The organism is Streptococcus mitis subsp. hohhotensis (assembly GCF_020089495.2).
Taxonomy (GTDB): Bacteria; Bacillota; Bacilli; order Lactobacillales; family Streptococcaceae; genus Streptococcus; species Streptococcus hohhotensis.
Genome location: NZ_JAIRCA020000004.1, coordinates 55,510 through 113,180, shown reverse-complemented (window position 1 = coordinate 113,180; position 57,671 = coordinate 55,510). Strand labels below are relative to the sequence as shown.

General features: G+C 39.9%; 51 protein-coding genes and 3 pseudogenes (1 of these 54 running past the window's edge). 51 read left to right on the top strand and 3 right to left on the bottom strand.

Going from position 1 to position 57,671, the window contains the following annotated elements:
• From K4Z77_RS03010 to K4Z77_RS02970, 9 genes are all read left to right on the top strand, one after another.
• Positions 1 to 379, top strand: partial view of a tRNA1(Val) (adenine(37)-N6)-methyltransferase gene (locus K4Z77_RS03010; RefSeq protein ID WP_224218398.1) — the 3' portion only. 371 nt of this gene lie to the left of the window's left edge; the window shows 379 of its 750 coding nt (coding positions 372–750); its start codon lies beyond the left edge, outside the window; the stop codon is at positions 377 to 379.
• Positions 369 to 641, top strand: coding sequence for a GIY-YIG nuclease family protein (locus tag K4Z77_RS03005; RefSeq protein WP_224218397.1), 273 nt, complete (start codon positions 369 to 371; stop codon positions 639 to 641). Before K4Z77_RS03010 ends, K4Z77_RS03005 begins: the two co-directional genes overlap by 11 nt.
• Positions 642 to 840: 199 nt before the next feature.
• Positions 841 to 1,716 carry an Rgg/GadR/MutR family transcriptional regulator gene (locus tag K4Z77_RS03000; RefSeq protein ID WP_224218396.1) on the top strand — a complete coding sequence of 292 codons (876 nt, stop codon included), beginning with the start codon at positions 841 to 843 and terminating at the stop codon, positions 1,714 to 1,716.
• A gap of 374 nt (positions 1,717 to 2,090) precedes the next feature.
• On the top strand, positions 2,091 to 4,424 hold the full coding sequence (locus K4Z77_RS02995; protein WP_224218395.1) for a ThiF family adenylyltransferase: 2,334 nt from the start codon (positions 2,091 to 2,093) through the stop codon (positions 4,422 to 4,424).
• The gene (locus K4Z77_RS02990; RefSeq protein WP_224218394.1) at positions 4,402 to 5,631 is read left to right on the top strand and encodes an MFS transporter; all 1,230 of its coding nucleotides are present in this window, start codon (positions 4,402 to 4,404) and stop codon (positions 5,629 to 5,631) included. Before K4Z77_RS02995 ends, K4Z77_RS02990 begins: the two co-directional genes overlap by 23 nt.
• Before the next feature lie 239 nt (positions 5,632 to 5,870).
• A complete protein-coding gene (locus K4Z77_RS02985) occupies positions 5,871 to 6,806 on the top strand; it encodes a manganese-dependent inorganic pyrophosphatase (protein WP_084929702.1) in 936 nt (311 codons plus the stop codon).
• An 86-nt stretch (positions 6,807 to 6,892) separates the two neighbouring features.
• Positions 6,893 to 7,405: a YiiX/YebB-like N1pC/P60 family cysteine hydrolase gene (locus K4Z77_RS02980; protein ID WP_224218393.1), complete on the top strand. Its 513-nt coding sequence runs from the start codon at positions 6,893 to 6,895 to the stop codon at positions 7,403 to 7,405.
• Entirely contained in the window at positions 7,389 to 8,039 is a 651-nt protein-coding gene (locus K4Z77_RS02975) for a DUF1803 domain-containing protein (RefSeq protein WP_224218392.1), read from the top strand. Before K4Z77_RS02980 ends, K4Z77_RS02975 begins: the two co-directional genes overlap by 17 nt.
• Positions 8,040 to 8,140: 101 nt before the next feature.
• On the top strand, positions 8,141 to 8,332 hold the full coding sequence (locus K4Z77_RS02970) for a CsbD family protein (RefSeq protein WP_000051184.1): 192 nt from the start codon (positions 8,141 to 8,143) through the stop codon (positions 8,330 to 8,332).
• Positions 8,333 to 8,378: 46 nt separating this feature from the next.
• Here the strand turns inward: K4Z77_RS02970 and K4Z77_RS02965 are convergent, their stop codons facing one another.
• Positions 8,379 to 9,824, bottom strand: coding sequence for a UDP-N-acetylmuramoyl-L-alanyl-D-glutamate--L-lysine ligase (locus K4Z77_RS02965; RefSeq protein WP_224218391.1), 1,446 nt, complete (start codon positions 9,822 to 9,824; stop codon positions 8,379 to 8,381).
• A 105-nt stretch (positions 9,825 to 9,929) separates the two neighbouring features.
• Here K4Z77_RS02965 and K4Z77_RS02960 point away from each other — a divergent pair, with 105 nt between their 5' ends.
• The 35 genes and pseudogenes from K4Z77_RS02960 (at position 9,930) to K4Z77_RS02795 (ending at position 51,039) form a co-directional block, all read left to right on the top strand.
• Positions 9,930 to 11,552, top strand: coding sequence for a putative polysaccharide biosynthesis protein (locus tag K4Z77_RS02960; RefSeq protein ID WP_224218390.1), 1,623 nt, complete (start codon positions 9,930 to 9,932; stop codon positions 11,550 to 11,552).
• A 204-nt stretch (positions 11,553 to 11,756) separates the two neighbouring features.
• Positions 11,757 to 13,715, top strand: coding sequence for a peptide ABC transporter substrate-binding protein (locus K4Z77_RS02955; RefSeq protein ID WP_224218389.1), 1,959 nt, complete (start codon positions 11,757 to 11,759; stop codon positions 13,713 to 13,715).
• A gap of 420 nt (positions 13,716 to 14,135) precedes the next feature.
• Positions 14,136 to 14,591 (top strand): annotated as a pseudogene (locus K4Z77_RS02950) (hypothetical protein).
• A gap of 164 nt (positions 14,592 to 14,755) precedes the next feature.
• Positions 14,756 to 15,850: a cystathionine gamma-synthase gene (locus tag K4Z77_RS02945; RefSeq protein WP_224218387.1), complete on the top strand. Its 1,095-nt coding sequence runs from the start codon at positions 14,756 to 14,758 to the stop codon at positions 15,848 to 15,850.
• Positions 15,851 to 15,857: 7 nt separating this feature from the next.
• Positions 15,858 to 17,024 (top strand): MalY/PatB family protein, encoded by a 1,167-nt coding sequence (locus K4Z77_RS02940; RefSeq protein ID WP_224218386.1) that lies wholly within the window; start codon positions 15,858 to 15,860, stop codon positions 17,022 to 17,024.
• 92 nt (positions 17,025 to 17,116) lie between these two features.
• The gene (locus K4Z77_RS02935) at positions 17,117 to 20,215 is read left to right on the top strand and encodes a pilus expression-regulating Snf2 family helicase (RefSeq protein WP_224218385.1); all 3,099 of its coding nucleotides are present in this window, start codon (positions 17,117 to 17,119) and stop codon (positions 20,213 to 20,215) included.
• Between the two features lie 47 nt (positions 20,216 to 20,262).
• A complete protein-coding gene (gene zapJ / locus K4Z77_RS02930) occupies positions 20,263 to 20,880 on the top strand; it encodes a divisome accessory protein ZapJ (RefSeq protein WP_224218384.1) in 618 nt (205 codons plus the stop codon).
• A gap of 10 nt (positions 20,881 to 20,890) precedes the next feature.
• Positions 20,891 to 22,225 carry a UDP-N-acetylmuramate--L-alanine ligase gene (murC, locus tag K4Z77_RS02925; RefSeq protein ID WP_153192127.1) on the top strand — a complete coding sequence of 445 codons (1,335 nt, stop codon included), beginning with the start codon at positions 20,891 to 20,893 and terminating at the stop codon, positions 22,223 to 22,225.
• Positions 22,226 to 22,234: 9 nt separating this feature from the next.
• The gene (locus K4Z77_RS02920; RefSeq protein WP_153192126.1) at positions 22,235 to 22,696 is read left to right on the top strand and encodes a GNAT family N-acetyltransferase; all 462 of its coding nucleotides are present in this window, start codon (positions 22,235 to 22,237) and stop codon (positions 22,694 to 22,696) included.
• Positions 22,693 to 23,187, top strand: a complete 495-nt coding sequence (locus K4Z77_RS02915) for a GNAT family N-acetyltransferase (protein ID WP_224218383.1) — start codon at positions 22,693 to 22,695, stop codon at positions 23,185 to 23,187. Before K4Z77_RS02920 ends, K4Z77_RS02915 begins: the two co-directional genes overlap by 4 nt.
• A gap of 80 nt (positions 23,188 to 23,267) precedes the next feature.
• Positions 23,268 to 25,010 (top strand): endolytic transglycosylase MltG, encoded by a 1,743-nt coding sequence (mltG, locus tag K4Z77_RS02910; protein ID WP_224218382.1) that lies wholly within the window; start codon positions 23,268 to 23,270, stop codon positions 25,008 to 25,010.
• Positions 25,011 to 25,071: 61 nt separating this feature from the next.
• Positions 25,072 to 25,554, top strand: a complete 483-nt coding sequence (greA, locus tag K4Z77_RS02905) for a transcription elongation factor GreA (protein ID WP_000818750.1) — start codon at positions 25,072 to 25,074, stop codon at positions 25,552 to 25,554.
• Positions 25,555 to 25,629: 75 nt separating this feature from the next.
• Entirely contained in the window at positions 25,630 to 26,994 is a 1,365-nt protein-coding gene (locus tag K4Z77_RS02900) for an amino acid permease (RefSeq protein ID WP_224218381.1), read from the top strand.
• Positions 26,995 to 27,092: 98 nt separating this feature from the next.
• Complete coding sequence (locus K4Z77_RS02895; protein ID WP_224218380.1) at positions 27,093 to 27,503, top strand: GNAT family N-acetyltransferase; 411 nt, start codon at positions 27,093 to 27,095, stop codon at positions 27,501 to 27,503.
• 35 nt (positions 27,504 to 27,538) lie between these two features.
• Positions 27,539 to 27,682, top strand: coding sequence for a hypothetical protein (locus K4Z77_RS02890; protein WP_224218379.1), 144 nt, complete (start codon positions 27,539 to 27,541; stop codon positions 27,680 to 27,682).
• Between the two features lie 159 nt (positions 27,683 to 27,841).
• Positions 27,842 to 28,051 carry a helix-turn-helix transcriptional regulator gene (locus K4Z77_RS02885; protein WP_000164725.1) on the top strand — a complete coding sequence of 70 codons (210 nt, stop codon included), beginning with the start codon at positions 27,842 to 27,844 and terminating at the stop codon, positions 28,049 to 28,051.
• Entirely contained in the window at positions 28,041 to 28,514 is a 474-nt protein-coding gene (locus K4Z77_RS02880) for a DUF6773 family protein (protein ID WP_224218378.1), read from the top strand. The genes K4Z77_RS02885 and K4Z77_RS02880 overlap by 11 nt, the downstream gene beginning before the upstream one ends.
• The gene (locus K4Z77_RS02875; RefSeq protein WP_224218377.1) at positions 28,504 to 28,992 is read left to right on the top strand and encodes a DUF6773 family protein; all 489 of its coding nucleotides are present in this window, start codon (positions 28,504 to 28,506) and stop codon (positions 28,990 to 28,992) included. Before K4Z77_RS02880 ends, K4Z77_RS02875 begins: the two co-directional genes overlap by 11 nt.
• Before the next feature lie 115 nt (positions 28,993 to 29,107).
• The gene (locus K4Z77_RS02870) at positions 29,108 to 30,568 is read left to right on the top strand and encodes a nicotinate phosphoribosyltransferase (RefSeq protein WP_061654019.1); all 1,461 of its coding nucleotides are present in this window, start codon (positions 29,108 to 29,110) and stop codon (positions 30,566 to 30,568) included.
• Positions 30,565 to 31,389 carry an NAD(+) synthase gene (gene nadE / locus K4Z77_RS02865; RefSeq protein WP_219966843.1) on the top strand — a complete coding sequence of 275 codons (825 nt, stop codon included), beginning with the start codon at positions 30,565 to 30,567 and terminating at the stop codon, positions 31,387 to 31,389. The genes K4Z77_RS02870 and nadE overlap by 4 nt, the downstream gene beginning before the upstream one ends.
• A gap of 246 nt (positions 31,390 to 31,635) precedes the next feature.
• The gene (locus K4Z77_RS02860) at positions 31,636 to 32,187 is read left to right on the top strand and encodes a GNAT family N-acetyltransferase (RefSeq protein ID WP_224218376.1); all 552 of its coding nucleotides are present in this window, start codon (positions 31,636 to 31,638) and stop codon (positions 32,185 to 32,187) included.
• A gap of 141 nt (positions 32,188 to 32,328) precedes the next feature.
• Positions 32,329 to 33,246, top strand: a complete 918-nt coding sequence (locus tag K4Z77_RS02855) for an Rpn family recombination-promoting nuclease/putative transposase (RefSeq protein ID WP_224218375.1) — start codon at positions 32,329 to 32,331, stop codon at positions 33,244 to 33,246.
• A pseudogene (locus K4Z77_RS09775) lies at positions 33,243 to 33,371 on the top strand (Rpn family recombination-promoting nuclease/putative transposase); the annotation flags it as partial. The gene K4Z77_RS02855 and the pseudogene K4Z77_RS09775, both read left to right, overlap by 4 nt.
• 277 nt (positions 33,372 to 33,648) lie before the next feature.
• Entirely contained in the window at positions 33,649 to 34,359 is a 711-nt protein-coding gene (gene ccdA2, locus K4Z77_RS02850; protein WP_224218374.1) for a thiol-disulfide oxidoreductase-associated membrane protein CcdA2, read from the top strand.
• 13 nt (positions 34,360 to 34,372) lie between these two features.
• Entirely contained in the window at positions 34,373 to 34,936 is a 564-nt protein-coding gene (locus K4Z77_RS02845) for a redoxin family protein (RefSeq protein ID WP_224218373.1), read from the top strand.
• A gap of 9 nt (positions 34,937 to 34,945) precedes the next feature.
• Positions 34,946 to 36,058, top strand: coding sequence for a peptide-methionine (R)-S-oxide reductase MsrB (gene msrB / locus K4Z77_RS02840; RefSeq protein WP_224218372.1), 1,113 nt, complete (start codon positions 34,946 to 34,948; stop codon positions 36,056 to 36,058).
• Positions 36,059 to 36,128: 70 nt separating this feature from the next.
• Entirely contained in the window at positions 36,129 to 36,863 is a 735-nt protein-coding gene (locus tag K4Z77_RS02835; RefSeq protein WP_224218371.1) for a response regulator transcription factor, read from the top strand.
• Positions 36,863 to 38,554 carry a cache domain-containing sensor histidine kinase gene (locus K4Z77_RS02830; RefSeq protein ID WP_224218370.1) on the top strand — a complete coding sequence of 564 codons (1,692 nt, stop codon included), beginning with the start codon at positions 36,863 to 36,865 and terminating at the stop codon, positions 38,552 to 38,554. The genes K4Z77_RS02835 and K4Z77_RS02830 overlap by 1 nt, the downstream gene beginning before the upstream one ends.
• 114 nt (positions 38,555 to 38,668) lie before the next feature.
• Entirely contained in the window at positions 38,669 to 39,232 is a 564-nt protein-coding gene (locus K4Z77_RS02825; RefSeq protein WP_224218369.1) for a TIGR01440 family protein, read from the top strand.
• Between the two features lie 2 nt (positions 39,233 to 39,234).
• On the top strand, positions 39,235 to 45,888 hold the full coding sequence (locus K4Z77_RS02820; RefSeq protein WP_224218368.1) for a ZmpA/ZmpB/ZmpC family metallo-endopeptidase: 6,654 nt from the start codon (positions 39,235 to 39,237) through the stop codon (positions 45,886 to 45,888).
• 60 nt (positions 45,889 to 45,948) lie between these two features.
• A complete protein-coding gene (gene pabB / locus K4Z77_RS02815) occupies positions 45,949 to 47,670 on the top strand; it encodes an aminodeoxychorismate synthase component I (RefSeq protein WP_224218367.1) in 1,722 nt (573 codons plus the stop codon).
• Positions 47,671 to 48,288: an alpha/beta fold hydrolase gene (locus tag K4Z77_RS02810; RefSeq protein ID WP_023947285.1), complete on the top strand. Its 618-nt coding sequence runs from the start codon at positions 47,671 to 47,673 to the stop codon at positions 48,286 to 48,288.
• A 49-nt stretch (positions 48,289 to 48,337) separates the two neighbouring features.
• A pseudogene (locus K4Z77_RS02805) lies at positions 48,338 to 49,024 on the top strand (excalibur calcium-binding domain-containing protein); the annotation flags it as partial.
• Positions 49,025 to 49,141: 117 nt separating this feature from the next.
• Positions 49,142 to 50,101, top strand: coding sequence for an ROK family glucokinase (locus K4Z77_RS02800; RefSeq protein ID WP_020902451.1), 960 nt, complete (start codon positions 49,142 to 49,144; stop codon positions 50,099 to 50,101).
• A 98-nt stretch (positions 50,102 to 50,199) separates the two neighbouring features.
• Entirely contained in the window at positions 50,200 to 51,039 is an 840-nt protein-coding gene (locus K4Z77_RS02795) for a thymidylate synthase (RefSeq protein WP_033686601.1), read from the top strand.
• Positions 51,040 to 51,089: 50 nt separating this feature from the next.
• Here K4Z77_RS02795 and K4Z77_RS02790 read toward each other — a convergent pair whose 3' ends face one another.
• Positions 51,090 to 51,260, bottom strand: coding sequence for a DUF3042 family protein (locus K4Z77_RS02790; RefSeq protein WP_001051780.1), 171 nt, complete (start codon positions 51,258 to 51,260; stop codon positions 51,090 to 51,092).
• A 120-nt stretch (positions 51,261 to 51,380) separates the two neighbouring features.
• Here K4Z77_RS02790 and miaA point away from each other — a divergent pair, with 120 nt between their 5' ends.
• From miaA to K4Z77_RS02765, 5 genes are read left to right on the top strand one after another with little or no spacing between them, the layout of a single operon-like run.
• Positions 51,381 to 52,265 carry a tRNA (adenosine(37)-N6)-dimethylallyltransferase MiaA gene (miaA, locus tag K4Z77_RS02785; protein WP_224218366.1) on the top strand — a complete coding sequence of 295 codons (885 nt, stop codon included), beginning with the start codon at positions 51,381 to 51,383 and terminating at the stop codon, positions 52,263 to 52,265.
• Positions 52,258 to 53,496 (top strand): GTPase HflX, encoded by a 1,239-nt coding sequence (gene hflX, locus K4Z77_RS02780; protein ID WP_000567350.1) that lies wholly within the window; start codon positions 52,258 to 52,260, stop codon positions 53,494 to 53,496. Before miaA ends, hflX begins: the two co-directional genes overlap by 8 nt.
• Positions 53,489 to 54,112 carry a cystathionine beta-lyase gene (locus K4Z77_RS02775; RefSeq protein ID WP_224218365.1) on the top strand — a complete coding sequence of 208 codons (624 nt, stop codon included), beginning with the start codon at positions 53,489 to 53,491 and terminating at the stop codon, positions 54,110 to 54,112. Before hflX ends, K4Z77_RS02775 begins: the two co-directional genes overlap by 8 nt.
• Positions 54,113 to 54,126: 14 nt before the next feature.
• Positions 54,127 to 55,056 carry a ribonuclease Z gene (rnz, locus tag K4Z77_RS02770; RefSeq protein ID WP_224218364.1) on the top strand — a complete coding sequence of 310 codons (930 nt, stop codon included), beginning with the start codon at positions 54,127 to 54,129 and terminating at the stop codon, positions 55,054 to 55,056.
• Between the two features lie 20 nt (positions 55,057 to 55,076).
• A complete protein-coding gene (locus K4Z77_RS02765; RefSeq protein ID WP_224218363.1) occupies positions 55,077 to 55,832 on the top strand; it encodes an SDR family NAD(P)-dependent oxidoreductase in 756 nt (251 codons plus the stop codon).
• A 53-nt stretch (positions 55,833 to 55,885) separates the two neighbouring features.
• Here the strand turns inward: K4Z77_RS02765 and K4Z77_RS02760 are convergent, their stop codons facing one another.
• Positions 55,886 to 56,794: a LysR family transcriptional regulator gene (locus tag K4Z77_RS02760; RefSeq protein WP_049501939.1), complete on the bottom strand. Its 909-nt coding sequence runs from the start codon at positions 56,792 to 56,794 to the stop codon at positions 55,886 to 55,888.
• A gap of 63 nt (positions 56,795 to 56,857) precedes the next feature.
• Here K4Z77_RS02760 and K4Z77_RS02755 point away from each other — a divergent pair, with 63 nt between their 5' ends.
• Both K4Z77_RS02755 and K4Z77_RS02750 read left to right on the top strand, forming a co-directional pair.
• Positions 56,858 to 57,127 carry a YqgQ family protein gene (locus K4Z77_RS02755; protein WP_224218362.1) on the top strand — a complete coding sequence of 90 codons (270 nt, stop codon included), beginning with the start codon at positions 56,858 to 56,860 and terminating at the stop codon, positions 57,125 to 57,127.
• Positions 57,127 to 57,510 carry a rhodanese-like domain-containing protein gene (locus tag K4Z77_RS02750; protein ID WP_000259257.1) on the top strand — a complete coding sequence of 128 codons (384 nt, stop codon included), beginning with the start codon at positions 57,127 to 57,129 and terminating at the stop codon, positions 57,508 to 57,510. Before K4Z77_RS02755 ends, K4Z77_RS02750 begins: the two co-directional genes overlap by 1 nt.
• The last annotated feature ends 161 nt before the right edge of the window (positions 57,511 to 57,671 follow it).

The window sequence follows — 57,671 nt, the reverse complement described above, 5'->3', positions numbered from 1 at the left end:
TCCGCCCTATTTCAAGGTAAATCCTCATTCCAATCTGAACGAGAGTGAACATTATCTCTTGGCGCGCCACGAAATCACGACCAACTTGCAGGAAATCTGTCGCAGTGCCCAGAGTATTCTCAAATCTAATGGGCGTTTGGCTATGGTTCATCGTCCTGATCGACTTTTAGATATCTTGGACAGCTTACAACGGCATAATCTAGCTCCTAAGCGCCTGCAGTTTGTTTATCCAAAGCGGGAAAAAGAAGCCAATATGCTTTTGATTGAGGCTATCAAGGATGGCTCAACAAGCGGTTTTAAGGTCTTGCCACCTCTCATTGTCCACAATGATGATGGCTCTTATACGCCGGAACTCGAAGAGATTTATTATGGATCATAAGGCTTATATGTATGTGCTGGAGTGTCGTGATGGATCTTACTATACAGGCTATACGACTGATGTGAGAAGACGCCTCGCTGTCCACAATAGTGGGAAGGGAGCCAAATACACACGAGCACGCTTGCCAGTCAAACTCATCTATGCTCAAGGTTTTGCCAGTAAGGAAGAAGCCATGTCGGCAGAAGCCCTTCTCAAGCGTAAGAAACGACCGCAGAAAGTCAGATATATAAATGAAAATCGAGAGAAAAATTTATTAAGGTAGTTTTAGATTGAAGAGGATAAAAAATATCAATATTGTAAAAATATAAACACTTTAAAAATTATCGGGTTCCTATAATACAAAACTAAAAATCGGTAATGGATATCCATCTTAAAATTTTAGATATGATCATAAATAATAGACTTTTTAGGGATGAAAATAATATTTTGTGAGACGGAGTTTGTCAAGGAGGAATAATGACATGGATTCTAATGAATTATTAAAATTAGGTGAATTCTATAAGGAGTTGAGAATTGCTAGAAAAGTTAAACAAAAGGATGTTGCAAAAAATAAATTATCAGTTTCTCAATTATCAAAATTTGAATCTGGACAAACTATGCTTTCTGCTGATAAGATGTTAGAAGTAATTGAAGGTATTAATTTAACATTTTCAGAATTTGGATTTGCTCTTAGAAATTATAAACCTACTCAACATCAGTTACTTATGAATAAAATTTCGAAGCTATCAGTAGAAAATGATAAACAATCATTGCTTGAGTTGCTTGACAAATACAAAGAAAGTCAATTTTTATATGATAAATTAAATACTTTGGTGATAAAAAATGCTATTCATCTAATTGATAGGGATTTCACTTTATCTCTAGATGATAGCAAATTTTTATCGAATTATTTATTTGATATTGAAGATTGGACTGCTTATGAAATCCATCTTTTTGGGAATACTATGCCTTTCCTATCTGATACAGATTTGTTATTTTTAGGAAAAGAACTGGTATCACGCTCAGAAATTTATAGTCCCTTGTTAGATTTTAGAAAGGCTTTAAAGTATACATATTTAAACTTAATTTCTGAGTTAGTAGAACGGAGATTAACAACTCATTTCAACTTTTTTGTCAATCAGTTAAGAATGATCCTTGATGTATTTGATACGTTTGAAATAATTTTGTTAAATTTTTTGGTATTAGTATACTCCTACTTAATAGAAAACAGAGTTAATCTTGAAGAAGTTAAGCAATATATTTTAAAAGTTTCTAAAATAGAACAACCGGAGCTCTCTAATATATTAGAGCAGAGACTATTACAATATTTAAGAACTAACCAAAAGGGGGAAAGATAATAATATCTATTACCGCCACGGCTTGTATAGAGAGAAAAATGGCTATTATTTTTTTCATGCTGTATCCTCCTAATCTATAGTTTGACTGTTATACTAACATAGAATTGTATCGATTTAACAAAATTGAAGATATGAAATTTTTTTATAAATTAATTTCATATCTTCAATTTTTTAATTTTGTGATAAAAGTAAGTTATAATTGATATATCATAACGAAAGGAGAACAGGCATATGTTTATCGAAGATATCGAAGTAGAAGAACAAGTATGTAATGGCGGTTGCTTTATTGCTTGTTAATCTAAGAACAAGAAAAAGTGGTATATAGCTATGACCACTTTTTCTTAATTTTCGCATATGTGTTCAGTTGATTTAAAATGAAATATATACTAAAATCTGGAAGAGGTTTCGTCAAGCGAGAAAAAGATATAATTATGTATCCTGCATGTAAAGGGGGAGAGAAAGTGATTCATTCTCCTTGTATAAAAGAATTGTGGGAGGAAATGAAATATTTAGATAAAAATTTTTCGTATAATAACATTGATATATATAACCTTCTGAAAGAAAACTCTCTTGTTTTTGAAATTAATGAAGATGAATGGGATGATTATCAACGATTATCTAGGAATGTACAATTTTTATCATTACATAACGATAGTGAACCTAATTTACAGTATAAATCTATAATTGATAAGAAAATATTAATAATTGGTCTTGGAACTGTCGGGGCACCTCTTGTTTATGAATTAGATAAATTTGGTTTTAAAAATATTGTAGTTATTGATGGTGATCGTGTTGAATTAAAGAATATTACTGCGCAACTAGGGTATTCTACATCTGATGTAGGACAATTAAAAACTAAGGCAATTCGAGAAAAAATTAGTAGTATAAAAGAAACGATTGATGATTATCTTTCGGTTGATAATATTGAAACAATTTTGTATGATATAAAACCAGATATTATATTTAGTTGTGCTGATGATTCAACTGGTAATTTAATAAAATTATTAATCTCTAAAATATCTAAATATAATTATACTCTGTTTTTGACAGGATATTCTCAAGAAGAATTAATTGTATATCATATAACTAAAGAGAATCAACAAGTATTTTTGAGTTATTTTAATGAACAACCTTATCTCTTGGAAACACAGTTTATATCCCATAATACAGGAACGATAGCAAAAGGGCTCATGAGTGCATCTTTAGCCTTTAATACCCTCATTAAAAGTTTTTATCTTAAAGTTGATGACATATTATTTTTTAATTTTAGATTAAACACTATCTATACTCAAAATTTGAGATATTTAAATCTTAATGAATTTGAAAAAAGATATATATTTAGGAATATAGAACAAGAAATATTGAAGATAGAGTATATTTTACAGCATACAACAGATTTCGATAAAGAAGAAATAATAAAAAGAGTCTTCGAGTTTAATTACTATACATATCTGACTTTCTGTACAGATATTACTAATCAAAATTATAAATATCTCAATAATCATCTAGATTTTCTTTTTAATAGAATTTATGGAGATTCTATTGAAGACCACTTTAGATCGGAAATTCTGCAACTAGAAACATTAAAAGCTGATTACTATAAGAAAAATGGGATTCCAATTGTAAATTACTCTAAGTTTAGACGTAATATCCCTATATTCGATGATATTTTATTGGATTATAAAAATTTTGTCTTCTCTCCTAAATTCAAAGATGTATATAACAGTCTCTTAGATAAGAGAAAAATATTTATAGAAAATATATCACGGCAATTAAAAACACGATACGGTTTCGACTTTATTGAGTTAATTTCTAAAAATATTAGAGTTTCTATTAATACTAAGAATCTTGATAAATATGATTTTTTGGAATTTGAATTTTTAGAATCGGAAAAGATAGTAGCTACTGATGCTTTTGAGATGATTTTAAGAGCTATAGACAATAAAGAATTTTTCAATTTTGTTGAAAATTATCGTAACAATGGATTTATCGATTGTGAAAAAAGAGCAGGTAAAACTCATAAGAATTTTACTCTCTATAACCCATATACAAAGACATCGAAAATAATAATGACATATCAAGAAAATTTTATGGGGGTAATGAGATTATCCCATGAGCTGATGCATGCATATTCTTATGATTTGTTTAAAGAACGATTACATTTAGATGTATTATATAAAATTCCTAAAAGCTTTTGGGAAATTTTTGCAAAATTAGGTGAGTTATTTGTTGCCGATAGTCAGGGAAAATTATCAGTATTTTTTAGAAAATCTTTTTACCAATATGTATTTTGTCAAATTGATTATAACGTTTTGAGTTTAAGTAAAAATTCTTCTATAGAGGATATTTTGAAGATTAAGTCAGAGTTTTTTAACTCAATTGGTTTACTTCCAGAATTACTAGAATACACACAGTACAACTTCATTGACTATAGCATGCTGTATTCAAAGCATTTTTATGCTTATGATGCAGTGTTTTCGGATATTATTGCTTTAGGTATTTATAAATATTCTAAAAAACTTAATTATTCATTTGGAGAAATAATTTCTATTATAGCGTCCATTTCAACATTCACTATTGACTCAATAAAGAATGAGTTTAATATAGAAATTGAGAGTTTAATAGAATCCTATGTATCTGAAATAAATAATTTTTTAAATAATTCTTTTTTGGAGGAAATGAAAGATGAATATTTTAAGGGAAAATAAATCTTTTAGAGCTTTAGCTATATCTGCATTTTTTAATAAATTGGGTTCATCTATGTATAATTTAGTTTTTGTATCTTTTGCTGCTACTATGCCTAATAACAAATTAGCTGTAGCTATTGCTAATATTATTGTCTTAATTCCTGTATTTTTTACATTATTTATAGGAATTAAGGCTGATGAGACAAAATTAAAAAGGAGGTGGTTGATTTTACTGGGATTTGTTCAATCTATTTTGTTCATATTAGTTGGATTATTGACTCAGACTACAACTTGGTTGGCATTTTCTATAATATGTTTAATTAATATAGTCTCAGATATTATTAGTGACTATAGAGGTGGGCTAGAGCTCCCTATTTTTCAACATACAGTTAAACAAGAAAATCTAATAGAAGCGCATTCTGTAAATCAGTTTATCTCATATGTTTGTAATTTTTCTGGTCAAGCCTTAGGCGTATATGTGTTGACAATTTCAAATGATAATTTTGGCCTTGTCGCAATTTTTAATGCTTTATCGTTCTTTGCATCATCATTTATACTAATTAAATACAAAAAGTTTTTATTGCACACTAATGTGGAGATATATCAAAAATCATTTGTTTTAAAAATTAAAGAAACTTATTTAGGTTTAAAAGAAGTTTTTCAAAAGTCTGAAAAGACAAGTTTCACATTAATGTTACTATCTATTTTACTTATTAATGCTTTAGGTAGTGGTTTTTCAGCTATATATAATATATCTTTTTTAAAAGTACCTCTTTTTGGATTAACATTTAGTCAGTCAGTATTTATATTACAGGTTATAATGATACTTTTTAGTATTATAGGAACCATAAGTCCTCATGATTATTTTTCAAAATTACGTCTCATTTCAATAATATTTTTAGATTCAATTATCATTTTTGCTATATCTCTGAATAATAGTCTTGATGGGCCCCAAGTTTTATCTATGCTTGGACTAGCGTTTTTATTTTACTTGAGCGGCAAAATTAATCCCAAAATAAATAGTCTCTTGATGTCTTCACTTCCTAGCGATCTTTTAGCAAGAAGTGGTGCATTGTTATCTTTGCTTTTCATGTTGGCTATGCCAATTGGAAATATTATTTTTACTATTTTTAGTTTGTTTGCTATTCAATCAGCTTGGCTTTTATACTCAATCTGCGCTTTTGTAGTTTTATTATTAACATTTAAATTGACTAATGAGAAAAAATAGATTTACTCCTTACTTATTAGATTTCAAATTCGATTTAGAAAGTGCCTCGCGAATCTCATCATGCACTGTTATTCCACCTTATGGAATACTGGTTTCCCCTGTCAAAGAGAACTCAAAACGAGTTAAGTTTTCTTTGACAATTGTATAGAACTACGTTAATCCAAAGTGACTCCTCTTACTTTTGTCAAAAAGCGAAAAAAATGCTACAATAAAGAGAATAAACAAAATGAGGTATTATCATGTCTAAGATTCTAGTATTTGGTCACCAAAATCCAGACTCAGATGCCATCGGGTCATCTGTAGCTTTTGCCTACCTTGCAAAAGAAGCATACGGTTTGGATACGGAAGCTGTTGCTCTTGGAACTCCAAATGAAGAAACAGCCTTTGTCTTGAACTATTTTGGTGTGGAAGCACCGCGTGTTATCACTTCTGCTAAAGCAGAAGGTGCAGAGCAAGTTATCTTGACTGACCACAATGAATTCCAACAATCTGTATCAGATATCGCTGAAGTAGAAGTTTATGGTGTTGTAGACCACCACCGTGTGGCTAACTTTGAGACTGCAAGCCCACTTTACATGCGTTTGGAGCCAGTTGGGTCAGCGTCTTCAATCGTTTACCGTATGTTCAAAGAACATGGTGTAGCTGTTCCTAAAGAGATTGCTGGATTGATGCTTTCAGGTTTGATTTCAGATACTCTTCTTTTGAAATCACCAACAACACACCCAACAGATAAAGTCATTGCTCCAGAATTGGCTGAATTAGCTGGTGTAAACTTGGAAGAATATGGTTTGGCTATGTTGAAAGCTGGTACCAACTTGGCTAGCAAATCTGCTGACGAATTGATTGACATTGATGCTAAGACTTTTGAATTGAACGGAAATAATGTCCGTGTTGCTCAAGTAAACACAGTTGACATCGCTGAAGTGTTGGAACGCCAAGCAGAAATCGAAGCTGCAATGCAAGCTGCCAACACAGCAAACGGCTACTCTGACTTTGTCTTGATGATTACAGATATCGTCAACTCAAACTCAGAAATCCTAGCACTTGGTGCTAATATGGACAAGGTAGAAGCTGCTTTTAACTTCAAACTTGAAAACAACCACGCTTTCCTTGCTGGTGCTGTTTCACGTAAGAAACAAGTGGTACCTCAATTGACTGAAAGCTTTAACGCTTAAGATTTTGGGTGTCAGTTCAAAATTGGAAAGTCTAGTTTGACTTATATCGAAAGGAGTTTCGGCTCCTTTTTTTCTAGGAGTGAAGCATGTTAGCAAATGGCGATTTGATTTTTGTGAGAGATGAGTCTGACATAGGACAGGCGATCCAGACTTCTACAGGTAACTATAGTCATGTTGCTATCTATTTGGATGGGCTGATTTACCATGCTAGTGGAGAATTTGGTGTTATCTGTCAGGAACCAGCAGACTTCTTTGAGTCCAATCACTTGTACGACCTCTATGTTTACCCAGAAATGGATATCCAGTCTGTGAAGGAAAAAGCTTGCAAACATCTAGGAACACCCTATAATGCTTCTTTCTATCCAGATGGAGCTGGTTTTTACTGTTCCCAGTATATGGCAGAAATCCTACCGATTTTTGAGACCATCCCTATGAAATTTGGAGATGGGGAGCAGGAGATTAGTGATTTTTGGAAAGAGTATTACAGAGAACTAGGTCTGCCTGTTCCTTTGAACCAAGCTGGGACCAATCCTAGTCAGTTGGCAGCATCGCCTCTGTTAGAATGTAAAGAAGGGAATCTTCATGATTCAGATTTTTAATCCCTCTCGTTTGACGAGACAGCCGTTTTTTGGAGAATTGATCCGCTATCTGGACCAGAATGATGATGTGATTCTACGGGAAATCAAGGCCCAATTTCCAGATGTAGCAGTTGATAAACTCATGGAAGAGTATATCAAGGCAGGCTTGATTCTACGGGAAAATAAGCGTTACTATCTCAATTTTCCTTTGCTTGAATCACTTGATAGTCTCGAACTGGACCAAGAAATTTTTGTCAGAGAAGCTAGTCAGGTCTATCAAGCCTTATCGGAGCAGAGTTTTGAGACAGAATTACGCAATCAAACCAATGCAGCTGTTTTAGTTGAAAAGACAGACTTTGCGCGTACAAAAATGACCCTGTCTAATTATTTCTATAAGGTCAAACATCAGTATCCTTTGACAGAAAAACAGCAGGAACTTTATGACATTTTGGGAGATGTTAATCCTGAGTATGCCCTCAAATATATGACGACTTTTTTGTTGAAGTTCCTCAAAAAAGATCAGCTCATGCAGAAACGCCGTGATATCTTTGTGGATAGTTTAGTGGTCTTGGGCTATATTGTCCAAAATGAAGAAGGGAAGTATGAGTTGGCCGTCGATTTTGACAAGGAGAGATTAACTTTCTACTTAGCGTGAAATTTTGTTTTTGAGCACATTGTTTGACTTTTCTTAGGATTCAGTATAAACTATATGTAACCGGTAACACATATCGGAATAAAATCAAAGGAGACAATCATATGTCACTTGAAAACAAATTGGAACAAGCAACAGGCGCTATCAAAGAAGGATTTGGTAAAGTTACTGGGGATAGCAAAACTGAAGCAGAAGGCGCTGTAGAAAAGACAGTTGCTAAGGCAAAAGAAGTAGTTGAAGATGCTAAAGGTGCTGTAGAAGGTGCCGTTGAAGGTTTGAAAAACGCTTTTAAATAAAGATAAAAAAATCAAGGGTTTCATTTCCCTTGATTTTTTTACTATCTTATAAATAATGTTCTGCGACGGCTGCATCTCCAGGATAGGCTTCTTTTTTTCCTTGGACGATTTGGTAGCAATCTGCTCCCTTACCAGCAATAATAACTGCATCTAATTCGTGATTTGTGATAGCCATCGCTGCCTTGATAGCTTCTTGGCGATCCGCAATTTTTTCAACAGGATGATTGATATAGCTACTAATTTCATCTGCAATGGTCATTGGGTCTTCATAGTTGGGGTCATCAGCAGTCAGAAAGACTTGAATCTCAGGGTGCTGATTGAGGAGAAGGCCAAAGTCCTTACGACGGCTTTCTCCCTTATTTCCTGTCGAACCCAGAACCAGAGCAATTTTTCCAGTTTGATGAGTTTCAACAACATTGATGAGTTTTTTGAGACTGTCACCATTGTGGGCGTAGTCGATGAAAACCTTGGCTCCATTTTTCTGAGTGAGGACTTCCATACGACCAGGAACTCGGGTTGCAGCGATTCCTTTTTTGATGTCCTCAAGACTAGCTCCGAGACGGAGGCAAGCAAGTCCAGCAGCAACGGCATTTTCTTGGTTAAAGTGGCCAATGAGTTGGATATCATAATCTCCAGCGAGTTTACCCGTAGCTGAAAAACTAAAGGCTTTGGAATTCTCGATTTGGTTGCTCGACTGACTACCGTAGAAATCATGGTCTTGATTTTCGACTTGTTCTTTCAAGACAGAAAAGTGGTCCATGTCACTGTTAATGATGACTGCTCGGCTATTTTTCATCAAGAGACGCTTGTGGTAGAAGTAGTCTTCAAAGCTAGGGTGTTCAATCGGGCCGATATGGTCGGGGCTGATATTGAGGAAAACTCCCACATCAAAGGTTAGACCATAGACACGTTTGACCAGATAGGCCTGACTGGATACTTCCATGATGAGGTGAGTACGGCCATTTTGCACAGCTTGATTCATCATATCAAAGAGGTCAATACTCTCAGGGGTTGTTAATGCAGACTTAAAGAAAGTCTTGCCATCTAGAGTTGTATTCATGGTCGAGAGCATAGCAGGTCGATGCCCTTGAGATAAAATGTTATAGGCGAAGTAGGCTGCTGTTGTTTTACCCTTAGTACCAGTAAAGGCAAGGAGTTTGAGTTTTTTCTGTGGATTGCCATAAAATTCCATAGCTACCAAACTCATGGCTTTCTTGATATCACTGACGATGATAGCAGGAATACCAACCTCATAGTCTTTTTCAGCCACATACCAACCGAGGCCTTGAGAGATGGCGGAAATCAGAAATTCCTTCTTAAAGGCAGCACCTTTAACGAAAAAGAGGCTCTTTTCTTTAGCCTTGCGGCTGTCATAGCAGATGGTGTCAAATATGACATGGCTGTAGTTGTAGTGATAATGTCCTTGGTCGATAATCTCACGGAAGAGATCATCTTTCTTTAAAATATCTAATACGGTTTCAATCTTAATCATACTTTCTATTGTAAACCGAAAGTCGTAAATTTACAAGTAACAAGGAAAAGTTTATAATGGAAGATGAGGAATTTTTCCTAGTGATTAAAATTAAATGAGGAATCTATGTCTAACGAAAACAATCACCAGCAGGCCCAGATGTTGCGGGGGACTGCTTGGCTAACGGCTAGTAACTTTATCAGTCGTCTACTCGGTGCCATTTATATCATCCCTTGGTATATCTGGATGGGGTCTTATGCGGCTACAGCAAATGGTCTCTTTACTATGGGCTACAATATCTATGCCTGGTTCTTGCTGATTTCAACAGCAGGTATTCCAGTTGCGGTGGCCAAGCAAGTGGCTAAGTACAATACCATGCGAGAAGAGGAGCATAGCTTTGCCCTGATTCGGAGCTTTTTAGGCTTTATGATAGGACTAGGTTTGGTTTTTGCTTTAATCTTGTATGTCTTTGCTCCTTGGCTAGCAGATTTGTCGGGTGTAGGCAAAGACTTAATCCCAATCATGCAGAGCTTGGCTTGGGCGGTCTTGATTTTCCCATCGATGAGTGTGATTCGAGGTTTCTTCCAAGGGATGAATAACCTGAAACCTTATGCCATGAGCCAAATCGCTGAGCAGGTCATTCGGGTTATCTGGATGCTTCTAGCAACCTTTATCATTATGAAGCTTGGTTCGGGAGACTATCTAGCAGCAGTCACCCAGTCTACCTTTGCGGCCTTTGTGGGAATGGTAGCTAGCTTTGCTGTCTTGCTTTATTTCCTCTATAAAGAAGGAATGCTTCAAAAAGTTTTTGAAACACGAGATAAGATTGATAGCAAACACCTGTTAATGGATACGATTAAGGAAGCTATTCCTTTTATCTTGACTGGTTCGGCTATTCAGCTTTTCCAAATCTTGGACCAAAATACCTTTATCAATAGCATGAAGTGGTTTAGCAACTATAGTAATGAAGACTTAATTGTCATGTTTTCTTATTTCTCAGCCAATCCTAATAAAATCACTATGATTTTGATTTCTGTTGGAGTTTCAATTGGGAGCGTCGGCTTGCCGCTTTTGACTGAAAACTATGTTAAGGGGGACTTGAAGGCGGCTTCTCGTCTAGTTCAGGACAGCATCACTATGCTTTTCCTATTCTTGCTACCAGCAACGGTTGGAGTGGTCATGGTAGGAGAACCTCTCTATACTGTCTTCTATGGCAAGCCAGATAGTTTGGCCATGGGCTTGTTTGTTTTTGCAGTTTTACAGTCTACTATTTTAGGCTTGTACATGGTCTTGTCTCCAATGCTTCAAGCCATGTTCCGCAACCGCAAGGCAGTTCTCTATTTTATCTATGGTTCCATTGCCAAGCTGGTCTTGCAACTGCCAACCATTGCTCTCTTTCACAGTTACGGGCCTTTGATTTCTACAACAATTGGTCTTATTATTCCTAATGTTTTGATGTATCGGGACATTTGCAAGGTAACTGGTGTTAAGCGCAAGGTGATTTTGAAACGAACCATTTTAATCAGTTTGTTAACTCTTTTCATGTTACTAGTAGTTGGGATATTGCAGTGGATTTTAGGATTTGTCTTCCAACCAAGTGGACGTTTGTGGAGTTTTCTTTATGTAGCCCTTGTCGGTGCCATGGGTGGAGGAGTTTACGGAGTCATGAGTCTTCGTACCCATTTGTTGGATAAGGTGATTGGAAAAGCCCAAGCAGATCGCTTACGAATCAAATTAAAGTTAACTTAAAAAATATTTATAAATAAAAGGGATAATTTGAACATTTCTATCATGAAATGCTTAGATTATTCTCTTTTTTATTAATTTGTAGAATGATAACTAAAGTTTGTAGATGGTAATTTTATTTTTCTTAAATTTTACTTAAAAAACTATTGACTAAATAAAACTCAAGTTGTATAATAAGACAAATATTTAAATCAGGAGGTTCTGGAGATGAAAAAGTCTAAAGCCAAGTATGCAGCACTTGCAGGTGTCGTGTTAAGTGCAGGTATTTTATTAAGCGCGTGTGGAAATTCTAGCACAGGGTCAAAAGCATATAACTATGTTTATACTAGTGATCCATCTAGTTTGAATTACCTAGCAGAAAACCGTGCAACGACCAATGATATTGTGACTAATCTAGTAGATGGTCTCATGGAAAATGACCAATATGGGAACTATATTCCATCCTTGGCAGAGGATTGGAGCGTTTCTCAAGACGGTTTGACTTATACCTACAAACTGCGTAAAGATGCTAAATGGTATACTGCAGATGGAGAAGAATATGCTCCTGTAACTGCTCAAGACTTTGTGACAGGTTTGAAATATGCGGCTGATAAAAAATCCGAAGCCTTGTACTTGGTGCAAGAATCCGTTGCAGGTTTGGATGACTATATCAACGGTAAAACAACAGACTTTTCAACTGTCGGAGTCAAGGCTCTTGATGACCAAACCGTTCAATATACATTGACACGACCAGAATCTTATTGGAACTCAAAAACAACCTCAACCATTCTCTTCCCAGTCAACGCAGATTTCTTGAAATCAAAAGGGGATGATTTTGGGAAGGTAGACCCATCTAGCATTTTGTACAATGGACCTTTCTTGATGAAATCCTTTGTTTCAAAATCAGTTATCGAATTCAAGAAAAATCCTAGTTACTGGGATGCTAAAAATGTTTTTGTAGATGATGTGAAATTGGCCTATTATGATGGTAGTGACCAGGATGCACTGGCTCGTAACTTCGTGGAGGGGGCTTATAGCTATGCTCGTCTCTATCCAAACAGTTCAAGCTTTGAAGGAATTAAAGAGAAGAATAAGGACAATATCATCTATAGCATGCAAGATGCTACTTCTTACTTCTTAAACTTTAACCTAGATAGAAAATCTTATAAATTCACTTCCAAGACAAGTGATGCTGAGAAGAAATCGACTCAAGAAGCGGTTCTTAACAAAAACTTCCGCCAAGCCATTAATTTTGCCTATGACCGTACAGCCTACGGGGCTCAATCTCAGGGAGAAGATGGTGCAACTAAGATTTTGCGTAACTTGGTTGTTCCTCCAAACTTCGTAAGTATCAACGGAAAAGACTTTGGTGAAGTAGTAGCCTCTAAGATGGTGAATTATGGTAAAGAATGGCAAGGAATCAACTTTGCGGATGCCCAAGATCCATACTACAATGCTGAAAAAGCCAAGGCTAAATTTGCAGAGGCTAAGAAAGAACTCCAAGCTAAAGGAGTTCAATTCCCTATCCACTTAGATAAAACTGTAGATTTGACAAATAAGGCAGAAATTCAAGGAATCAATTCCATGAAGCAATCAATAGAATCTGTCTTAGGTGCAGAAAATGTTGTCATTGATGTTCACCAACTTTCTACAGAAGACTATGAGAGTTCAGGTTATCTTGCTCAGACTGCAGCTCAGAAGGATTATGATCTTTACAACGGTGGTTGGAGTCCAGACTATCAAGATCCATCAACCTATCTTGACGTCTTTAACGTTAATTCTGGTGGTTTGATGCAAAATCTAGGTATAGAGCCAGGTGAAGCCAATGACAAGGCCAAGGCTGTTGGATTGGATGTCTACACTCAAATGTTGGAAGAAGCTAATAAGGAGCAAGAGCCGGCTAAACGTTATGAAAAATATGCGGATGCCCAAGCTTGGTTGGTAGATAGCTCTCTAGCAATTCCAAATGTTTCACTTGGTGGAACACCAACATTGAGAAAACTAGTTCCTTTCTCATCACCATATTCATTGGCTGGTAATAAAGGGGTTGAATCATATAAATACCTCAAAGTACAAGATAAAACAGTCACAAAAGATGAATATGAAAAAGCCAAAGAAAAATGGCTGAAAGAAAAAGAAGAATCCAATAAAAAAGCCCAAGAAGAATTGGCAAAACATGTCAAATAAGGATTTTTCAAGAAAAACGATGGTTTCGAAGGAAACTGTCGTTTTTTAATAGAATGATAGCGAAGTTGGAAGAAAAGTGCATATACTCAATGAAAATCAAAGAGCAAACTAGGAAGCTAGCTGCAGGCTGTACTTGAGTACGGCAAGGCGAAGCTGACGTGGTTTGAATTTGATTTTCGAAGAGTATTACATTTTTTAGATTGTTTATTAGATGTATGTTATAATGAATATAACAAAAACGTGAGAAGCTATTTTTTAAATCCTCTTCCAGTGTTAACTGAAGTATGCACATGCTAGGACGATTTTATAGGAGGGGTGCCGTCTACTGTAAAAGTAAGATAAAATGCAACAAATGATAAGTTCTTCTTTAAGTGAAGAATTCTTAACTGCCTATTTACTAATCGTTATGGAGGTAAGATTATGGGCGCTATTATGGAGTTTGCAACAGAAAAACAGATTGCATCATTTCTTTCAAGTTGTCACGTTGAAGGACAAAAGAATTTTCTGATGGCTTTCAAGAAAAAGACATTGTTGAAATCCTTTATTGATTTTTTCATTATAGGAGGTAGTTACTATGTTCAGTCGAGTGTGAAGCCTAAGATTCTGGTATTCACACCAAAGGGAATCTACTTGATGGACATCAGTGATATAACTGAAAATCGCTCTAAACAAGTCCTTGAGATGCCTTGGAATCAAGTCAAAGATTTTACTTATAAGACAGTCTTGAATACAGTTAGGCTGAATTGAAACTATCAAAATGAAGTCTATATTTTTTCCGTGGATGTCGGTCAGGTTAGTCAGCATGTCGGTCAGTATCAATTCAACAAAGACCATTATGACTATTTAGTCCAACAGGATTTCTTTCGTTCACAGTAAAACCTAGTAATCATTTTCACAAAAGAATCTGGAAGCTTTTCTGGATTCTTTTTAGCTTTACTCGATAAGTCTATAGTTTGAAACTATAACTAGCTCTTGAAAAGAAGAAAATGAGTTGATGAAAATAAGTGGTACAATAGTTACTATAGATTTGGAGGTATTGTATGAGCAAAGAATTACACATCAACACAATTTTGGCCCAGGCGGGTATCAAATCAGATGAAGCGACAGGTGCATTGGTGACACCGATTCATTTTTCAACGACTTATCAGCATCCAGAGTTTGGTAAATCTACTGGATTTGACTATACGCGCACCAAAAACCCAACTCGTAGTAAGGCGGAAGAAGTCTTGGCGGCTATTGAGTCAGCAGACTATGCCCTAGCTACTAGCTCAGGAATGTCAGCAATTGTACTGGCCTTTAGCGTTTTTCCAGTAGGAAGTAAGGTCTTGGCTGTCCGTGACCTTTACGGTGGTTCTTTCCGCTGGTTTAATCAAGTGGAACAGGAAGACCGTTTCCATTTTACCTATGCCAATACAGAAGAAGAGTTGATTGCCGAGTTGGAGAAGGACGTGGATGTTCTCTATATTGAAACACCAACCAATCCTTTGATGTTGGAATTTGATATCGAAAAACTAGCAAAATTAGCTCATGCTAAGGGTGCCAAAGTGGTGGTGGACAATACCTTCTACAGCCCTATCTACCAACGTCCGATTGAAGATGGAGCAGATATCGTTCTTCATTCAGCAACCAAATATCTAGCAGGCCACAATGATGTCTTGGCTGGTGTGGTTGTGACCAATAGTTTGGAACTATACGAGAAGCTTTTCTACAATCTCAATACGACAGGGGCAGTCTTGTCTCCATTTGACAGTTATCAATTGATTCGTGGTCTCAAGACCTTGTCTCTTCGTATGGAGCGCTCAACAACCAATGCCCAAGAAGTGGTTGCCTTTTTGAAGGATTCTCCAGCAGTTAAGGAAGTTCTCTACACTGGTCGTGGGGGCATGATTTCCTTTAAAGTAGCCGATGAAACACGCATTCCTCACATTTTGAACAGTCTTAAGGTCTTCTCTTTTGCCGAAAGTTTGGGTGGGGTAGAAAGTCTCATTACTTATCCAACGACGCAAACTCATGCTGATATTCCAGCAGAAGTGCGCCATTCTTATGGTTTGACAGATGACCTCTTGCGTTTGTCTATTGGGATTGAGGATGCTAGAGATTTGATTGCAGATTTGCGCCAAGCCTTAGAAGGATAAGACAAAGATGGGAAAATATGATTTTACAAGCCTGCCCAATCGTTTAGGGCACCATACCTATAAATGGAAAGAAGCAGAAACGGATAGTGAAGTCCTACCAGCTTGGATAGCGGATATGGACTTTGTAGTCTTGCCTGAAATCCGCCAAGCTGTGCAAACTTACGCTGATCAACTGGTTTATGGTTATACCTATGCCAGTGAAGAGTTAATTAAGGAAGTTCAAAAGTGGGAAGCCACACAACACGGTTACCACTTTGACAAAGAGGCTCTTGTCTTTATCGAGGGCGTGGTACCAGCCATCTCGACAGCTATTCAAGCCTTTACAAAAGAAGGCGAAGCGGTTTTGATTAACACACCTGTCTATCCACCCTTTGCTCGCAGTGTCAAGTTGAACAACCGTAGATTGATTACCAATTCTTTGGTGGAAAAGGATGGTCTGTTTGAGATTGACTTTGATCAACTGGAGAAGGATTTGGTGGAAGAGGAGGTCAAACTCTATATTCTCTGCAATCCTCACAATCCTGGTGGACGTGTTTGGGAAAAAGAAGTGTTGGAGAAGATTGGCCAACTCTGCCAAAAACACGGTGTTTTCTTGGTTTCAGATGAGATTCACCAAGATTTGGCCCTCTTTGGTCACAAGCACCATTCCTTCAATACCATCAATCCTGACTTTAAAGAATTTGCTATCGTCTTGACCAGTGCTACTAAAACCTTTAATATTGCTGGGACAAAAAATTCCTATGCAGTTATTGAAAATCCTAAGTTGAGACTGGCTTTCCAGAAACGCCAGTTGACCAATAATCAGCATGAAATTTCAGGCTTGGGCTATTTGGCGACAGAAGCTGCTTATCGCTATGGGAAGGGTTGGCTAGAGGAACTCAAGCAAGTCTTTGAAGACCACATCAATTACGTGGTGGATTTATTTGGAAAAGAGACTAAAATCAAGGTTATGAAACCGCAAGGAACCTACTTGATTTGGCTTGATTTTTCAGCCTATGACCTGACTGATGAAACATTGCAAGAGCTGTTGAGAAATGAAGCTAAGGTTATCCTCAACCGTGGTTTGGATTTTGGGGAGGAAGGAAGTCTCCATGCCCGTCTCAATGTAGCCATGCCTAAATCCCTGCTGCAAGAAGTTTGTCAGCGGATTGTGACGACTTTTGCCAAACGTTAAAAATCCAGCCTTCTAGGAGAAAAGTATCTCTAGAAGGCTATTTTCATAGGGGAAAATATGGTATAATAAAAAGATAAGGTAAAGGTAAAAATATGGCTAAATTGATTCCGGGGAAAGTCCGTATCGAAGGCGTTGCCCTTTATGAAACTGGTAAGGTTGACATTATCAAGGAAAAGAACAATCGGCTCTACGCTCGCGTTGCAGAAGAAGAACTGCGCTATAGTTTAGAGGATGATTTGGTTTTTTGTGCCTGTGAATTTTTCCAAAAGAGGGGCTACTGTGTGCATTTAGCAGCGCTGGAGCATTTTCTGAAAAATGATGAGCGTGGCCAAGAAATCTTGCAGGGTCTGGAAGAAGGTCATGAAGAAAAAGAAGCCGTTGAAACCAAGGTGACCTTGGGTGGCAAATTTTTGGACCGAATCTTGTCTCCAAAATTAGAACGTGCCTATGAATTATCGGCTGTGGGGCAAGTGGAAGCAGGAACCAATCATATCTTGTGGACCCTGAGAATCGGCCAAATCAATAGCCAAAAATACTACGTCATTCGGGATATTCCACTCTTTTTAAGAATTGTCGAGCAGAGAAAGTCTTATATGATTGGCAAGATTTATGAGGAGTCTCTTTCTTGGGAAGCCTTTGATGAGGCCAGTCAAGAACTTCTGACTTTCTTGCGAGGACTGATGGAGGAAGGACAGGCTCCAGACCTCTTTTTCCAAAACCAAGGTCGGCACCTCTTTTTCCCTCTGACCTTTTTTGAGCAGGGTGTGAATTTACTGATGACCTTGCCGCATTTTCAATTTGACCATCAAGTGGATAGCTACCAGACTCTACTTTTTCAGGATATGCATGCTGATGCCAATCTATTTGCCTTTACAGTAACAGAATACTCGGATTATTTTGAAATGGAAATCAGTGAGAGTCCTAGGGTCAATGTCTTTTATCAGGGAGCTGTGCTATTCCATAAAGGACAGGTTTATTTTCTAACAGACCAGCAGATGCGTCTTCTCAAGGAAATCAAAGCGCTATCTGTGGATCAACATGGAAAGAAATATCTGCAATTTGATAGCAGTGACCGCGATAAATTGGCTTCTTGTTTAACTTTTTTTAGTCAGATGGGCACTATTTCAGCTCCAGAACGCTTACAAATCAAAACTTTTGCTCCCTATTTTTACTTTGACAGGGAAGAGGATAACCGGATTCGTCTAGAAATTCAGTTTGATTATGGAGACAACCAGGTCTCTAGCCGACAAGAGCTGGAAGAATTGCCATTTTCGAGTGATGCTAACTTAGAAGAAAAAATTTTCCAAGTTTGTCTGGCTGCGGGCTTTGAAGCAGATTTTCAATCTTGGCGTCAGGCCTTAAAAGCGGAGTCTGTCTATCATTTCTTCCATGAAATCATTCCAATATTTGAAAAACTCGGGCATGTTGACCTATCAGACAAGCTAGAAGAACTTTATAGCCTAGCGAGTCCTCAAGTGCAGATTGCTTCTAAGGGAGGTCTCTTGGAAATCCAGTTTGATTTTCAAGATATTGCCCAAGAGGAAATTGACCAAGCCATGCAGGCCTTGGTTGCCAACCAAGATTTTTACATTGATTCGTCCAATCAAGTCTACTTTTTCGATGACGAAACCAAGAAAATTCGCCAAAATCTACAGGAACTAGGACAGTTTGAATTAAAAGATGGGACCTTGCAGGCTCGAAAATCCTTGGCCTATAGTTTAGCCCATCTCTTTGAAGGACGTGACCGTGTTTCTTTTTCACAGGAATTCCAGAATCTGGCTCACGATTTGACGCATCCAGAGGACTTTCCTCGACAAACAACTCAAGTTCAGGCTGACTTGCGAGATTATCAGGAAAAGGGAATCGGCTGGCTGCAAATGCTCCATCATTATGGTTTTGGTGGAATTTTGGCTGATGATGTGGGATTGGGTAAAACCCTGCAGACCATTGCTTTTTTGACCAGTCAAGTGACAAAAGAAAGTCGGGTCTTGATTTTAGCTCCGTCAGGTTTAATCTATAACTGGGCAGATGAGTTTCAGAAATTTGCCCCACAGTTGGATGTAGCTGTTGTTCATGGTTTGAAAGCTAGTCGTGAAGAGATTCTTGCTGAGAGCCATCAAATCTATGTGACGAGCTATGCTATCTTCCGTCAGGACAGTGAGCTTTATCAGGGGATGGCCTTTGACTTCCTTTTCTTAGATGAAGCTCAGGTTATGAAAAATGCCCAGACCAAGATTGCCCAGACCTTGAGACAATTTGTGGTGCCGTCAGTCTTTGCCTTGTCAGGGACTCCTATTGAAAATCATCTGGGTGAGTTGTGGTCTATTTTTCAAATCGTCATGCCAGGACTTTTGCCAAGCAAGAAAGAATTTATGAAATTACCAGCAGAGCGAGTGGCTCAGTTTATCAAGCCTTTTGTTATGAGGCGCAAGAAAGAAGAAGTGCTGACTGAATTACCAGACTTAATCGAAGTGGTTTATAAGAATGAACTGGAAGACCAGCAAAAGGCTATCTACCTAGCCCAGTTGCAACAGATGCGAGACCGTCTAGCTAAAGTTTCAGATCAGGAATTTCAGCGAAGTCGTGTGGAAATCTTGTCTGGTCTGATGCGCTTGCGCCAAATCTGTGACACTCCTGCCCTCTTTATGGAAGATTATCAGGGAGCCAGTGGCAAACTGGATAGTCTCCGAGACCTGCTGCTACAGGTGGCAGACGGTGGACATCGTGTCTTGATTTTCTCGCAGTTCAAGGGAATGTTGGAGAAAATTGAACAAGAATTGCCAGACTTGGGCTTGACTTCCTTTAAAATTACGGGTTCAACCCCAGCCAAGGAAAGACAAGACATGACCAAGGCCTTTAACCAAGGGGAAAGAGATGCCTTTCTGATTTCCCTCAAGGCTGGTGGTGTCGGTCTGAACCTGACAGGTGCTGATACCGTTATCTTGGTTGACCTTTGGTGGAATCCAGCGGTGGAAGCGCAAGCCATTGGCCGTGCCCATCGGATGGGTCAGGAAGAAACGGTTGAGGTCTATCGCTTGGTAACCAAGGGAACCATTGAAGAAAAAATCCAGGAACTCCAAGAACAGAAGAAACATCTGGTGTCACAAGTATTGGATGGCACAGAGTCACGTGGCAGTCTGACCCTAGCAGAAATTAGAGAAATTTTGGGAATTTCTGAAGCCAGCACTTGAAAAATCAAGACAATACGCTATAATGAAGTGTTGAAAGGAAATAGAAAATGAAACAAGAACGATTTCCATTGGTGTCAGATGACGAGGTCATGCTGACTGAAATGCCAGTCATGAACTTGTACGATGAGTCTGATCTGATCAGTAATATCAAGGGTGAGTATCGAGATAAAAATTATTTAGAATGGGCTCCTATTACTGAAGAGGCGCCAGTAAAACCGATTGAAAAGCAAGTCGAGAAACCTAAAAAAGCTCCTTTAGGGGTTAAAAAAGAAGGAAAGAGCTATGCGGAGGTGGCGCGTGAAGAAGCGCGTGCAGACTTGAAAAAGAAACGCTCTGCTAACTACCTAACTCAGGATTTCAGCCGTGCGAGACGTCATTCTGAATCAGGCCTTCTTAGACAGGGCAACCAACCGACAGCTCCTTTCCAAAAGGAAAATCCTGGTGAATTTGTCAAATATAGCCAAAAATTGACCCAGTCTCATTATATCTTGGCGGAAGAAGTTCATTCTATCCCTACCAAGAATGAAGAAGTGTCAGCACCTGCTCCAAAGAAAAACAACTATGATTTTCTAAAGAAGAGCCAAATCTACAATAAAAAAAGTAAACAAACAGAACAAGAACGTCGGGTTGCCCAAGAGTTAAATCTGACCAGAATTACAGAATAGGGGAGAAAACATGCCAAAGACATATCATTTTATCGGAATTAAGGGATCAGGGATGAGTGCCTTGGCCTTGATGTTGCACCAAATGGGGCACAAGGTTCAGGGATCAGATGTTGAAAAGTACTACTTTACCCAACGGGGTCTTGAGCAGGCAGGAATTACTATTCTTCCTTTTGATGAAAAGAACCTAGACGGTGATATGGAAATTATCGCTGGAAATGCCTTTCGTCCAGATAACAATGTCGAAATTGCCTATGCAGACCAAAATGGTATCAGCTACAAACGTTACCATGAATTTCTAGGTAGCTTTATGCGTGACTTTGTTAGCATGGGAGTAGCTGGAGCGCATGGAAAAACTTCAACGACAGGTATGTTGTCTCATGTCTTGTCTCACATCACAGACACTAGCTTTTTGATTGGGGATGGGACAGGTCGTGGTTCGGCCAATGCCAAATATTTTGTCTTTGAATCTGACGAATATGAACGCCACTTTATGCCTTACCACCCAGAATACTCTATTATCACCAACATTGATTTTGACCATCCAGACTATTTCACAAGTCTCGAGGATGTTTTCAATGCCTTTAACGACTATGCCAAACAAATTACCAAGGGTCTTTTTGTCTATGGTGAAGATGCAGAATTGCGTAAAATTACGTCTGATGCACCAATTTATTATTATGGTTTTGAAGCTGAAGGCAATGACTTTGTAGCTAGCGATCTTCTTCGTTCAACAACTGGTTCAACCTTCACAGTTCACTTCCGTGGACAAGAATTGGGTCAATTCCACATTCCAACCTTTGGTCGTCACAATATCATGAATGCGACAGCCGTTATCGGATTGCTTTACACAGCAGGATTTGATTTGAACTTGGTGCGTGAACACTTGAAAACATTTGCCGGTGTTAAGCGTCGTTTCACTGAGAAAATTGTCAATGACACAGTGATTATCGATGACTTTGCTCATCATCCCACAGAAATTATTGCGACCTTGGATGCGGCTCGTCAGAAATACCCAAGCAAGGAAATTGTAGCAGTCTTCCAACCGCATACCTTTACAAGAACCATTGCCTTGTTGGATGAATTTGCTCACGCTTTGAACCAAGCGGATGCTGTTTACCTAGCGCAAATTTATGGGTCAGCTCGTGAAGTAGATCATGGTGATGTTAAGGTAGAAGACCTAGCCCAAAAAATCAACAAAAAACACCAAGTGATTACTGTTGAAAATGTTTCTCCACTCCTAGACCATGACAATGCTGTCTATGTCTTTATGGGAGCAGGAGATATCCAAACCTATGAATACTCATTTGAGCGTCTCTTGTCTAACTTGACAAGCAATGTTCAATAGGATGTTCCCATGGAAATTCCAATTAAAATCATTCAGGCAAGTAAGTCTGATTTGGCTGAGATAGAGGAACTTCAGGCTTCATCTTTTCCAGCTGAAAAGCAGCTGACTTTCCATATTTTAGAAGAAAGTATCCGTAAGTGTGCGGATACCTTTCTTCTAGCTAGGGATGAAAATCAACTGTTAGGCTATATTCTATCAAGTCCCCAGTCAGACAATCCGCAATGTCTAAAAGTACATTCTTTAGTCATTGAGGCTGACCATCAGAGACAGGGCTTGGGAACACTTCTTCTTGCAGCCTTGAAAGAGGTGGCAGTTGAGCTGGATTACAAGGGGATTCGTTTGGAGAGTCCTGATGAGCTGCTTTCCTATTTTGAAATGAACGGTTTTATTGATGAAGAAACCTCCCTTTATGTAACTAGCCAGGGCTATAGTATGATTTGGTTTAATCCCTTTTATCTGGAGGTACAATGAAAATCAGACAAGCAAAATTAGAAGATTTGGATCGTATCGTTGAGATTGAACTAGAGAATTTCTCGGTTGAAGAAGCCATTCCTCACTCTGTTTTTGAGGCACATTTGCGAGAAATTCAGACCTCGTTTCTGGTTGCAGAAAAAGAAGGCAGAATCATGGGGTATATAGAAGGGCCAGTTGGACCACACCGCCATCTGCAAGATCAGTCTTTTACAGAAGAGATAGAAGATTATAGTTATGAGTCTGGTGGCTATATCTCTGTGACCTGTCTTTCTATTGCCAAGGAGGCACAGGGGATAGGACTGGGTAAGAAATTGCTGACAGCCCTGAAAGAAGTTGCTCTTGAGGATAAGAGAGAAGGCATTAACCTAACCTGTCATGACTATCTCATCGCCTACTATGAAAAACACGGATTTGTCAACGAAGGCTTGTCCCAGTCAACCTTTGCAGGGGAAACTTGGTATGATATGGTCTGGCAAGCTAAAAAATAGGCAAGACAAGGCATCATAGGTTGCTTTTCCTAGACTTTTAAGATATAATATTATGGATTGTCAACGAGGAGGAAAAACTTTTGAGTGAAAAGTCAAGAGAAGAAGAAAAATTAAGCTTTAAAGAGCAGATTTTACGAGATTTAGAACGAGTTAAAAAACATGAAGAAGATCAGGAGGAAGTTGATTTAGCTTCAATAAAACCCCAATTTTCTTCTAAAAATGACCAGTCGATAGAAGAGCTAATGGAAGATTCTCTGTCAGCTGTAGAGGAGATTATGAGAAAAGCTCCTACCGTGCCTACTCACCCAAGTCAAGATGTACCAGCTTCTCCAGCAGATGAGATTCAAAGAGAAACTCCTGGTGTTCCAAGTCATCCAAGTCAAGATGTGCCTTCTTCTCCCGCAGAAGAGGCTGTAAGACAAGCTCCACTTGCTCCTAGTCATCCGAGTCAAGAAGGACCTTCTACTCCATCAGCGGAGGGAGTATCAAGACCAACTCCAGGACCTGTTAGTCCTAGAAAAGTAGAAAAGGAATTTAATGAAATCCCAACGAGGGTAGCTGTTTCTTATAAGACAGAAGCTCAGAGAGAGGTAAAAAGAGAAGTTCCTACTTCAAAACCAGTAGAGGAAAAGAAAGTTGTAGAAGAAATGCCTGCAACTCCACGTCGTAGCCGTCGTGAGACGGTTAAGTCACCCAAGAAGAAAAAATCAGGATTTAAGGCCTTCTTCATTTCTCTACTCATTTTCCTAGGTTTGATTTCAGCAGGTGCTTACTTCGGTTATCAGTATGTTCAGTCATCTTTACAGCCTGTGGATGCTTCATCTAAACAATATGTGACAGTGCAAATCCCAGAAGGAGCTAATGTTCAAACAATTGGTTCAACTCTTGAAAAGTCTGGTTTGATTAAACACGGAGTGATTTTTGCTTTTTATGCGAAATATAAAAATTATTCAGATTTGAAGTCTGGCTATTACAATTTGCAAAAGAGTATGAGTACAGAAGATATCATCCATGAATTGCAAAAAGGTGGAACAGCTGAAGCTCAAGAACCTGCGCTTGCGAATTTAACAATTCCAGAAGGTTATACGATTGATCAAATTGCACAAGCGGTAGGTCAATTGCAAGGTGACTTCAAAGAGCCTTTGACAGCGGAAGCTTTCTTAGCTAAAGTGCAAGATGACAACTTTATTAGTCAAGAAGTTGCCAAATATCCTAGTCTACTTGAAAGCTTACCTACAAAGGAAAGTGGCGTTCGTTATCGTTTAGAAGGTTTCCTCTTCCCAGCTACTTACTCTATCAAGGAAAGCACAACTGTTGAAAGCTTGATTGATGAGATGTTGGCAGCTATGGACAAGACTTTAGTACCTCATTACAGTACTATTAAGTCTAAGAATTTGACGGTCAATGAATTGCTGACTATTGCTTCACTGGTCGAAAAAGAAGGTGCTAAGACGGAAGACCGTAAGTTGATTGCAGGTGTATTCTACAATCGCTTGAATCTTGGTATGCCACTTCAAAGCAATATTGCCATCTTGTATGCCCAAGGAAAACTTGGTCAGAAGATTAGTCTTGCTGATGATGCTGGAATTGATACGACAATTAATTCACCGTATAATGTTTATACGAAAGCTGGTTTGATGCCAGGTCCAGTAGATAGTCCAAGCTTGGATGCCATCGAGGCAAGTATTAATCAGACTAAGAGTGATAACTTATACTTTGTAGCTAATGTTACAGATGGTAAGGTCTATTATGCTGCTACTCAGGAGGAGCATGATCGTAATGTCGCTGAACATGTCAACAGCAAATTAAACCAAACAAACTAAAATTATGTGATGCTTCACATAATTTTAGTTAGAAAATATCATCAGAAGAAAGTTGAGAAAAATGGCAGAAAAAACATATCCTATGACCCTTGCGGAAAAGGAAAAACTTGAAAAAGAATTAGAAGAATTGAAATTGGTTCGCCGTCCAGAAGTGGTAGAACGTATTAAGATTGCTCGTTCATACGGTGACCTTTCAGAAAACAGTGAATACGAAGCAGCTAAGGATGAACAAGCCTTTGTTGAAGGACAAATCTCTAGCTTGGAAACAAAAATCCGTTATGCTGAAATTGTCAATAGTGACTCAGTTGCCCAAGACGAAGTAGCGATTGGTAAAACAGTCACTATCCAAGAAATTGGTGAGGATGAAGAAGAAGTTTATATTATCGTAGGTTCAGCTGGTGCGGATGCCTTTGCAGGTAAGGTTTCAAATGAAAGCCCAATTGGACAAGCTTTGATTGGTAAGAAAACAGGTGACACAGCAACTATTGAAACACCTGTTGGTAGTTATGATGTAAAAATCTTGAAAGTTGAAAAAACAGCCTAAAAACAGAAAAAAGGAGTGGGGAGGCAATGCGCTTCACTCACTCCTTTTTCCATTTTAAATTGAATTGGAGACGATATGAGTTCAAAGAAGAAAAAAAATAAGATGGAGCGTGGTCTGACCAATCGTCACGTGCAGGTTATGGCCATTGCGGGAACAATCGGAACAGGACTCTTTTTGGGAGCAGGTCGCTCTATTAGCCTAACAGGTCCTTCCATTGTACTGATTTATATGATTACTGGGGCTTTTATGTTCCTCATGATGCGTGCGGTTGGGGAAATGCTCTACCAAGACCCTGAGCAACATACCTTTATCAACTTTATCACGCGCCATTTGGGTAAGGGCTGGGGCTATTTCTCAGTCTGGTCTTACTGGTTATCTGTTGTCTTTATCGGTATGGCAGAAATCACAGCTATCTCTCACTATGTTCAGTTCTGGTTCCCTAGCTGGCCAAGTTGGATGATTGAGATTGGATTTTTGACCATTCTAGCCTTGGTCAATTTGATTGCGGTGAAGCTCTTTGGGGAAGTTGAGTTTTGGTTTGCTATGGTCAAGATTGTGGCTATTTTAGCCATGATTGCAACAGGAGCCTTTATGGTCTTGACAGGCTTTAAAACACCTCATGGAGTAGCAAGTTTAGCTAATATTGCCGACAATTTCTCCCTCTTCCCTAACGGTGGAGTGAACTTTGTCATGGCCTTCCAGATGGTGTTCTTTGCTTACCTCATGATTGAGTTTATCGGGGTAACAACTTCTGAAACCAAAAATCCACGTCAGGTCTTGCCAAAAGCTGTTAAGGAAATTCCTTTGCGTATCGCATTTTTCTATGGAGGTGCCCTCTTAGCCATCATGGCTATCATTCCATGGCGTGAACTTGCATCGGCTGATTCTCCCTTTGTTACAGTATTTGAGTTAGCCGGTATCAAGTGGGCGGCAGCCTTGATTAACTTCGTCGTTTTGACATCAGCGGCATCTGCTCTTAACTCAACTCTCTACTCAACAGGTCGTCATTTGTATCAGATTGCCCATGATTCGCCAAATCCATTCTTAAAAGCTATCAAGGCAGATACTCTTTCTCGCCATAATGTGCCACAAAATGCCATCATCGCTTCAGCGGTTTTGATTGCCCTAGCAGCCTTTATCAATATCTTGCCAGGTGTTTCGGATGCCTTTGCCTTGATTACGGCATCATCATCAGGTGTCTATATTGCCATTTATATCTTGATTATGGTGGCTCACCTCAAATACCGCAAGTCACCAGACTTTATGGCAGATGGCTATCTCATGCCCCATTATCGTTTCCTAAATCCTTTAACCATGCTCTTCTTTGCCTTTGTCTTTGTAACCCTCTTTTTACAAGAGTCTACATTTGTAGGAGCAATTGGATCAGCTATCTGGATTATCGGTTTTGGGATTTACAGCCAGTGGAAATTTAGAAAATAGATTAAGGACTCATCAACTCAGGTTGGTGAGTTTTCTAGTTTGACAGTCTATTGAAATAGGACTATAATCAAGCTGTAACAATGTTTGAGGAGGTTTAGATGTACTTTAAATTGGAAAATGAGGATTCCCAGAAGGCGCAAGAAATTGGGAATCTGATTCGTGCTTATAATCGTTCCAAAAGAGAAGAGGCTGAAAGTGAGCCACTTAATCTTTATGTCGAAGATGAAAAGGGCAATCTCCTGGCAGGTTTGATAGCAGAGACTTTTGGAAATTGGCTAGAAATCGAGTATTTATTTGTAAAAGAGGAACTGAGAGGGCAAGGAATCGGTTCAAAACTATTGCAGCAAGCAGAAACTGAAGCTAAGAATCGAAATTGTCGTTTTGCTTTTGTCAATACTTACCAGTTTCAGGCTCCAGATTTTTATAAAAGCCATGGCTACAAGGAAGTCTTTACCTTACAAGACTATCCCTACATTGGTCAAAGATATTATTATCAAAAGGATTTGTAAGGAGAATAAAGCAAAGAGGGGGGCATGACATAAGTATGAAGGGGATTCTCGATAAATACCAGTTAAATCCTACAAATTGTGTCTTTCTAGACGATATTGAAGACAATACAATCGCAGTTAAGAAATTGGGAATCAAGTCCTATCAGGTTAAGAAAAGAAGTGATGTCGTCGATATTTGAAATCCTATATTTAAACTTAACACTCTCTATTTTTATGGTAGAGAGTTTTTTGTTAATAAAATTTTACAAAATGACATTTATATATTGCATTGAGTTAGATATATGGTATAATTTTTTTAAAAGAAGCGCAACTTTTTAAAATGTTGAAGGAGGACGCTAGTGACTAAAAATTTAAAATTAAAATTAGCTCGGGTGGAGCGTGATTTAACACAAGGGGATTTGGCAGAAGCTGTAGGTGTTACTAGGCAGACTATAGGTCTGATTGAAGCTGGGAAATACAATCCTAGTCTCTCCCTCTGCCAGTCCATTTGCAGATGCTTAGGCAAAACTTTAGATCAATTATTTTGGGAGGAAGAAGATGAAAAATAGAAAGAAACTTGTGATTAAAGATGAACGTACGGAAAAATTGGACGGAAACATTTCAGGAGAAATTCTCTTGGGAATTTGCCTATTTTTGGCACTGGAAATTTTTGCCAAAGTTTATATTTTCAATTTAACACTTTTGTCCTATTTACCAGAATTACTTTTATTGATTGGAGTCGGTTTGTATGCCATTATTCGCCGCATGTATGTTGGAATTGACATTCGAGATATTGTTGAGAATACTGGAAAAGAAAGAATTTTATCTGCTTTGGGATTCTCTATAGTGATTTTATTGATTGATATCGTTGGCAATCGCGAGGAACTGGTCAATCTATTGACTTGGAAGTACTCCCTAAAAGTGGTTCTAGCAGTTATCATCTATCTCGTTGGGAGTTTTTCTATGGATAGAGTTATCCTTTACTTGAATCGCAGAAATCAGCAAGTTTGGGAGGAAGAAGATGATAACTAAATTCATTCATTATCAATTACTTGACGAAAGAGAAGAACAACTAATCAATAAAGCTGGGGCAGAGTCTTTTTCACTCTTTATTGGGCTTGTGCTTCTAAGCTATTTGGTGGCTGTATTAGCTCCATCTCTTTTTAATCCGAATTTTCTAGTCTATACTCTGATAGTAGGAATTTTCTTCTTTTTCAATCGTGCTCGTTATCTGGGAGTAACCTACTATAGTCGTTTTCATTTTACGATTTTGGGTTGTTTTTTCTTAACCTTGGCTATTACGGCTCTTTTGATGTTACAGAATTATCAATTCAACATAGAAATTTATCAGCACAATCCTTTGAACGTTAAATACCTATCTGCTTGGGCAATTACTTATGTCATTTACCTTCCCTGGGTCTTTATTGGCAATCTTGGTCTGAAGAGCTATGGTGAATGGGCTCAGAAAAAGTTTGAACAAGATATGGATGAACTGGAGAGTGGAGAATAGCTTGTTACTCTTTTCTCAATCCAGCTAAAATGTGATATAATAGTACTAATTTATTGGAATACATGAAAGTTTTTGAAAGTTTTCATGGGTTTCTAGCTAAGGAAGTAGGAAAAGTATGTATCCAGATGATAGTTTGACATTGCACACGGACTTGTACCAGATCAACATGATGCAGGTTTACTTTGACCAAGGAATTCACAATAAAAAGGCGGTCTTTGAGGTGTATTTCCGCCAACAGCCTTTTAAGAACGGCTATGCAGTTTTTGCAGGTTTGGAAAGAATTGTGAGTTATCTTGAAGACCTGCGTTTTTCAGATAGTGATATTGCCTATTTGGAGTCGCTAGGCTATCATGGGGCATTCTTGGACTATCTCCGCAATTTCAAGTTGGAGTTGACCGTTCGTTCTGCCCAAGAAGGGGATTTGGTTTTTGCTAATGAACCGATTGTGCAGGTGGAAGGCCCTCTAGCTCAATGTCAGTTGGTCGAAACGGCCCTTTTGAACATCGTCAACTACCAGACCTTGGTGGCGACTAAGGCAGCTCGTATTCGTTCGGTTATCGAAGATGAACCCTTGATGGAGTTTGGGACACGTCGGGCTCAAGAGATGGATGCGGCTATCTGGGGAACACGCGCAGCGGTGATTGGTGGCGCCAATGGAACCAGCAATGTGCGTGCTGGTAAACTCTTTGACATTCCTGTCTTGGGGACCCATGCCCACGCCTTGGTACAGGTTTATGGCAATGACTATGAGGCTTTCAAGGCTTACGCTGCGACCCACAAAAACTGTGTCTTTCTTGTAGATACCTATGACACCCTTCGCATCGGAGTTCCAGCTGCCATTCAGGTGGCGCGTGAGCTGGGTGACCAGATTAACTTTATGGGTGTGCGGATTGACTCTGGGGATATTGCTTACATTTCCAAGAAAGTCCGTCAGCAACTGGACGAGGCTGGATTTACAGAGGCTAAGATTTATGCTTCAAATGATTTGGACGAAAATACCATCCTCAACCTCAAGATGCAAAAGGCCAAGATTGATGTCTGGGGCGTGGGTACCAAGCTGATTACAGCTTATGACCAGCCAGCTCTTGGGGCAGTTTACAAGATTGTTGCAATCGAAGATGAAAATGGCCAGATGCGCAATACGATTAAGCTGTCAAATAATGCTGAAAAAGTGTCTACGCCAGGTAAGAAGCAGGTGTGGCGTATTACCAGTCGTGAAAAAGGCAAGTCAGAAGGCGATTATATCACTTATGATGGCGTAGATGTAAGCGACATGACAGAAATCAAGATGTTCCATCCGACTTATACCTACATCAAGAAGACCGTTCGTAATTTTGATGCCGTGCCTCTCTTGGTGGATATCTTCAAAGACGGAAAATTGATTTACAACCTGCCTAGCTTAACTGAGATTCAGGCTTATGCCCGTAAGGAATTTGACAAGCTTTGGGATGAGTACAAGCGCGTGCTCAATCCGCAGCACTATCCAGTCGATTTGGCGCGTGATGTATGGCAAGACAAGATGGATTTGATTGACAAAATGCGTAAGGAAGCCCTCGGTGAAGGAGAAGAAGAATGAGTTTGCAAGAAACGATTATCCAAGAGCTAGGTGTCAAACCGGTGATTGATGCCCAGGAAGAAATCCGTCGTTCCATTGATTTTTTAAAAAGATATCTGAGAAAGCATCCCTTCCTAAAAACTTTTGTACTAGGAATTTCTGGAGGACAAGACTCAACCTTAGCAGGACGATTGGCTCAACTGGCCATGGAAGAACTGCGAGCAGAGACAGGGGATGATAGCTACAAATTTATCGCTGTCCGCCTGCCTTATGGAGTGCAAGCTGATGAAGCAGATGCTCAAAAAGCCCTAGCCTTCATCCAGCCTGATGTCAGTTTAGTCGTCAATATCAAGGAATCAGCTGATACCATGACAGCTGCAGTAGAAGCGACAGGTAGCTCTGTTTCAGACTTTAACAAGGGCAATATCAAGGCTCGTTGCCGTATGATTGCTCAGTATGCCCTTGCTGGTTCCCATAGCGGAGCGGTCATTGGGACAGACCATGCTGCGGAAAATATCACAGGCTTTTTTACCAAGTTTGGTGACGGTGGTGCGGATATTCTCCCTCTTTACCGCCTCAATAAACGCCAAGGAAAACAACTATTGAAGGAACTTGGTGCAGACCCAGCACTTTATGAAAAAATCCCAACAGCAGACCTAGAAGAAGATAAACCAGGTCTAGCTGATGAAGTAGCCCTCGGAGTCACCTATGAAGAGATTGACGACTACCTAGAAGGCAAAACAATCAGCCCAGAAGCCCAAGCAAGAATCGAAAACTGGTGGCACAAAGGCCAACACAAACGCCACCTACCCATCACTGTATTCGATAACTTTTGGGAGTAAAAAGGTCCGGGGGACCTTTTTAGCTTCTTGCCTAGAAACTGGGAAGCAAGAATAACCTTCAGTGGAGGTTTTCAGCCTCTCACCTTGAAATAAGAAAGTGAGAGAACTTTTTACCCCGAGTTTAGAAATAAGAAAGCGAGGAAGGTCCGGTGGACCTTTTTAGCTTATTACATTGAAATTCAAAAGCAAAGTAAATTTAAATTGAGGTTGGGCAGAGAATCATCTATCAGAAAGCGAGGTAGCGTCATGAAAGCAATCGGTACGCAAATATTACAGACAGATCGTTTAATCTTGCGAAGATTTGTGGAAAGTGATGCAGAAGCCATGTTTCAGAATTGGGCTTCATCCGCTGAGAATCTGACCTATGTTACCTGGGATCCCCATTCTAATGTCGAAATCACTCGAAACTCGATTCGAAATTGGGTTGCCTCCTATACCAATCCCAACTATTACAAATGGGCCATTTGTCTCAAAGAAAAGTCAGAGCAGGTGATAGGAGATATCAGTATCGTTGCAATAGATGAGAACGATTCTTCTTGTGAAATTGGCTATGTGCTAGGCAAGGCTTACTGGGGACATGGGATTATGACAGAGGCCTTGAAAGCTGTTTTGGACTTTTGTTTTACTCAAGCAGGTTTTCAAGAAGTCAAGGCACGTTATGTCAGTCTCAATCCAGCTTCAGGTCGTGTCATGGAGAAGGCTGGAATGTCCTATCTAAAGACTATTACCAATGGTGTAGATAGAAAAGGCTATCTTGCGGACCTTATTTATTATCAGATAAGTAAGAAGGATAGATAAGCTTAACATTTATTGTTTATCCGCTGTTCTTATTTTTTATTTACTATTTCATTTATCCTTTCTTTTCCGAATAAATAGATAGAGCCAGAGAATCTAGCGAAATTAGATTTAAAAATATGGTATAATAGAAGGAGGAAATGGATGATTCTCAGACATCCGGGCATCAGCCCGACCAACGATTTGGTTGCTAAGAAAATCTTTAGCAATCCAGAAATCACTTGCCAATTTATTCGCGATATGTTGGATTTACCTGCAAAAAATGTAACGATTTTGGAGGGAAGCAATATTCATGTCTTGCCTACCCTGTCGTACTCGGCGCAGGATTTCTATACCAGTATAGACGTCTTAGCGGAGTTGGACAATGGGACACAAGTAATTATTGAGATTCAGGTGCATCATCAGAATTTTTTCATCAATCGCCTGTGGGCTTATTTGTGCAGCCAGGTCAATCAAAATCTTGAAAAAGTTCGTCAACAAGAAGGCAATACTCATCAAAGTTACAAACACATCGCACCTGTTTACGCTATCGCAATTGTAGATAGTAACTACTTCCATGATGATCAAGCTTTTCATAGCTTTAGCATGCGCGAGGACACGACAGGTGAGGTCTTAACCATCACAAATAACGGTCAAGAAAACCATCTAGTCAAGATGGCGTTCTTGGAATTAAAAAAATACAGAGAAACCAGCAAAGACGAGGTTCGCAAGCCGTGGTTAGAGTTTTTCGGGAATAAACCCTTTACTCAGCAACCCGAGCGAGCCATCAGCCAAGCAGATCAACTGCTAGACTATAAGAGCTGGTCCGAGGAGGACAGGAAAATGTTTAGTCAACTACGTATGCGTGAAGAACAAGCCTTGTTAGCACAGGACTATGCCTTGGAACAAGCTGAGGAAAAGGGCTTAGAACGTGGTCTTGAACAGGGACTGGAGCGTGGGAAAATCTTTACCTTTCTAAACTTAGTCCACCAACATGTTTTAACTTCCGAATTTGCGAGTGAACAATTGGGAATGACCGTCGCTGAATTTGAGGTGCTGTTGCAAGACCATAACCAATCCTAGTCAAGATGGCGTTCTTGGAACTAAAAAAATACAGAGAAACCAGCAAAGACGAGGTTCGCAAGCCGTGGTTGGAGTTTTTCGGAAACAAGTCCTTTACCCAGCGACTCGAGCGATTAGTAAAGCAGATTAACTGCTGGAATAAAGGGATACTCTGAGGGGTAGTTTTTGTAAATCAATAAGTCAATGACAGATTTTTTCGTGATAGATGGAAGAATCTGTTTTTAGTTATGCTAGATGTGAACTCTGAAATAGTAAGATAGCTTACCTTTTGTATTTATGCTTCTTTTGATTTTTTTGAAGTATAACCTGATTAAATTCCTATTTTTCCCTATCATTGTCCCTGTTTTTTCTGGAATTTTGGGGCTATAATAGATCTATCAAATCAAAGAATGGAGGAAGGCAATGGATAATATAATCTTTTTTATCAGTGTTTTTCTTGCTGGAATTCTTTCCTTCTTTTCTCCTTGTATTTTACCCTTGTTACCGGTTTATGCAGGGGTCTTGTTGGATGACAAAGATGGTGCTCAGGCTTCTAGTGGCAAATTTTCAATCTCACTTGTTAGTCTATTGCGAACTTTGGCCTTTATAGTGGGGATTTCCTTTGTTTTTATCTTGCTGGGTTATGGAGTTGGTTTTTTAGGCAATTTGCTTTATGCTTCTTGGTTTCAGTATGTGACGGGGGCGGTTATCATTATTTTAGGTTTGCACCAGATGGAAGTCTTACATTTGAAGGGACTCTACAAGGAAAGAAGGCTACAATTAAAGAGACAGGGGCAAAAGGGTAAGGGCTATAGTCAGGCATTTTTACTGGGGTTGACCTTTAGTTTTGCTTGGACGCCTTGTGTGGGGCCGGTTCTTGGCTCTGTTTTGGCCTTGGCGGCTTCAGGTGGATCAGGTACTTGGCAGGGAGCTGGTCTCATGTTGATTTACACGCTGGGTTTGGCGCTACCATTTTTGGCTCTAGCTCTAGCCTCCAGCTATGTTTTGAAACATTTTCGAAAACTCCATCCTTACCTCGGAACCCTCAAAAAAGTGGGTGGTTTCCTCATTATTGTGATGGGAACTTTAGTGCTTTTGGGAAATGCTTCCATTTTGACTACATTATTTGAATAGAAAGGAATAAGAAATGAAAAAATGGCAAACATGCCTCCTTGGAGTAGGCTCAATCTGTTGTTTGGCAGCCTGTTCGGCTAAAAACATGTCAGACCAATCTACTATGAAGGAGCAAACAAAAACAGAACAAGTCAGTGCGCAAACTGCGACTAAAGGTCAGGCAGTCGCTGATTTTGAATTGATGGGTGTAGATGGTAAGACCTACCGCTTGTCTGATTACAAGGGCAAGAAAGTCTATCTCAAATTCTGGGCGTCTTGGTGTTCTATCTGTCTGGCTAGTCTTCCGAATACGGATGAAATTGCTAAGGATGCTGGAGACGACTATGTAGTTTTGACAGTGGTCTCTCCTGGACACAAGGGGGAACAAGCAGAAGCTGATTTTAAAAACTGGTACAAGGGCTTGGATTATAAAAATTTCCCAGTTCTAATTGATCCATCAGGCAAACTTTTGGAAAGTTATGGTGTCCGTTCTTACCCAACTCAAGCCTTTATAGACAAGGAAGGCAAGCTGGTCAAAACGCAACCAGGTTTTATGGATAAGGATATGATTTTAAAAGAATTGAAAGAAATGGGGTAGAGAAAGGTCATGAATGATAAAGTAAAATTGTTTGTCTTGGCAGGGATCTTTTTCCTAGCCATAACCGGTTTCTATTTTCTATTGATGCGAAATGCAGGGCAGACAGATAGCTCTCAAATTGAGAAAGCCGCAGTTAGCCAAGGAGGAAAAACAGTGAAAAAAACAGAAATTAGTAAAGATGCAGACTTGCACGAAATTTATCTAGCTGGGGGATGTTTCTGGGGAGTGGAGGAATACTTCTCACGCGTACCTGGAGTGACAGATGCCGTTTCAGGCTATGCAAATGGTAGAGGGGAAACAACCAAGTACGAATTGATCAATCAAACAGGGCATGCGGAGACTGTACATGTCACCTATGATGCCAAGCAAATTTCCCTCAAGGAAATCCTGCTTCATTATTTCCGCATTATCAATCCAACTAGCAAAAATAAACAAGGAAATGATGTGGGGACCCAGTACCGTACCGGTGTTTATTACACAGATGACAAGGATTTGGAAGTGATCAATCAAGTCTTTGATGAGGTGGCTAAGAAATATGACCAACCTCTGGCAGTTGAAAAGGAGCCCTTGAAGAATTTTGTGGTGGCTGAGGATTACCACCAAGACTACCTCAAGAAAAATCCAAATGGCTACTGCCATATCAATGTCAATCAGGCGGCCTACCCCGTCATCGATGCCAGCAAATATCCCAAACCAAGTGATGAAGAATTGAAAAAGACCCTGTCACCTGAGGAGTATGCAGTTACCCAGAAAAATAAAACAGAACGAGCTTTTTCAAATCGCTACTGGGATAAATTTGAATCTGGTATCTATGTGGATGTAGCAACTGGCGAACCCCTCTTTTCATCAAAGGATAAGTTTGAGTCTGGTTGTGGCTGGCCTAGTTTCACCCAACCAATCAGTCCAGATGTTGTCACCTACAAAGAAGATAAGTCCTACAATATGACGCGCATGGAAGTAAGAAGTCGAGTGGGAGATTCTCACCTTGGCCATGTCTTTACGGACGGTCCACAGGACAAGGGTGGCTTACGCTACTGTATCAATAGTCTCTCTATCCGCTTTATTCCTAAAGACCAAATGGAAGAAAAAGGCTACGCTTATTTACTAGATTATGTAGATTAAGAGGGCTTTCCTAAGCAGTTAGAGGAGAATTTTGCTATACTGATACTAGTAAGTGACAAAGGAGAGAAGCATGACCTATACAATCTTAATTGTAGAAGATGAATATCTGGTAAGACAAGGCTTGACCAAGCTGGTCAATGTAGCAGCCTATGATATGGAAATCATCGGTCAGGCTGAAAATGGAAGGCAGGCTTGGAACTTGATTCAAAAGCAGGTGCCGGATATCATTTTAACCGATATCAACATGCCCCAGCTAAATGGTATCCAGTTAGCCAGTCTGGTCCGAGAAACCTATCCTCAGGTTCATCTAGTTTTTTTGACAGGCTACGATGATTTTGATTATGCCTTGTCTGCTGTCAAACTCGGTGTGGATGACTACCTGCTCAAGCCCTTTTCTCGTCAGGATATTGAGGAAATGTTGGGGAAAATAAAGCAAAAACTAGACAAGGAAGAGAAAGAAGAGCAGTTACAAGATTTACTGACCGATAAGTTTGAAGGAAACATGGCCCAGAAAATCCAGTCTCATCTGGCTGATAGCCAGTTTAGTTTAAAGTCTTTAGCCAGTGACTTGGGCTTTAGTCCGACCTATCTGAGTTCCTTGATTAAGAAAGAGCTGGGGTTGCCTTTTCAGGATTATTTGGTGCGAGAACGTGTCAAACAAGCCAAGCTCTTGCTTTTGACTACAGATCTGAAGATTTACGAGATAGCTGAAAAGGTTGGTTTTGAAGATATGAACTACTTTACCCAACGTTTTAAACAGATTGCAGGTGTGACCCCTCGTCAGTTTAAGAAGGGGGAAGGTTGATGAAGCGTTCTTCTCTCCTAGTCAGAATGGTTATTTCCATCTTTCTGGTCTTTCTCATTCTCCTAGCTCTGGTTGGAACTTTCTACTATCAATCTAGTTCATCAGCTATTGAGGCTACCATTGAAGGTAATAACCAAACGACTATCAGTCAGACTAGCCACTTTATCCAGTCCTATATCAAAAAATTAGAAACCACCTCGACTAGTTTGACTCAGCAGGCAGATGTCCTAACCTATACTGAGAATCCCAGTCAAGACAGAGTAAAGGGAATTCGAGATCTATTTTTGACCATTTTGAAGGCAGACCAGGACTTGAAAACTGTGGTTTTGGTAACCAAATCAGGTCAGGTCATTTCTACAGATGATAGTGTGCAGATGAAAACTTCCTCTGATATGATGGCTGAGGACTGGTATCAGAAGGCCATTCATCAGGGAGCCATGCCTGTTTTGACTCCAGCTCGTAAATCAGACAGTCAGTGGGTCATTTCTGTAACTCAGGAACTTGTTGATGCCAAGGGAGCCAATCTTGGCGTGCTTCGTTTGGATATTTCCTACGAAACTCTGGAAGCCTATCTTAACCAACTTCAGTTGGGGCAGCAGGGCTTTGCTTTTATCATCAATGAAAACCATGAATTTGTTTATCATCCTCAACACACAGTTTATAGCTCAGCTAGCGAAATGGAGGCCATGAAACCCTATATTGAGACAGGGCAGGGTTATACTCCAGATTACAAATCCTACGTCAGTCAGGAAAAGATAGCAGGAACTGATTGGACGGTGCTTGGCGTGTCTTCGCTGGAGAAGTTAGATCGGGTTAGGAGTCAACTCATGTGGACCTTGCTTGGGGCTAGTGTCACCTCTCTTCTTGCCTGTCTCTGCTTGGTGTGGTTCAGTCTCAAGCGTTGGATTGCCCCTTTGAAGGATTTGAGAGAAACCATGCTGGAGATTGCTTCTGGTAATCAGAATCTTCGTGCGAAGGAAACTGGTGCCCATGAACTGAGAGAAGTGACTCGTCAGTTCAATGCCATGTTGGATCAGATTGATCAGCTGATGACGGATATTCGCAGGCAGGAAGAGACGACCCGTCAGTACCAACTTCAAGCCCTATCGAGCCAGATTAATCCGCATTTCCTCTATAACACCTTGGACACCATCATATGGATGGCTGAATTTCAGGATAGTCAGAGAGTGGTTCAGGTGACCAAGTCCTTGGCGACCTACTTCCGCTTAGCGCTCAATCAAGGCAAGGACTTGATTTGCCTGTCTGACGAAATCAATCATGTCCGCCAGTATCTCTTTATCCAGAAACAGCGTTATGGAGATAAGCTGGAATATGAGATTGCTGAAAATCCTGCCTTTGATCATCTAGTCTTGCCCAAGTTGGTGTTACAACCCTTGGTAGAAAATGCTCTTTACCATGGCATTAAGGAAAAGGAAGGTCAGGGACATATTAGAGTTTCTGTTCAGAAACAGGATTCAGGATTGGTCATCCGTATTGAGGATGATGGCGTTGGTTTCCAAGATGCTAGCGATAGTAGTCAAAGTCAACTCAAACGTGGGGGAGTTGGTCTTCAAAATGTTGATCAACGACTCAAACTTCATTTTGGAGAAGATTACCAAATGAAGATCGATTCTATTCCCTCAAAAGGGACGACAGTTGAAATATACATAAATAGAATAGAAACTAGCTAACTCCCAGTCAATTCTGGGAGTTTTATGCAGGTTGGAGTAAGATTTTCAGGTTGTCTATCTTGCTAAAACGTAGAAAAAACGATATGATAGATAGTGACAAAAGAGGTATCAAGTATGAAGGAAAAAGACATTCAAAGAGAAACAAGCCAGATTGTAGAAGATGTATTGGAAAAGGCCAATTTGAAGCAAGGATCTATCTTTGTTTTGGGCCTTTCTTCTAGTGAAGTGATAGGTGGTCAGATTGGCAAGGAATCCAGCCAAGAAATTGGCGAAATCATTGTGAAGACCATCCTAGATATCTTAGAGGAAAAAGGAATTCATCTAGCTGTTCAAGGTTGTGAACATGTCAATCGGGCCCTCGTTGTTGAACGTCAGGTTGCAGAGCAGTTTGGTCTGGAAATGGTCAGTGTCCTTCCTACCCTTCATGCAGGAGGTTCAGGTCAGTTGGCAGCCTTCAAGTTTATGAAGGATCCAGTTGAGATTGAATTTATCAAGGCTCATGCTGGATTGGATATCGGAGACACTGCAATTGGCATGCATGTCAAGCATGTTCAGGTTCCGATTCGCCCTCTTTTGAGAGAGATTGGTCATGCCCACGTAACGGCGTTGGCTAGTCGTCCAAAATTAATTGGAGGTGCGCGTGCGCATTATCCACAAGATTCTATTAGAAAGTCGTGAAAATGAGAAAAACAAAACAGCAACTAGAAAAAATCACAAAATATTCGATTCGTAAGCTAACTGTTGGGGTAGGTCCTGTAGCCATCGGGGCCTTCCTTTTTGGTGCTAGTCCCCTTTCAGTAGATAAGGTTCAGGCCAATGAAGTTGGTGGTGCTCATAGCGTTCATTACCGTTATTTGGCAGAGCAGGAATTGACTGAGTCTGAAAAAGCCCTGATTCACCATGAAGTTCCTACAGAATTTCAAGATGATGATATTCTATATGTAGTTTATCGCAAGAAGGCAACTAATAGTCAACAACTTCCATACACAGGAAGTAAGGAACTTGCTTTAGCAGGTCTTGGCTTGGCGACGGCTTCTCTAGCAGTCTTTTTGGTGTCCAAAAAAGGTCGCAAAGAAGTCCTAGGTGTTCTCTTGATTGGTTCTTTAGGAGCTAGCACCTTTGTACCTTATGGGACATTTGCGTTTGAAAATAAAGAATTGCTTTCTTATAACCAAACTATTTCGGCCTCTACCCATGAAGGTTTGGCTGAAGGGATTATCCACATTGATGGCTATGAATACATTGGATACTTCAAGGAAGCAGAACTCCATCCATCAAAAGCAGTTTCAGCTGAACAGCCTCAGTTGCCAGTAGAGAAGCAAAGTTCAAAAGAAATCGAAAAAAACGAAGACGTTCAAGAAAGACCTGCTGTCATTCCAGAAACTGTCATCGAAAAACCTGTAGTAGAGAATCCAGTTGCTCCTGCAGTTGAAGAAAAACCAGTTTCTGAGAAGCCTCAGTCTAGACAGGAAGAGAGCTTGGTGGAGATTCCTTTTGAAACGATCACAAGCCCAGATGCTAATTTAGCAGAAGGACAGACTCGTATCGTCACAGCTGGAGTCAATGGTCAGCGTCGCCTTGTAACCAAAGTTTCGATGGTCAATGGTCAAGAAGTTAGAGAAGTCATTGAAGACCAAGTAGTCCAAAATCCTGTATCGCAAGTCATTGCAGTCGGAACTAAGAAAGAGGTACAACCTGCCCCAACTCCAGTACCGCAACCTGAACCAAGCCACCAAGTAGCTAAAGGAACTCAAGAGGTAGGTAAGGAAGGTCAATCCTTAACACAACCTGAACTACCAGAGGCTACAGTAGAGTCTAAAGGAACTCAAGAGGTAGGTAAGGAAGGTCAATCCTTAACACAACCTGAACTACCAGAGACTACAGTAGAGTCTAAAGGAACTCAAGAGGTAGGTAAGGAAGGTCAATCCTTAACGCAACCCGAATTGCCAGAGGCTACAGTAGAGTCTAAAGGAACCCAAGAGGTAGGTAAGGAAGGTCAATCCTTAACGCAACCCGAGTTGCCAGAGGCTACAGTAGAGTCTAAGGGAACCCAAGAGGTAGGTAAGGAAGGTCAATCCTTAACGCAACCCGAATTGCCAGAGGCTACAGTAGAGTCTAAAGGAACTCAAGAGGTAGGTAAGGAAGGTCAAGCTTTAGTACAGCCAGAACTTCCAGAGGCTACAGTAGAGTCTAAAGGAACTCAAGAGGCAGGTAAGGAAGGTCAAGCTTTAGTACAGCCAGAACTTCCAGAGGCTACAGTAGAGTCTAAAGGAACTCAAGAGGCAGGTAAGGAAGGCCAATCTTTAACGCAACCTGAACTACCAGAGGCTACAGTAGAGTCTAAAGGAACCCAAGAGGTAGGTAAGGAAGGTCAAGCTTTAGTACAGCCAGAACTTCCAGAGGCTACAATAGAGTCTAAAGGAACTCAAGAGGTAGGTAAGGAAGGTCAAGCTTTAGTACAGCCAGAACTACCAGAGGCTACAGTAGAATCTAAAGGAACCCAAGAGGTAGGTAAGGAAGGTCAAGCTTTAGTACAGCCAGAACTTCCAGAGGCTACAGTAGAGTCTAAAGGAACTCAAGAGGCAGGTAAGGAAGGTCAAGCTTTAGTACAGCCAGAACTTCCAGAGGCTACAGTAGAGTCTAAAGGAACTCAAGAGGCAGGTAAGGAAGGCCAATCTTTAACGCAACCTGAACTACCAGAAGCTCAAGTAGAAGTAAAAGGAACTCAAGAGGAAGGCAAGGAAGGTCAAGCACTTGTTCAAGATCAGTTACCTGAGTATAAGGTGACTGAGGGAACCCTTGTTGAAGAATCAACTACAGAAATTGACTACAAAACTGAAACGACTGAGGATCCAACTAAGTATACAGACGAAGAAACTGTCCTACGAAATGGTGAAAAAGGAAGTCAAGTTACAAAAACAACCTATAAAACGGTAGAAGGTGTCAAAACTGACCAAGTTCTTTCAACCAGTACGGAAGTGACTAAGGAGCCTGTAAATCAACAGGTAAGCCGTGGTACAAAACCAATTGAAGGAACTCTTGTAGAGGAAAGCCTTGAAAAGATTCCATTCAAAGAAAAGATTGAAGAAGATAATCAACTGAAAAAAGGTTTAGAAGTCGTAGCTCAAGAAGGGAAAGAAGGTCAGAAAAAAATCACTAAGACCTTTAATACTATCAAAGGAGTTAAGACTGAGGATGCACCAAAAGTAACGGAAGAAGTAATTGAGGCCCCTCAAGACCGAATTTTGAAACGTGGTACTAAGAGCTTTGAAAAACCAGTATTGACCCTCACTGCAGTTAAACCTAAGGATTTGAAACGTACTTCAGATGTTAAATACAGTCTAGAAAATCCAAGCAAGGCGGCCATTAAATCTATCACCTTAACTTTGAAAAAAGGTGATGAGATTGTGAAAACATTGAATGTTTCACCTGACAACTTAACAGCTAGCCTGACAGATTTGCAATACTACAAAGATTATAAGATTGAAACTAAGATGGTTTATGACCGTGGTGAAGGCGATGAGGAAGTAGTTCTGAATGAAGAACCTCTAAGACTTGACCTCAAAAAAGTTGAAATCAAAAACATTAAAGAAACAAGCTTGATGAGTGTGGACGCTGATGGTAACGAAACAGACACTAGTTTGCTTACAGAAAAACCAGCTGATGTTGCCCCACTTTACCTACGAGTTACAACTCACGACAACAAGGTTACACGACTTGCTGTTGACAAGATTGAAGAAGTAGAAAAAGACGGAAAAACTTTATATAAAGTTACTGCCAAAGCACCAGACTTAGTTCAACGTAATGCAGATAACACACTTAGCGAAGAGTATGTTCATTACTTTGAAAAACAAAAAGCACACGAAGGTGATGTATATTATAGCTTTGACGACCTTGTAAAAGCTATGCAAAAAGACCCGACTGGCACATTTAAGCTTGGTAGCAATATCAATGCTGCTAACGTTAAACCAGCAGGAAAATCTTATGTTACTAATGCTTTTAAAGGAACATTAACAAGCACTGACGGTAATAAATTTACCATTAGTAATATGAACAGACCTTTATTCGGTGATATTGTCGGTGGTACTGTTAAAGATTTACTACTTGAAAATGTAAATATCGACATGTCAGGGACTGATAGGATTGCACCGATAGCAAATGTTATCAAAAATAATGCTACTGTAGAAAACATTAAAGTAACAGGTAACGTTGTTGGTAATAATGATGTATCTGGTGTTATCAATAAAATTGATGGTAGTGGAAAATTAAGTAACGTTGCATTTATCGGTAAAGTACACGCTGCTGGAAATCGAGGTGGTTACTTAACAGGTATCGTCGGTGAAAACTGGAAAGGTATTGTAGAAAAAGCTTATGTTGATGCTGAAATCACAGGTAACAAAGCTAAGGCTGCCGGAATTGTATATTCATCTCAAAACGGTGGTAACAACAATACTTTAGGTAAAGAAGGTACTCTTCGAAACTCTGTAGCAAAAGGCTCTATTGAACTCAAAGAAGCCGTTATGTCTGGTGGACTGTTAGGGACTAACTGGGCACTAGGGGCTATAGAAGACAACATCACTATGATGAAAGTTAAGACTGGTGAAATGGTCTTTGGTCACTCTGATATTGATGCTGATGATTACTTTACATACTCTAGAACGAAGCGCAACTACAGTGTTGAGGGTGTAAGTGAAGGTAAAACAACTTATAAAAATTCTAAAAAAATTCCTAGCATAACTAAAGAAAAAGCTGATGAATTAATTGCTAAAATGGGAATCACTGCTGATAAATTCGAAAGCACACTTCCTATTGAAGACAAACTGAACAATATTGTAAGTAAAGCTGATCAATACAAAAATATTGATGACTATGATGCTTCTCGTGAGCTTGCTTATCGTAATGTTGAAAAACTTCAACCATTCTACAATAAAGAGTGGATTGTTAACCAAGGTAACAAGATTCCAGCAGGTTCTAAATTATTAACTACAGAAGTTTTATCTGTTACTGCAATGAAAGATAACGAATTCGTAACTGAACTTGGTGATGCCAACCGCATTATCGTTCACTACGCTGATAAGACAAAAGAAATCTTTAACATCTCACCTAAAGAATCTCAAGTGAAACAAGTTAAAGAATACAGCATCGCTGAACTTGGAGAAATAGTTTACACTCCTAACATCGTTGATAAAGAGCGTAGCAATTTAATCAGTGCTATCGAAAGTAAATTAAGTCCAGTAGAATTACAATCTGATCCTGTTTATCAACTTTTAGGAAGAACAGGTGGTAACAAAGTAAATGCAATTAAGGATCTTTACTTAGAAGAAAGCTTCAAGTATGTTAAAGATAACCTTAATAAATTCGTTACTAAATTAGTTCAAAATGAAGACCATCAACTAAATACTGATGAAGCTGCTAAACGTGCATTAATTAAGAAAATTGATGACAATAAAGCTGCAGTTCTTCTTGGATTAGCTTACCTAAACCGTTACTACGGAGTTAAATTCGATAACTTTAACATTAAAGAGTTAATGTTATTCAAACCTGATTTCTACGGTAAGAATGTTAGTGTCTTAGACTTCTTGATTAAAGTTGGTTCTAAAGAAAGCAACATTAAAGGTGATAGAACTTTAGAAGCTTATCGCGAAACTATCGGTGGAACTATTGGTATAGGTGAGTTAAACAGTTTCTTAGACTATAACATGCGTCTATTCACAAGTGATACTGACTTAAACGATTGGTTCATAAAAGCAACTAAAGATAATGTATATGTCGTTGAACCAAAAACAACAACTCCTGAATTTGCCGATAAGAAACACAGAGCATACGAAGGATTAAATAATGATGTTCACGGTAAGATGATTCTGCCACTTCTTAACTTAAAAGATGCTCACATGTTCTTAATCTCAACATATAACACTATGGCTTACAGTTCATTTGAGAAATATGGTAAGAACACAGCAGCAGAGCGTGAAGCATTCAAGAAAGAAATCGATAAAGTAGCAAAAGCTCAACAAAATTATCTAGACTTCTGGTCTCGTTTATCATTAGATAAAGTTCGTAACCAACTGCTTAAGAGCAACAATATGGTACCGACACCAGTACTAGATAACCAAAACTATCCAGAAGGTACTGACAAATACGGTCACACTAACAGCGGTAAAGATATTGCTCCAGTTCGCGAACTATACGGTCCAACAGGTCGTTATCACGCAACTGACTGGCGTATGGGAGCAGTAGCTCGTGTTTACGGTAACCCTTATAAAGATGATTCAGTATTCTTCATGGTTACTAGTATGATTAGTGACTTCGGTATCTCTGCATTTACTCATGAAACAACTCACGTAAATGACCGTATGGTTTACTTAGGTGGTTCAAGACACCGTGAAGGAACTGACTTAGAAGCATTCGCACAAGGTATGTTACAATCACCTGCTGAAACAAGTCCAAACGGTGACTTTAAAGCACTTGGATTAAACATGGCGTACGAACGTCCAAACGACGGAAACCAATGGTATAACACTAATCCAAACGATCTTGCATCTCGTGCAGAAATCGATCATTACATGAAAGGTTTCAATGACACATTAATGCTTCTTGACTACCTTGAAGGAGAAGCTGTAATCGATAAACGCAGTAAAGAATTAAATAACGCTTGGTTCAAGAAAGTAGATAAGCAACTTCGTGGAGCTAATACGAAGAACCAATACGACAACGTTAGAGATTTAAATGCAGAAGAAAAAGAATATGATTTAACATCTGTTAACGACTTAGTAGAGAAAAACTTCATGACTAAACACGGTCCTGGTAATGGTCAGTATGATCCAACTGGATTCGGTTCTGCTTATGTAACTGTACCTATTACAGCTGGTATCTATGGTGGTAACACAAGTGAAGGTGCTCCAGGAGCAATGTCATTCAAACATAATACATTCAGAATTTGGGGTTACTATGGATATGAAAAAGGATTCCTAAACTATGCTTCAAATATGTTGAAAGCTGAATCTAAAAAAGCCGGTCACAATACTCTAGGTGATGACTTCATCATCAATAAAATTTCTGATGGTAAGTTCACTTCTCTAGAAGCTTGGAAGAAAGAATACTTCAAAGAAGTTGTAGATAAAGCTAAAGCAGGATTTAACCCTGTTACAATCGACGGTACTACATACAGTAGTTATGACGATTTAAAACAAGCCTTCTCTGCTGCCGTTGATAAAGATAAAGCAACTCTTAAAAATGGATCAGTTAAATTTGACAATACTGTTGCTCTTAAAGAGAAACTATATAAAAAACTTCTTCAACAAACAAATAGCTTTAAAACTTCAATCTTTAAATAATCGAAATCTCTCATCTGCTTTGCGGATGAGGGTTTTCTTATTTTGTGCTATACTTAAGGTATGCATAGAAAAACAGTGATTGATTTTAGGGCTTTGGGGGAGAGATACATCTTTACTCAGCCTATCAAAGAGTTAAAAACCAGAGATTTAACAGAAGTAACAGCCTTGCTGGCACAAGTGGAAAGTTTCCAAGAGCAAGGCTATTATGTGGTGGGCTATGTCAGCTACGAGGCTGCACCTGCTTTTGAGGAGAAATTAGCAGTTCACAAGGCTCCTTTATTGGACGAGTATTTGCTTTACTTTACTGTTCATGATAGGGTGGAGACCTCTCCAATTCCTTTGACTTATGATGAGGTTGATTTGCCTTCAAATTGGCAGGAAGTAACGTCTGCAGCAGACTATGAAAAGGCTATTGCCCAGATTCATCATCATTTGCGGCAGGGAGACACCTATCAGGTCAACTACACCGTCCAACTCAAGCAGGATTTGTCTGCCAATCCTTTTGCTATCTACAATCGCATGGTGGTAGAACAGGAGGCAGGCTATAATGCCTATGTGGAACATGACGAGATGGCAGTGATATCCATGAGTCCAGAGCTCTTTTTTGAGCAAAATGACCGTGAGTTGACAACGCGACCAATGAAGGGAACGACTCAGCGGGGAGTGACTGACCAAGAAGACTTGGAGCAGGCCAGTTGGTTGGAACAGGACCCCAAAAATCGCTCTGAAAATATGATGATTGTGGACCTCTTGCGCAATGATATGAACCGTATTTCTGAGGTGGGGAGTGAGCACGTGGAGCGTCTTTGCCAAGTAGAACAGTATTCAACGGTTTGGCAGATGACTTCGACTATCAAGAGTCGGTTGCGAGAGGATGTGGACCTTGTTGAAATCTTCCGCTCACTCTTTCCTTGCGGTTCCATAACGGGAGCTCCAAAAATTGCGACTATGGAAATCATCAAGGACTTGGAGCCACAACCGCGCGGAGTCTACTGTGGAACGATTGGTCTCTTGCTTCCACATGGGCAACGGATTTTCAATGTTGCTATTCGGACCATTCAACTCTACAAGGGGCAAGCCATCTATGGAGTAGGTGGCGGCATTACATGGGATAGCACTTGGGAATCTGAATACTGCGAGGTTCATCAAAAGGCAGCTGTTCTCTATCGTAAACAAGCTCGCTTCCAACTGATTACAACTGGAAAAATTAGCCAGAAGAACTTGCTGTTTGAAGAACAACATCTGGAAAGACTGAGAAAAGCTAGTCGATATTTTGCTTATCCTTTTGACCCAGAAATTTTGAGACAAAAGATAGAAGAAGAGTGTCAGGATTGTGAAGTTAATCAAGATTACCGCTTGCGAATTTCTCTCAGCAAGTCTGGAGAGATAGAAGTCGATCGTCAAGTATTGGAACCTCTCAGTCCAACCTTCTGTCATGCCCAACTCTGCCTTCAGGAATCTAATTTGCAGCAAGCATTTACCTACTTTAAAACAACTCATAGGCCACACTTGAGTTTAGGAGAACAAGAGAAGATTTACCACAATAAGTCTGGAGAACTTCTTGAAACCTCTATCGGAAATTTGGTTCTGAAAATCGCTGGGAAACTCTACACACCGCCTATCCGACTGGGAATCTTGCCAGGAATTTACCGTCAGCTCTTGCTGGAAACAGGACAGGTAGAAGAGAGAGTCTTGACTTTAAAAGACTTAGCCCGAGCAGAAGCTATTTACGGCTGTAATGCAGTCAGGGGCTTGTATGAGTTGTCAGTAAGGGAGAACTAAATGAAATTAATATTTTTACATGGCCTAGGTCAGTCAGCAGATAGTTGGAAAGAAGTTCGGAATCTACTGACAGATTATCCTTCTGAGGCTATTGAGTTATTTCCTTCTGGAGTTAGCAACTATCAACAAGCTAAAGAGCGAGTTTATCAGCATCTAGCTCAAGAGACAGAACCTTTTATTTTGGTTGGATTGTCCTTAGGTGCTGCCCTGGCATTAGAACTATCTAGTTACGATTTATCAAATCTCCGAGCTTTGGTTCTATCAGGATGTCCACTTAAACTGTCTGGTAATATCCTATTTTATCTTCAGTTGATGATTTTTAAACTACTTCCCAAAAAAGTATTTGAAAAACAGGGAGCAGACAAGGCTTTTATGGTCGGAGTTTCTGAGGAATTGAAGACACTTGATTTAACTGATATATCAAGAACTTGTCCTTATCCAACCTTACTAATTTGTGGCAGCAAAGATAAACCGAATCTTAGTTCTATGAGAAGTCTTCATAAACTAATATCAGAATCTCAATTTCAGATTATACCAGATGGTCCTCATGTCTTGAATGAAGCTAAACCAAAAGAGTTTGCTGAACAGATTAAACCTTTCCTTGAATTGCTGAAATAAGTTTGATAAAATAATAGTGAAATCGATAACATCGTTATAGGAGAACGAAATGAATAAACGTCTATTTTTAAAAATGAGTCTGGCTACCTTGCCAGTCTTAGCCTTGTTTTCACAACCTGTGTTAGCAGAAGAAAACATTCATTTTTCTAGTTGTAAAGAAGCTTGGGCGAATGGATACGCAGATATTCACGAGGGAGAACCTGGTTATTCTGCCAAGTTAGACCGCGATCATGATGGTGTGGCTTGCGAATTGAAAAATGCTCCTAAGGGTGCTTTTAAAGCAAAACAAGCGGCTACAACTCAAACTGATACAACTTCATCCACAGCAAGTGGTTGGGTTAAGCAGGACGGTTCTTGGTACTATTTTGATGGAAATGGAAATCCAGTGAAAAATGCATGGCAGGGAAGCTATTACCTGAAAGCTGATGGTAAAATGGCACAGAGTGAATGGATTTATGACTCTTCTTATCAAGCTTGGTATTATTTGAAATCAGATGGTTCTTATGCAAAAAATGCATGGCAAGGAGCTTATTACCTTAAATCAAACGGTAAAATGGCACAAGGTGAGTGGGTTTATGACTCTTCTTATCAAGCCTGGTATTACTTGAAATCAGATGGTTCTTATGCTCGCAATGCATGGCAAGGAAACTACTATTTGAAATCAGATGGTAAAATGGCTAAAAATGAGCGAGTTGATGGAGGCCGCTACTATGTAGATGCTTCAGGTCTATGGAAACCATAAGTAAGGATAAAATCTAGAAAGTTAATGCAAACCTTTGCATAAATGAGTGAATTTTGTTATACTATATCTGTAAGCATTTTCAATTAATTCATAATAAAAAAGGAGAATATGATGAGTCAAAAGATTATTGGGATTGACCTTGGTGGAACTTCTATCAAATTTGCAATCTTAACAACAGCAGGAGAAATCCAAGAAAAATGGTCTATCAAGACTAATATTTTGGATGAGGGAAGTCATATCGTAGATGATATGATTGAGTCTATTCAGCATCGTTTGGACTTGCTTGGATTGGCAGCAGCGGACTTCCAAGGAATTGGGATGGGATCACCAGGTGTGGTTGACCGTGAAAAAGGGACTGTTATCGGTGCCTACAACCTCAACTGGAAAACCCTTCAACCAATTAAAGAGAAGATTGAAAAGGCCTTGGGTATTCCATTCTTCATCGATAATGATGCCAACGTAGCTGCTCTTGGTGAGCGTTGGATGGGGGCTGGTGATAACCAACCAGATGTTGTATTTATGACACTCGGTACTGGTGTTGGTGGCGGTATCGTCGCTGAAGGCAAATTGCTTCACGGTGTTGCTGGTGCAGCAGGTGAGCTTGGTCATATCACTGTTGACTTTGATCAACCAATCGCATGTACTTGCGGTAAGAAAGGTTGCCTTGAGACAGTTGCTTCAGCAACAGGGATTGTCAACTTGACTCGTCGCTATGCCGATGAATACGAAGGCGATGCAGCCTTGAAACGCTTGATTGATAATGGAGAAGAAGTAACCGCTAAGACTGTCTTTGATTTGGCAAAAGAAGGAGACGATCTTGCTTTGATCGTTTACCGTAACTTCTCACGTTACTTGGGAATCGCTTGTGCTAACATTGGCTCAATCCTAAACCCATCAACAATCGTTATCGGTGGTGGTGTATCAGCTGCGGGAGAATTCCTTCTACAAGGTGTTCAAAAAGTCTACGATGAAAATACCTTCCCACAAGTACGCACAACTACTAAACTAGCTCTTGCAACTCTAGGAAATGACGCTGGAGTTATCGGAGCAGCATCACTTGTATTGCAATAAAATAGAAAAAGGAGAAAATTGCTTTCCAGAAGCGAGTGATTTTCCTCCTTTCTTTTTTTATGCTATACTAGTTAGGACAATAAATGAGGTGAGAGTAAATGACAAAATCAGATACGATTTTTAAAGAGAATATTGAACGCATTCTAAAGGAAGGTGTTTTCTCAGAGCAAGCACGTCCCAAGTACAAGGATGGGACAGTTGCCAACTCTAAGTACGTAACGGGTGCCTTTGCAGAGTATGACTTGGCCAAGGGGGAATTCCCCATTACAACCTTGCGTCCCATTGCAATCAAATCAGCTATCAAAGAAGTTCTCTGGATCTACCAAGACCAGTCTAATAGCCTAGAAGTTCTCAATGACAAGTACAATGTTCACTACTGGAATGACTGGGAAGTGGGAAATACGGGAACCATTGGTGAGCGCTATGGTGCTGTTGTTAAGAAACACGACATTATCAATAAGCTTCTCAAGCAGTTGGAAGTCAACCCTTGGAACCGTCGCAATATCATTTCGCTCTGGGATTACCAAGCTTTCGAAGAAACAGAAGGACTACTCCCATGCGCCTTTCAGACCATGTTTGATGTCCGCCGTGTAGATGGAGAAATCTATCTGGATGCGACCTTGACCCAGCGTTCGAATGACATGTTGGTGGCCCACCACATCAATGCTATGCAGTACGTGGCTCTTCAAATGATGATTGCCAAGCATTTCGGCTGGAAGGTTGGGAAGTTCTTCTACTTCATCAACAATCTCCATATCTATGACAATCAATTTGAACAAGCTCAGGAATTGCTCCGTCGTGAGCCATCAAACTGCCAACCACGTTTGGTCTTGAATGTGCCAGATAAGACCAATTTTTTTGATATTAAAGCAGAGGACTTTGAGTTGGTGGATTATGACCCTGTCAAGCCACAGTTGAAGTTTGACCTAGCTATTTAAAAGAATAGAAAAAAGAAGTTGAGAAAATAAATCCCAACTTCTTTTGTTTCTTAACGTGATACGCGGCGACGAGCTGCTTTTTTACGGTTTTCTTCGATGAAAGCTGCTTTTTGCTCTTCTGGTTCGATCACTTTCTTTTTAAATGCGTATACTGCACCTGCGACTGCAGCGACAGTTCCTGCGACACCTGTTACAAGACCTTTAGCGAATCCTTTAGCCATGAGTCTTCCTCCTTTATCTTCTTAATCAGCCAGCCCCCTCAAGAGGTCACATTTTTCTGACTGACCTTTTTGTGTTATAATAATAGTAACGAAAAAATGGGAATTTTTCAAGGAAAAAAGATGAAAACAAAAATAATTGTGATTGTTGGACCGACTGCAGTTGGAAAAACAGCCCTTGCCATCGAAGTTGCAAAGCGTTTTAATGGCGAAGTGGTTAGTGGAGATAGCCAGCAAGTCTATCGAGGTCTGGATATAGGGACGGCTAAGGCTAGTCCAGAAGAGCAGGCAGCTGTTCCTCATCATTTAATCGATGTTAGAGAGGTAACCGAGTCTTACTCGGCTTTTGATTTTGTTTCAGAAGCTAAGAAGGCTATTGAGGATATTCAAAGCCGTGGCAAGCTAGCTATTATTGCTGGTGGGACTGGGCTTTATATCCAGAGCTTGCTTGAAGGCTACCACCTAGGTGGTGAGACTCCTCATGAGGAGATTTTAGCTTATCGAGCTAGTTTGGAGCCATATTCAGATGAGGAATTAGCCCATTTGGTGGAGCAAGCAGACCTTGAGATTCCCCAGTTTAATCGTCGTCGTGCGATGCGTGCCTTGGAAATTGTCCATTTTGGTCAGGATTTGGAAAATAAAGAGAGTCTATATGAACCGCTGATTATCTGCTTGGACGATGAGCGCAGTCAGCTTTATGAACGTATCAATCACCGAGTGGACCTGATGTTTGAAGCTGGACTTCTAGACGAAGCCAAATGGCTTTTTGACCATTATCCAGATGTGCAGGCTGCTAAAGGGATTGGATACAAGGAACTCTTTCCGTATTTACGTGGAGAGCAGACCTTGGAAGAAGCTAGTGAGAGTCTCAAACAGGCGACTCGTCGTTTTGCCAAGCGTCAGTTGACCTGGTTCCGTAACCGCATGCAGGTCACCTTTTATCAGATTGGAGAAGCTGGTGTGCAAGACCGCATTTTAAGCCAGATAGAGGAGTTTTTAGATGATTGATACGGAAAAAAAAGAGGAGCGAGTCCTGCTGATTGGTGTGGAATTGCAGGGCATGGACAATTTTGATCTCTCTATGGAAGAATTGGCTAGTCTAGCTAAGACAGCTGGGGCAGTCGTTGTAGATAGTTACAGACAAAAACGTGAAAAATATGATTCCAAGACCTTCGTCGGCTCTGGTAAGTTAGAAGAAATTGCGCTCATGGTGGATGCAGAAGAAATTACCACTGTCATCGTCAACAATCGTTTGACACCACGGCAGAATGTCAATTTAGAAGAAGTTCTCGGTGTCAAGGTCATTGACCGTATGCAGTTGATTCTGGATATCTTTGCAATGCGGGCTCGAAGTCATGAAGGGAAACTCCAAGTCCACCTAGCTCAGCTCAAATACCTCTTGCCTCGTTTGGTTGGTCAGGGAATTATGCTCAGCCGTCAGGCAGGGGGAATTGGTTCCCGTGGACCTGGTGAAAGCCAGCTGGAGCTGAACCGTCGTAGCGTTCGCAATCAAATCACGGATATCGAGCGCCAGCTCAAGGTGGTTGAGAAAAATCGGGCGACTGTCAGAGAAAAACGTTTGGAGTCAAGCACCTTTAAGATTGGTTTGATTGGTTACACCAATGCTGGGAAATCAACTATCATGAACACCTTGACCAGTAAGACCCAGTATGAGGCTGACGAGCTATTTGCGACTCTAGATGCGACGACTAAGAGTATCCATCTGGGGGGAAATCTCCAAGTAACTTTAACAGATACAGTTGGCTTTATCCAAGATTTGCCGACAGAGTTGGTGTCCAGTTTTAAGTCAACCTTGGAAGAAAGCAAGCATGTGGACCTTCTGGTTCATGTTATCGATGCCAGCAATCCTTACCATGAGGAGCATGAAAAAACAGTCCTGTCCATCATGAAAGACCTGGACATGGAAGATATTCCTCGCCTGACCCTTTATAATAAAGCGGATTTGGTGGAGGATTTCACGCCGACCCAAACGCCTTATGCCCTCATTTCTGCCAAGTCTGAGGATAGTCGTGAGAATTTGCAGGCTTTGTTTTTAGAGAAAATCAAGGATATTTTTGAATCTTTTACCCTGCGCGTGCCTTTTTCAAAGTCCTATAAGATTCATGATTTAGAAAGTGTTGCGATTCTTGAAGAACGCGATTATCAGGAGGACGGCGAAGTAATTACAGGCTACATTTCCGAGAAAAATAAATGGAGGTTAGAGGAATTTTATGACTGATATTAAAACGTTGGCTCTAAAATATGGGGGCTATACAAGTCTGGATAAGGTCTATCTGGATCAACTTCTAGCTGGTAGAACAGAGCAAGAGCAGTTGGCACTGATCACTCCTCCACCTAGCGTGGTCAATGCTTACTTTGCAGAACTCTACCAGAAAAAAAGTCCTGAGGCTGCGACGGATTATTTTGCAGAAGTCAGTCAGGAACTGAATCTCTACAATGCTGATCCAAGTTTCACCTTAGAAAACAAGCCCTTTATTCGCCTAAATCTGTCTGGTAAATCCTTTGGTTTTTGTTATGAGAGTGAGGGACTGGGTAGAATTTTCTCTGAAAATGAGGAGAAGATTTCAGATGACTTGCTCTTTGAGATTGCGCAAATTTTCCCCCATCAACTAGTCTTTGAAGAATCTGGCAAGATTTACCTGAAGGCTGTTGGAGATGAGGAAGTTGTTAGCATGGATAGTCTCACAGCTTTGACTGATTTGGAAAGCTTGTCTGATGGTCGCAAGCGTCTTAAAGGTTACAGCCAAGAGGAGTTATTACAAGAAGCCACAGCTTTTTCTGGCAAGCGCTATTTCCGATCGGAAAATCGCATAGCTATGTTATATATTGATTAATTAGAAAGTATCGAATGGATATTCAATTTTTAGGAACGGGGGCTGGTCAGCCCTCTAAAGCCCGCAATGTCTCCAGTCTCGCCCTGAAACTCTTGGACGAGATTAACGAAGTCTGGCTCTTTGACTGTGGAGAAGGTACGCAAAATCGCATTCTGGAAACCACAATTCGACCACGTAAGGTCAGCAAAATCTTTATCACCCACCTGCATGGAGACCACATCTTTGGCTTGCCAGGTTTCCTTTCTAGTCGTGCCTTTCAGGCCAATGAAGAGCAGACAGATTTGGAAATCTATGGCCCGCAAGGGATTAAGTCCTTTGTTTTAACCAGTCTTCGTGTGTCGGGTTCTCGCCTGCCTTACCGCATTCATTTTCATGAGTTTGACCAAGATTCTCTAGGAAAAATCCTTGAGACCGATAAATTCACTGTGTATGCAGAGGAACTGGACCACACTATTTTCTGTGTTGGTTACCGTGTCATGCAAAAGGACTTGGAAGGAACGCTGGATGCTGAAAAACTCAAGGCTGCTGGTGTCCCATTTGGCCCGCTTTTTGGTAAAATCAAAAACGGCCAGGATGTTGTTTTGGAAGACGGAACTGAAATCAAGGCAACAGACTATATCTCAGCTCCACGTCCAGGTAAAATTATCACTATTTTAGGAGACACTCGAAAAACGGATGCCAGTGTGCGTCTGGCTGTCAATGCCGATGTCCTTGTCCATGAATCGACTTATGGCAAGGGCGATGAAAAAATTGCTCGCAATCATGGTCACTCAACCAACATGCAGGCGGCGGAGGTCGCAGTAGAAGCAGATGTTAAACGACTCCTGCTCAACCACATCAGTGCTCGCTTTCTCTCAAAAGATATCAGCAAGCTCAAAAAAGACGCTGCTAGTGTCTTTGAAAATGTCCATGTGGTCAAAGACTTGGAAGAAGTGGAAATCTAGCAGTCACAGAAAGGATAAGTATGCCTACTATTCTCATTACTGGAGCTAGCGGTGGTTTAGCCCAAGAGATGGTCAAACTCCTGCCAAATGACCAACTCATCTTGCTTGGTAGAGATAGGGAAAAATTAGCTCAACTCTACGGAAATCATCCCCATGTAGAATTAATTGAAATAGACATTACCGATGACTCAGCCTTAGAAACTCTGCTAGCAGATCTCTATATCCGCTATGGCAAGATTGATGTCTTAATTAACAACGCTGGTTACGGGATTTTTGAGGAATTTGACCAGATTTCTGACCAAGATATTCACCAGATGTTTGAGGTCAATACCTTCGCCCTGATGAATCTATCTCGTCGCCTTGCGGCTCGTATGAAGGAGAAGAGTCAAGGTCATATCATCAATATTGTTAGCATGGCAGGTTTGATTGCTACTGGCAAGTCTAGTCTCTACTCAGCCACTAAGTTTGCGGCCATTGGTTTTTCAAATGCCTTACGCCTCGAACTTCAGCCCTATGGAGTCTATGTTACAACAGTCAATCCAGGACCTATCCGCACAGGATTTTTTGACCAAGCCGACCCAGATGGAACCTATCTCAAATCGGTTGACCGTTTCCTGCTAGAACCAGATGCAGTGGCTAAAAAGATTGTCAAGATTATAGGAAAAAATAAACGAGAACTCAATCTCCCTGTCTTGTTGAACTTGGCCCACAAATTTTATACCCTCTTTCCCAAGCTAGCTGATAAGTTGGCAGGGGAGACTTTTAATTATAAGTAAAAAGAACCAATGTGCAGGTTGTTGCTAGCCTACATATTGGTTCTTATCATTTCTCAACTATCAAACTGGACTTCTTCTAGGAGATAGTCGATAAAGCGTTCGCCCATCTTAGATAGGCTGGTTTTTTCATGCTGGATATAGACCAGCTCAATTGGATCATCAATATCCAGTGGGATAGAAACGATATTGTCTCCGTTGAGGTTGCTGTTCAAAATCCCTGTCGCAATGGTATAACCATCTAAACCAATCAAGAGATTAAAGAGGGTGGCACGGTCACTGACCACGATGGATTTCTTGTGGTGTTCTTGAGAAAGAATTTCTTCTGAAAAGTAGAAGGAGTTGTGTGTCCCTTGGTCATAGCTGAGGTAAGGGAAATTCTCCAAATCAGACAGTTTGACCTTGTCTTTCTTTGCCAGAGGGTTGGTCTTGCTGACAAAGATATGCGGTTGGGCTGTAAAGAGATGGTGAGCCAGCAGATGGTTGTCATCCAGCATTTTCGTTAAAACATCACGGTTGTAGCTGTTAAAAAATAGGACACCGACCTCACTACGGAAGTTCTTGACGTCGTCGATAATCTCCCAAGTACGAGTTTCACGAAGGAAGAGCTCGTATTTCTCCATATCACTTTTCTTGAGTAGCGATACAAAGGCATTGACCACAAAGGCATAGTGTTGAGACGAAACGCTAAAGAGTTCGCGGTGGGCGACAGGATTTTTATAACGTTCCTCCAGAAGCTGAGTTTGCTCGACAACCTGACGGGCATAAGAGAGGAACTCCATCCCATCACGGGTCAAGGTAATGCCCTTGGGATTGCGGATAAAGATTTCAATGCCCATTTCATTTTCCAAATCTCTTACTGCATTGGAAAGACTCGGTTGGGTGATAAAGAGTTGCTTGGCTGCTTCATTCATGGAGCCAGTTTCGACGATTTTGATAATATAGTGTAATTGTTGAATTCTCATGTTTTTATTGTACCACACTTGCCTCAGAATCGCCAAAGAAGATAGGAAAATCAGGAGTATTGTGTGAGTCTCTTCTTGAAAAAAACACAAAAATTTGCTAGAATGGGTCTTATGAAAACATTCTATGATGTGCAGCAATTCCTCAAACGATTTGGTATTATTGTTTACATGGGAAAACGCTTATATGATATTGAACTGATGAAGTTGGAACTCTCTCGGATTTACGATGCAGGGCTGATGGACAAATTAGACTATCTAGAAGCAGAAGCAGTTCTTCGCAGAGAGCACAAGGTAGAATTGGATTATATTGAGAAAAATGGAGAAAAGAACTAATGGTTACTTGGATTTTGTGGGCACTTATACTAGCAATGTTGGCATGGATGGGCTTTAACTATCTTCGTATTCGCCGTGCGGCTAAAATTGTAGACAATGAGGAGTTTGAAGCCTTGATTCGTACGGGTCAATTGATTGATTTGCGCGACCCAGCAGAATTCCACAGAAAACATATTCTTGGGGCTCGCAATATTCCTTCAAGTCAGTTGAAGACTAGTCTTGCAGCTCTTCGTAAGGATAAACCTGTCCTTCTTTATGAAAACCAACGTGCGCAACGTGTCACAAATGCGGCTCTTTACTTGAAAAAACAAGGTTTTTCTGAGATTTATATCCTTTCTTATGGTTTGGATTCTTGGAAAGGGAAAGTCAAAGTTGAGAAATAAGAAAACGAGCTTGGATGTTTCGAGTCCACTGAAAAAATAGGTCTCTTACTTTTAATGAAATGAAAACCGAGGAATCTCTCGTTAATTTGAGCGAGTTCCTCGGTTATTTTGTATTTATTAAGGTCATAATTCGTTTCATATTGACCACGAAGATGGTTGTG

Excerpts from the sequence above, each read along its gene's own strand:
- K4Z77_RS02955 (WP_224218389.1), top strand. The coding sequence starts at position 11,757 with ATGAAAAAGTCTAAAGCCAAGTATGCAGCACTTGCAGGTGTCGTGTTA.
- hflX (WP_000567350.1), top strand. The coding sequence starts at position 52,258 with ATGATTGATACGGAAAAAAAAGAGGAGCGAGTCCTGCTGATTGGTGTG.
- K4Z77_RS02935 (WP_224218385.1), top strand. The coding sequence starts at position 17,117 with ATGGCTAAATTGATTCCGGGGAAAGTCCGTATCGAAGGCGTTGCCCTT.
- K4Z77_RS02880 (WP_224218378.1), top strand. The coding sequence starts at position 28,041 with ATGAAAAATAGAAAGAAACTTGTGATTAAAGATGAACGTACGGAAAAA.
- K4Z77_RS02985 (WP_084929702.1), top strand. The coding sequence starts at position 5,871 with ATGTCTAAGATTCTAGTATTTGGTCACCAAAATCCAGACTCAGATGCC.
- K4Z77_RS02790 (WP_001051780.1), bottom strand. The coding sequence starts at position 51,260 with ATGGCTAAAGGATTCGCTAAAGGTCTTGTAACAGGTGTCGCAGGAACT.
- K4Z77_RS02820 (WP_224218368.1), top strand. The coding sequence starts at position 39,235 with ATGAGAAAAACAAAACAGCAACTAGAAAAAATCACAAAATATTCGATT.
- K4Z77_RS02855 (WP_224218375.1), top strand. The coding sequence starts at position 32,329 with ATGATTCTCAGACATCCGGGCATCAGCCCGACCAACGATTTGGTTGCT.
- miaA (WP_224218366.1), top strand. The coding sequence starts at position 51,381 with ATGAAAACAAAAATAATTGTGATTGTTGGACCGACTGCAGTTGGAAAA.
- K4Z77_RS02765 (WP_224218363.1), top strand. The coding sequence starts at position 55,077 with ATGCCTACTATTCTCATTACTGGAGCTAGCGGTGGTTTAGCCCAAGAG.
- K4Z77_RS02860 (WP_224218376.1), top strand. The coding sequence starts at position 31,636 with ATGAAAGCAATCGGTACGCAAATATTACAGACAGATCGTTTAATCTTG.
- K4Z77_RS02900 (WP_224218381.1), top strand. The coding sequence starts at position 25,630 with ATGAGTTCAAAGAAGAAAAAAAATAAGATGGAGCGTGGTCTGACCAAT.
- K4Z77_RS02835 (WP_224218371.1), top strand. The coding sequence starts at position 36,129 with ATGACCTATACAATCTTAATTGTAGAAGATGAATATCTGGTAAGACAA.
- K4Z77_RS02960 (WP_224218390.1), top strand. The coding sequence starts at position 9,930 with ATGTCTAACGAAAACAATCACCAGCAGGCCCAGATGTTGCGGGGGACT.
- K4Z77_RS02945 (WP_224218387.1), top strand. The coding sequence starts at position 14,756 with ATGAGCAAAGAATTACACATCAACACAATTTTGGCCCAGGCGGGTATC.
- K4Z77_RS02810 (WP_023947285.1), top strand. The coding sequence starts at position 47,671 with ATGAAATTAATATTTTTACATGGCCTAGGTCAGTCAGCAGATAGTTGG.
- nadE (WP_219966843.1), top strand. The coding sequence starts at position 30,565 with ATGAGTTTGCAAGAAACGATTATCCAAGAGCTAGGTGTCAAACCGGTG.
- K4Z77_RS02760 (WP_049501939.1), bottom strand. The coding sequence starts at position 56,794 with ATGAGAATTCAACAATTACACTATATTATCAAAATCGTCGAAACTGGC.
- K4Z77_RS02845 (WP_224218373.1), top strand. The coding sequence starts at position 34,373 with ATGAAAAAATGGCAAACATGCCTCCTTGGAGTAGGCTCAATCTGTTGT.
- K4Z77_RS02990 (WP_224218394.1), top strand. The coding sequence starts at position 4,402 with ATGAATATTTTAAGGGAAAATAAATCTTTTAGAGCTTTAGCTATATCT.
- K4Z77_RS02795 (WP_033686601.1), top strand. The coding sequence starts at position 50,200 with ATGACAAAATCAGATACGATTTTTAAAGAGAATATTGAACGCATTCTA.
- K4Z77_RS02825 (WP_224218369.1), top strand. The coding sequence starts at position 38,669 with ATGAAGGAAAAAGACATTCAAAGAGAAACAAGCCAGATTGTAGAAGAT.
- K4Z77_RS02750 (WP_000259257.1), top strand. The coding sequence starts at position 57,127 with ATGGTTACTTGGATTTTGTGGGCACTTATACTAGCAATGTTGGCATGG.
- K4Z77_RS02830 (WP_224218370.1), top strand. The coding sequence starts at position 36,863 with ATGAAGCGTTCTTCTCTCCTAGTCAGAATGGTTATTTCCATCTTTCTG.
- K4Z77_RS02940 (WP_224218386.1), top strand. The coding sequence starts at position 15,858 with ATGGGAAAATATGATTTTACAAGCCTGCCCAATCGTTTAGGGCACCAT.
- K4Z77_RS02975 (WP_224218392.1), top strand. The coding sequence starts at position 7,389 with ATGATTCAGATTTTTAATCCCTCTCGTTTGACGAGACAGCCGTTTTTT.
- K4Z77_RS02895 (WP_224218380.1), top strand. The coding sequence starts at position 27,093 with ATGTACTTTAAATTGGAAAATGAGGATTCCCAGAAGGCGCAAGAAATT.
- K4Z77_RS03000 (WP_224218396.1), top strand. The coding sequence starts at position 841 with ATGGATTCTAATGAATTATTAAAATTAGGTGAATTCTATAAGGAGTTG.
- K4Z77_RS02775 (WP_224218365.1), top strand. The coding sequence starts at position 53,489 with ATGACTGATATTAAAACGTTGGCTCTAAAATATGGGGGCTATACAAGT.
- pabB (WP_224218367.1), top strand. The coding sequence starts at position 45,949 with ATGCATAGAAAAACAGTGATTGATTTTAGGGCTTTGGGGGAGAGATAC.
- K4Z77_RS02915 (WP_224218383.1), top strand. The coding sequence starts at position 22,693 with ATGAAAATCAGACAAGCAAAATTAGAAGATTTGGATCGTATCGTTGAG.
- K4Z77_RS02890 (WP_224218379.1), top strand. The coding sequence starts at position 27,539 with ATGAAGGGGATTCTCGATAAATACCAGTTAAATCCTACAAATTGTGTC.
- K4Z77_RS02870 (WP_061654019.1), top strand. The coding sequence starts at position 29,108 with ATGTATCCAGATGATAGTTTGACATTGCACACGGACTTGTACCAGATC.
- K4Z77_RS02875 (WP_224218377.1), top strand. The coding sequence starts at position 28,504 with ATGATAACTAAATTCATTCATTATCAATTACTTGACGAAAGAGAAGAA.
- K4Z77_RS02970 (WP_000051184.1), top strand. The coding sequence starts at position 8,141 with ATGTCACTTGAAAACAAATTGGAACAAGCAACAGGCGCTATCAAAGAA.
- greA (WP_000818750.1), top strand. The coding sequence starts at position 25,072 with ATGGCAGAAAAAACATATCCTATGACCCTTGCGGAAAAGGAAAAACTT.
- msrB (WP_224218372.1), top strand. The coding sequence starts at position 34,946 with ATGAATGATAAAGTAAAATTGTTTGTCTTGGCAGGGATCTTTTTCCTA.
- zapJ (WP_224218384.1), top strand. The coding sequence starts at position 20,263 with ATGAAACAAGAACGATTTCCATTGGTGTCAGATGACGAGGTCATGCTG.
- murC (WP_153192127.1), top strand. The coding sequence starts at position 20,891 with ATGCCAAAGACATATCATTTTATCGGAATTAAGGGATCAGGGATGAGT.
- K4Z77_RS02920 (WP_153192126.1), top strand. The coding sequence starts at position 22,235 with ATGGAAATTCCAATTAAAATCATTCAGGCAAGTAAGTCTGATTTGGCT.
- K4Z77_RS02800 (WP_020902451.1), top strand. The coding sequence starts at position 49,142 with ATGAGTCAAAAGATTATTGGGATTGACCTTGGTGGAACTTCTATCAAA.
- K4Z77_RS02995 (WP_224218395.1), top strand. The coding sequence starts at position 2,091 with ATGAAATATATACTAAAATCTGGAAGAGGTTTCGTCAAGCGAGAAAAA.
- rnz (WP_224218364.1), top strand. The coding sequence starts at position 54,127 with ATGGATATTCAATTTTTAGGAACGGGGGCTGGTCAGCCCTCTAAAGCC.
- K4Z77_RS02980 (WP_224218393.1), top strand. The coding sequence starts at position 6,893 with ATGTTAGCAAATGGCGATTTGATTTTTGTGAGAGATGAGTCTGACATA.
- K4Z77_RS03005 (WP_224218397.1), top strand. The coding sequence starts at position 369 with ATGGATCATAAGGCTTATATGTATGTGCTGGAGTGTCGTGATGGATCT.
- K4Z77_RS02965 (WP_224218391.1), bottom strand. The coding sequence starts at position 9,824 with ATGATTAAGATTGAAACCGTATTAGATATTTTAAAGAAAGATGATCTC.
- ccdA2 (WP_224218374.1), top strand. The coding sequence starts at position 33,649 with ATGGATAATATAATCTTTTTTATCAGTGTTTTTCTTGCTGGAATTCTT.